Source organism: Paraburkholderia sp. D1E (assembly GCF_052682275.1).
In genome coordinates, this window is the sequence record NZ_JBQYMB010000001.1 from 5,159,803 (window position 1) to 5,215,913 (window position 56,111).

At 62.3% G+C, this 56,111-nt stretch carries 53 protein-coding genes and 1 tRNA gene (1 of these 54 running past the window's edge); 30 read left to right on the forward strand and 24 right to left on the reverse strand.

What is annotated here, in order from left to right; all coding sequences use genetic code 11:
* Window positions 1-177: 177 nt before the first annotated feature.
* From ggt to ACUN0E_RS23175, 4 genes are all read left to right on the forward strand, one after another.
* The gene (ggt, locus tag ACUN0E_RS23160; RefSeq protein WP_445568056.1) at window positions 178-1,815 is read left to right on the forward strand and encodes a gamma-glutamyltransferase; all 1,638 of its coding nucleotides are present in this window, start codon (window positions 178-180) and stop codon (window positions 1,813-1,815) included.
* 213 nt (window positions 1,816-2,028) lie between these two features.
* A complete protein-coding gene (locus ACUN0E_RS23165; RefSeq protein ID WP_445568057.1) occupies window positions 2,029-3,390 on the forward strand; it encodes an MFS transporter in 1,362 nt (453 codons plus the stop codon).
* Window positions 3,391-3,732: 342 nt separating this feature from the next.
* Entirely contained in the window at window positions 3,733-4,560 is an 828-nt protein-coding gene (locus ACUN0E_RS23170) for a ferritin-like domain-containing protein (RefSeq protein ID WP_408231533.1), read from the forward strand.
* Window positions 4,561-4,687: 127 nt separating this feature from the next.
* Window positions 4,688-5,218 carry a hypothetical protein gene (locus ACUN0E_RS23175; protein ID WP_445568058.1) on the forward strand — a complete coding sequence of 177 codons (531 nt, stop codon included), beginning with the start codon at window positions 4,688-4,690 and terminating at the stop codon, window positions 5,216-5,218.
* A 39-nt stretch (window positions 5,219-5,257) separates the two neighbouring features.
* On the opposite strand, the gene ACUN0E_RS23180 is transcribed toward ACUN0E_RS23175, so the two are convergent.
* From ACUN0E_RS23180 to ACUN0E_RS23195, 4 genes are all read right to left on the reverse strand, one after another.
* Complete coding sequence (locus tag ACUN0E_RS23180) at window positions 5,258-6,838, reverse strand: DEAD/DEAH box helicase (RefSeq protein ID WP_408231539.1); 1,581 nt, start codon at window positions 6,836-6,838, stop codon at window positions 5,258-5,260.
* A 224-nt stretch (window positions 6,839-7,062) separates the two neighbouring features.
* On the reverse strand, window positions 7,063-7,683 hold the full coding sequence (gene trhA / locus ACUN0E_RS23185) for a PAQR family membrane homeostasis protein TrhA (RefSeq protein WP_408218312.1): 621 nt from the start codon (window positions 7,681-7,683) through the stop codon (window positions 7,063-7,065).
* Window positions 7,684-7,800: 117 nt separating this feature from the next.
* Window positions 7,801-9,099 (reverse strand): c-type cytochrome, encoded by a 1,299-nt coding sequence (locus ACUN0E_RS23190; protein ID WP_408240913.1) that lies wholly within the window; start codon window positions 9,097-9,099, stop codon window positions 7,801-7,803.
* A gap of 21 nt (window positions 9,100-9,120) precedes the next feature.
* A complete protein-coding gene (locus ACUN0E_RS23195; protein WP_445568059.1) occupies window positions 9,121-9,852 on the reverse strand; it encodes a c-type cytochrome in 732 nt (243 codons plus the stop codon).
* A gap of 368 nt (window positions 9,853-10,220) precedes the next feature.
* Between ACUN0E_RS23195 and copC the strand changes: the two genes are divergently transcribed.
* Together copC and ACUN0E_RS23205 are read left to right on the forward strand one after the other, a co-directional pair.
* On the forward strand, window positions 10,221-10,598 hold the full coding sequence (gene copC, locus ACUN0E_RS23200) for a copper homeostasis periplasmic binding protein CopC (RefSeq protein ID WP_445568060.1): 378 nt from the start codon (window positions 10,221-10,223) through the stop codon (window positions 10,596-10,598).
* Window positions 10,595-11,524, forward strand: coding sequence for a CopD family protein (locus ACUN0E_RS23205; RefSeq protein WP_445568061.1), 930 nt, complete (start codon window positions 10,595-10,597; stop codon window positions 11,522-11,524). Before copC ends, ACUN0E_RS23205 begins: the two co-directional genes overlap by 4 nt.
* A gap of 85 nt (window positions 11,525-11,609) precedes the next feature.
* Here ACUN0E_RS23205 and ACUN0E_RS23210 read toward each other — a convergent pair whose 3' ends face one another.
* The 3 genes from ACUN0E_RS23210 to dgoD form a co-directional block, all read right to left on the reverse strand.
* Complete coding sequence (locus ACUN0E_RS23210) at window positions 11,610-11,831, reverse strand: YodC family protein (protein ID WP_445568062.1); 222 nt, start codon at window positions 11,829-11,831, stop codon at window positions 11,610-11,612.
* A gap of 26 nt (window positions 11,832-11,857) precedes the next feature.
* Window positions 11,858-12,160, reverse strand: a complete 303-nt coding sequence (locus ACUN0E_RS23215; protein WP_408218326.1) for a hypothetical protein — start codon at window positions 12,158-12,160, stop codon at window positions 11,858-11,860.
* Window positions 12,161-12,508: 348 nt separating this feature from the next.
* Window positions 12,509-13,657 carry a galactonate dehydratase gene (gene dgoD, locus ACUN0E_RS23220; protein ID WP_408240928.1) on the reverse strand — a complete coding sequence of 383 codons (1,149 nt, stop codon included), beginning with the start codon at window positions 13,655-13,657 and terminating at the stop codon, window positions 12,509-12,511.
* Between the two features lie 202 nt (window positions 13,658-13,859).
* Between dgoD and ACUN0E_RS23225 the strand changes: the two genes are divergently transcribed.
* The gene (locus ACUN0E_RS23225; RefSeq protein ID WP_445570506.1) at window positions 13,860-14,567 is read left to right on the forward strand and encodes a FadR/GntR family transcriptional regulator; all 708 of its coding nucleotides are present in this window, start codon (window positions 13,860-13,862) and stop codon (window positions 14,565-14,567) included.
* A gap of 53 nt (window positions 14,568-14,620) precedes the next feature.
* Here the strand turns inward: ACUN0E_RS23225 and ACUN0E_RS23230 are convergent, their stop codons facing one another.
* Window positions 14,621-16,156: a DHA2 family efflux MFS transporter permease subunit gene (locus tag ACUN0E_RS23230; protein WP_445568063.1), complete on the reverse strand. Its 1,536-nt coding sequence runs from the start codon at window positions 16,154-16,156 to the stop codon at window positions 14,621-14,623.
* 146 nt (window positions 16,157-16,302) lie between these two features.
* Here ACUN0E_RS23230 and ACUN0E_RS23235 point away from each other — a divergent pair, with 146 nt between their 5' ends.
* On the forward strand, window positions 16,303-16,746 hold the full coding sequence (locus ACUN0E_RS23235) for a MarR family winged helix-turn-helix transcriptional regulator (RefSeq protein ID WP_408240934.1): 444 nt from the start codon (window positions 16,303-16,305) through the stop codon (window positions 16,744-16,746).
* A 127-nt stretch (window positions 16,747-16,873) separates the two neighbouring features.
* On the opposite strand, the gene ACUN0E_RS23240 is transcribed toward ACUN0E_RS23235, so the two are convergent.
* From ACUN0E_RS23240 to ACUN0E_RS23260, 5 genes are all read right to left on the reverse strand, one after another.
* Window positions 16,874-17,203, reverse strand: coding sequence for a hypothetical protein (locus ACUN0E_RS23240; RefSeq protein ID WP_445570507.1), 330 nt, complete (start codon window positions 17,201-17,203; stop codon window positions 16,874-16,876).
* Between the two features lie 85 nt (window positions 17,204-17,288).
* Window positions 17,289-17,365, reverse strand: a tRNA-Met gene (locus ACUN0E_RS23245).
* 86 nt (window positions 17,366-17,451) lie between these two features.
* Window positions 17,452-19,110 (reverse strand): MFS transporter, encoded by a 1,659-nt coding sequence (locus ACUN0E_RS23250; protein WP_445568064.1) that lies wholly within the window; start codon window positions 19,108-19,110, stop codon window positions 17,452-17,454.
* A 230-nt stretch (window positions 19,111-19,340) separates the two neighbouring features.
* Window positions 19,341-20,879 (reverse strand): sensor histidine kinase N-terminal domain-containing protein, encoded by a 1,539-nt coding sequence (locus ACUN0E_RS23255; protein WP_445568065.1) that lies wholly within the window; start codon window positions 20,877-20,879, stop codon window positions 19,341-19,343.
* An 8-nt stretch (window positions 20,880-20,887) separates the two neighbouring features.
* Window positions 20,888-21,661 (reverse strand): response regulator, encoded by a 774-nt coding sequence (locus tag ACUN0E_RS23260; RefSeq protein WP_445568066.1) that lies wholly within the window; start codon window positions 21,659-21,661, stop codon window positions 20,888-20,890.
* A 233-nt stretch (window positions 21,662-21,894) separates the two neighbouring features.
* Between ACUN0E_RS23260 and recA the strand changes: the two genes are divergently transcribed.
* The 8 genes from recA to ACUN0E_RS23300 all read left to right on the forward strand — a co-directional run bounded on the left by recA (window position 21,895) and on the right by ACUN0E_RS23300 (window position 30,592).
* Complete coding sequence (gene recA, locus ACUN0E_RS23265; protein WP_408240949.1) at window positions 21,895-22,971, forward strand: recombinase RecA; 1,077 nt, start codon at window positions 21,895-21,897, stop codon at window positions 22,969-22,971.
* A 7-nt stretch (window positions 22,972-22,978) separates the two neighbouring features.
* Window positions 22,979-23,890 (forward strand): recombination regulator RecX, encoded by a 912-nt coding sequence (recX, locus tag ACUN0E_RS23270; protein ID WP_445568067.1) that lies wholly within the window; start codon window positions 22,979-22,981, stop codon window positions 23,888-23,890.
* Window positions 23,891-24,063: 173 nt separating this feature from the next.
* Window positions 24,064-24,804 (forward strand): DUF2889 domain-containing protein, encoded by a 741-nt coding sequence (locus ACUN0E_RS23275; protein WP_445568068.1) that lies wholly within the window; start codon window positions 24,064-24,066, stop codon window positions 24,802-24,804.
* Complete coding sequence (gene sucC / locus ACUN0E_RS23280; RefSeq protein WP_408510519.1) at window positions 24,801-25,967, forward strand: ADP-forming succinate--CoA ligase subunit beta; 1,167 nt, start codon at window positions 24,801-24,803, stop codon at window positions 25,965-25,967. Before ACUN0E_RS23275 ends, sucC begins: the two co-directional genes overlap by 4 nt.
* A gap of 109 nt (window positions 25,968-26,076) precedes the next feature.
* Complete coding sequence (sucD, locus tag ACUN0E_RS23285) at window positions 26,077-26,958, forward strand: succinate--CoA ligase subunit alpha (RefSeq protein ID WP_097390342.1); 882 nt, start codon at window positions 26,077-26,079, stop codon at window positions 26,956-26,958.
* A 146-nt stretch (window positions 26,959-27,104) separates the two neighbouring features.
* Entirely contained in the window at window positions 27,105-27,809 is a 705-nt protein-coding gene (locus ACUN0E_RS23290) for a TerC family protein (protein WP_408218352.1), read from the forward strand.
* A gap of 238 nt (window positions 27,810-28,047) precedes the next feature.
* Window positions 28,048-28,671, forward strand: coding sequence for a pilin (locus ACUN0E_RS23295; protein ID WP_445568069.1), 624 nt, complete (start codon window positions 28,048-28,050; stop codon window positions 28,669-28,671).
* 136 nt (window positions 28,672-28,807) lie between these two features.
* Window positions 28,808-30,592 (forward strand): PglL family O-oligosaccharyltransferase, encoded by a 1,785-nt coding sequence (locus ACUN0E_RS23300; protein WP_445568070.1) that lies wholly within the window; start codon window positions 28,808-28,810, stop codon window positions 30,590-30,592.
* A gap of 99 nt (window positions 30,593-30,691) precedes the next feature.
* On the opposite strand, the gene moaC is transcribed toward ACUN0E_RS23300, so the two are convergent.
* Window positions 30,692-31,168, reverse strand: coding sequence for a cyclic pyranopterin monophosphate synthase MoaC (gene moaC / locus ACUN0E_RS23305; protein ID WP_408240965.1), 477 nt, complete (start codon window positions 31,166-31,168; stop codon window positions 30,692-30,694).
* 145 nt (window positions 31,169-31,313) lie between these two features.
* On the opposite strand from moaC, the gene ACUN0E_RS23310 reads away from it, so the two are divergent.
* The gene (locus ACUN0E_RS23310) at window positions 31,314-33,029 is read left to right on the forward strand and encodes a M48 family metalloprotease (RefSeq protein ID WP_445568071.1); all 1,716 of its coding nucleotides are present in this window, start codon (window positions 31,314-31,316) and stop codon (window positions 33,027-33,029) included.
* Window positions 33,030-33,103: 74 nt separating this feature from the next.
* Here ACUN0E_RS23310 and ACUN0E_RS23315 read toward each other — a convergent pair whose 3' ends face one another.
* From ACUN0E_RS23315 to ACUN0E_RS23340, 6 genes are all read right to left on the reverse strand, one after another.
* Window positions 33,104-33,676 (reverse strand): DUF2946 family protein, encoded by a 573-nt coding sequence (locus ACUN0E_RS23315; RefSeq protein WP_445568072.1) that lies wholly within the window; start codon window positions 33,674-33,676, stop codon window positions 33,104-33,106.
* Entirely contained in the window at window positions 33,669-34,748 is a 1,080-nt protein-coding gene (locus tag ACUN0E_RS23320) for a YheT family hydrolase (protein WP_445568073.1), read from the reverse strand. Before ACUN0E_RS23320 ends, ACUN0E_RS23315 begins: the two co-directional genes overlap by 8 nt.
* 144 nt (window positions 34,749-34,892) lie before the next feature.
* Window positions 34,893-35,339, reverse strand: coding sequence for a nuclear transport factor 2 family protein (locus tag ACUN0E_RS23325; protein ID WP_408240977.1), 447 nt, complete (start codon window positions 35,337-35,339; stop codon window positions 34,893-34,895).
* 178 nt (window positions 35,340-35,517) lie between these two features.
* Window positions 35,518-36,543: a lipopolysaccharide heptosyltransferase II gene (gene waaF / locus ACUN0E_RS23330; RefSeq protein ID WP_408340545.1), complete on the reverse strand. Its 1,026-nt coding sequence runs from the start codon at window positions 36,541-36,543 to the stop codon at window positions 35,518-35,520.
* Between the two features lie 251 nt (window positions 36,544-36,794).
* Window positions 36,795-36,989 carry a zinc-finger domain-containing protein gene (locus tag ACUN0E_RS23335; RefSeq protein ID WP_017772808.1) on the reverse strand — a complete coding sequence of 65 codons (195 nt, stop codon included), beginning with the start codon at window positions 36,987-36,989 and terminating at the stop codon, window positions 36,795-36,797.
* A gap of 78 nt (window positions 36,990-37,067) precedes the next feature.
* Window positions 37,068-37,991 carry a branched-chain amino acid transaminase gene (locus ACUN0E_RS23340; RefSeq protein WP_011489743.1) on the reverse strand — a complete coding sequence of 308 codons (924 nt, stop codon included), beginning with the start codon at window positions 37,989-37,991 and terminating at the stop codon, window positions 37,068-37,070.
* Between the two features lie 202 nt (window positions 37,992-38,193).
* Here ACUN0E_RS23340 and ACUN0E_RS23345 point away from each other — a divergent pair, with 202 nt between their 5' ends.
* From ACUN0E_RS23345 to ACUN0E_RS23405, 13 genes are all read left to right on the forward strand, one after another.
* Window positions 38,194-38,940 (forward strand): AzlC family ABC transporter permease, encoded by a 747-nt coding sequence (locus ACUN0E_RS23345; protein ID WP_408394316.1) that lies wholly within the window; start codon window positions 38,194-38,196, stop codon window positions 38,938-38,940.
* Entirely contained in the window at window positions 38,937-39,260 is a 324-nt protein-coding gene (locus ACUN0E_RS23350) for an AzlD domain-containing protein (RefSeq protein ID WP_408394318.1), read from the forward strand. The genes ACUN0E_RS23345 and ACUN0E_RS23350 overlap by 4 nt, the downstream gene beginning before the upstream one ends.
* 275 nt (window positions 39,261-39,535) lie before the next feature.
* The gene (locus ACUN0E_RS23355; RefSeq protein WP_445568074.1) at window positions 39,536-40,729 is read left to right on the forward strand and encodes a phosphoglycerate kinase; all 1,194 of its coding nucleotides are present in this window, start codon (window positions 39,536-39,538) and stop codon (window positions 40,727-40,729) included.
* A 427-nt stretch (window positions 40,730-41,156) separates the two neighbouring features.
* Window positions 41,157-42,593, forward strand: a complete 1,437-nt coding sequence (pyk, locus tag ACUN0E_RS23360) for a pyruvate kinase (protein WP_408240993.1) — start codon at window positions 41,157-41,159, stop codon at window positions 42,591-42,593.
* Between the two features lie 227 nt (window positions 42,594-42,820).
* The gene (fba, locus tag ACUN0E_RS23365) at window positions 42,821-43,885 is read left to right on the forward strand and encodes a class II fructose-bisphosphate aldolase (RefSeq protein ID WP_408240996.1); all 1,065 of its coding nucleotides are present in this window, start codon (window positions 42,821-42,823) and stop codon (window positions 43,883-43,885) included.
* Between the two features lie 132 nt (window positions 43,886-44,017).
* Window positions 44,018-44,908, forward strand: coding sequence for a phosphoribosylaminoimidazolesuccinocarboxamide synthase (locus tag ACUN0E_RS23370; protein WP_408240999.1), 891 nt, complete (start codon window positions 44,018-44,020; stop codon window positions 44,906-44,908).
* A 39-nt stretch (window positions 44,909-44,947) separates the two neighbouring features.
* Window positions 44,948-45,466, forward strand: a complete 519-nt coding sequence (gene purE / locus ACUN0E_RS23375) for a 5-(carboxyamino)imidazole ribonucleotide mutase (protein ID WP_445568075.1) — start codon at window positions 44,948-44,950, stop codon at window positions 45,464-45,466.
* 103 nt (window positions 45,467-45,569) lie between these two features.
* Window positions 45,570-46,766, forward strand: a complete 1,197-nt coding sequence (locus tag ACUN0E_RS23380) for a 5-(carboxyamino)imidazole ribonucleotide synthase (protein ID WP_445568076.1) — start codon at window positions 45,570-45,572, stop codon at window positions 46,764-46,766.
* A gap of 10 nt (window positions 46,767-46,776) precedes the next feature.
* On the forward strand, window positions 46,777-47,829 hold the full coding sequence (locus tag ACUN0E_RS23385; RefSeq protein ID WP_445568077.1) for an L-threonylcarbamoyladenylate synthase: 1,053 nt from the start codon (window positions 46,777-46,779) through the stop codon (window positions 47,827-47,829).
* A gap of 251 nt (window positions 47,830-48,080) precedes the next feature.
* Window positions 48,081-48,383: a transposase gene (locus ACUN0E_RS23390; protein WP_256456800.1), complete on the forward strand. Its 303-nt coding sequence runs from the start codon at window positions 48,081-48,083 to the stop codon at window positions 48,381-48,383.
* Complete coding sequence (locus ACUN0E_RS23395) at window positions 48,380-49,165, forward strand: IS3 family transposase (RefSeq protein WP_445568078.1); 786 nt, start codon at window positions 48,380-48,382, stop codon at window positions 49,163-49,165. The genes ACUN0E_RS23390 and ACUN0E_RS23395 overlap by 4 nt, the downstream gene beginning before the upstream one ends.
* A gap of 78 nt (window positions 49,166-49,243) precedes the next feature.
* On the forward strand, window positions 49,244-50,293 hold the full coding sequence (locus tag ACUN0E_RS23400; RefSeq protein WP_408341249.1) for an IS110 family transposase: 1,050 nt from the start codon (window positions 49,244-49,246) through the stop codon (window positions 50,291-50,293).
* A gap of 21 nt (window positions 50,294-50,314) precedes the next feature.
* The gene (locus ACUN0E_RS23405; protein WP_445568079.1) at window positions 50,315-50,491 is read left to right on the forward strand and encodes an integrase core domain-containing protein; all 177 of its coding nucleotides are present in this window, start codon (window positions 50,315-50,317) and stop codon (window positions 50,489-50,491) included.
* 632 nt (window positions 50,492-51,123) lie between these two features.
* Here the strand turns inward: ACUN0E_RS23405 and ACUN0E_RS23410 are convergent.
* The 4 genes from ACUN0E_RS23410 to dacB form a co-directional block, all read right to left on the reverse strand.
* A protein-coding gene (locus tag ACUN0E_RS23410; RefSeq protein ID WP_445568080.1) for an IS3 family transposase occupies window positions 51,124-52,673 on the reverse strand; the annotation gives its coding sequence in 2 pieces (ribosomal slippage) (window positions 51,124-52,199 and window positions 52,199-52,673; 1,551 coding nt in all).
* A gap of 328 nt (window positions 52,674-53,001) precedes the next feature.
* Window positions 53,002-54,249, reverse strand: a complete 1,248-nt coding sequence (locus ACUN0E_RS23415) for an SGNH/GDSL hydrolase family protein (protein WP_408234883.1) — start codon at window positions 54,247-54,249, stop codon at window positions 53,002-53,004.
* Between the two features lie 94 nt (window positions 54,250-54,343).
* Window positions 54,344-55,294, reverse strand: coding sequence for a sterol desaturase family protein (locus ACUN0E_RS23420; RefSeq protein ID WP_445568081.1), 951 nt, complete (start codon window positions 55,292-55,294; stop codon window positions 54,344-54,346).
* A gap of 195 nt (window positions 55,295-55,489) precedes the next feature.
* Window positions 55,490-56,111: the 3' portion of a D-alanyl-D-alanine carboxypeptidase/D-alanyl-D-alanine endopeptidase gene (gene dacB / locus ACUN0E_RS23425; RefSeq protein WP_445568082.1), read on the reverse strand. The gene runs 1,040 nt beyond the window's last position; 622 of the gene's 1,662 nt are visible here — the last part of the coding sequence; its start codon lies off the right edge, out of view; its stop codon occupies window positions 55,490-55,492.

Genomic DNA, 56,111 nt, shown 5'->3' on the forward strand with positions numbered 1-56,111 from the left:
GACCGCGCGGCGACCCATTCAGATCATTTGCGCATTTATTCATTTGATAAATGAATTTGTTTTTTGTGCCGGATCGCGCTGCAATCCAAGGTTCCGCGTTTTACTCCGTTTTTACCCGTTTCCCATGGTTTCCGGCGTTCGAGAGCGCGCCGGCCCGCGCTTTCGAGAGTGTTCGACATGACTGGCTTCAACTGGCAAAACCCCTATCCGACACCGCGTCTGCCTGTATTTGCGCGCAACATCGTTTCGACTTCGCACCCGCTCGCGGCACAAGCCGGTCTACGGATGCTGTGGAAAGGCGGCAATGCCGTCGACGCTGCGATCGCGGCGGCCGCCGCCATTACGGTGGTCGAGCCGGTGTCGTGCGGCCTTGGTGGCGACGCCTTCGCGCTGGTGTGGGACGGCAAGAAACTGCACGGCCTGAACGCTTCAGGCGTGTCGCCGGCGGCCTGGAACGTCGATTACTTCAAGCGTAAATACGGTGAGGAAAACGGTCTTGCCAAACAACCCAAGCGCGGTTGGGATGCGGTGACCGTCCCGGGCGTGATTGCTGGCTGGGAGGCGCTGCACCAGAAATTCGGCTCGCTGCCGTTCGCTGATCTGATGGAACCGGCAATCGAAATCGCCGAGCGTGGTCACGCGGTGGCGAGTATCGTCGCTTACAAATGGGCGGCCGCCGTGCCGGAATTGAAGGACCTGCCGGGCTTCGCGCAAACCTTCATGCCACGCGGCCGCGCGCCGGAAGTCAGCGAGCTGGTGCGCTTTCCCGGTCACGCGAAGACCCTGCGCAAGCTCGCTGAACAAGGCCCGCGTGCGTACTACGAAGGCGAGATCGCCGAACAGATTGCGGCGTTTGCGCGTGAAGGCGGGGGCGCGTTGACTCTCGACGATCTGCGCAACTACAAAGCGGATTGGGTCGAGCCGATCGGCAAGGATTATCGCGGCTACACCGTGCATGAAATTCCGCCGAACGGGCAGGGCATCGCGGCGCTGATCGCGTTGGGCATTCTCGAAAAATTCGATGTGAAGGAACTCGCCGTCGACAACGTCGAGTCGCAGCATTTGCAGATCGAAGCGATGAAGCTGGCGTTCGCCGATGTCTACCGCTACGTCGCCGATCCGCGGTCGATGGAAGTGACGCCCGAGCAGATGCTCGACGATGCCTATCTGACCTCGCGCGCGAAGCTGATCGATCACAAGCGCGCCACGCAATTCGACTTCGGCATGCCGAAGGCCGGCGGCACGATCTACATGTCGGTCGCCGACGAGCGCGGCATGATGGTCAGCTTCATCCAGTCGAACTACATGGGCTTTGGCTCGGGCATCGTGGTGCCGGACAGCGGCATCGCGATGCAGAACCGCGGCTGCGGCTTCTCGATGGATCCGAAGTCGCCGAACGTGGTGGAAGGCGGCAAGCGGCCGTTCCATACCATCATCCCGTCGTTCCTGACGCAGCAGGTGGACGGCAAGCAGGAAGCGGTGATGAGCTTCGGCGTAATGGGCGGCGATATGCAGCCGCAAGGGCACCTGCAATCGATCGTGCGGATGCTCGATTACGGTCAGCAACCGCAGGCCGCCTGCGATGCGCCGCGCTGGAAGGTCAACCGAGACTTCACCATCGACATCGAATCGACGCTCGATCCGAAGACCGCTTCGGCACTGCAGAAGTTGGGCCACACGATCAAGTCGGTCGACGATCCGTACATGGATTTCGGCTCTGGCCAGTACATCTGGAAGCTCGACCGGAACGATCCGGACCGTGGCTATGTGGCGGCGAGCGATAGTCGTCGCGACGGGCTGGCAGCCGGGTTCTGATCGACGCAGACGAAGCGCGACGCCGTCTACGCGGCGGTCGCGCTTCGCTGCATCCGGCGTCGATGCATGAAGCATCGCGTATGGATCAGCATCAAGAAATCGCCATTAAAGCAAGGCGTTGCGCGCAACCTGAACGGACTGCGCGCGACAGCCTCGCATCGAGCACCTCATGCGCATTCAGCGCAACCAGCATCAGGCAGGGCAGGAGACATCATGAATACCCCCACGTCGCAATCCGCGACAGCATCCCCCCATTCCACGTCCGCACCGCTTTCTAAAGCGATGGTGCGGCGTATCGTGTTTTCGTCCTCGGTTGGCAATGCGCTGGAGTGGTTCGACTTTCTGGTCTACGGCTACTTCGCGACCATCATCGCGAAACAGTTCTTCCCGATGCAGGATGAGTGGCTCTCGACGCTGCTCGCCATCGCCACCTTCGGCATCTCCTTCCTGATGCGGCCGCTTGGCGCCGTCGTGCTGGGCGTCTACGGCGATCGCAAGGGCCGTAAGGCGGCGCTCACGCTTGCTATCGCGCTGATGATGGTCGGCACCTTCACGATGGCGGTGATGCCGTCGTACGCGTCGATCGGTATCGCAGCGCCCGTGTTGATCCTGCTTGCGCGGCTCGTGCAAGGCTTCGCGGTGGGCGGTGAGTTCGGCAGCGCGACAGCCTTCATGGTCGAGCACAGCGCGTCGCGGCGTGGCTATTACGCAAGTTGGCAGTTCGCAAGCCAAGGCCTGGCCGCGATCACGGCGGCGGCCTTTGGCTCGCTTCTGACCGCCTGGATGCCACCCGAGCAACTCAATAGCTGGGGCTGGCGCCTGCCGTTCATGTTCGGTCTGCTGGTTGGGCCGGTGGGTTATTACATCCGTTCGCATCTCGACGAGACGCCGGAGTTTCTCGCGTTGCGTGAAGCGCGTGAGGCTGCGGGCAAGCATCACGCGACGCCTGAAAAGGACGCGTCGTTCAGCAACCAGTGGGTGAATCTGCTGCTGGCCGTGGGTATCGTTGCGCAGTCGACAGTCGGCGTGTACGTGTTGCAACTCTACATGCCGATGTACGCGGTCAAGCAGTTGCACATGCCGGCGGCGGCGTCGTTCGGCGTGGTGGTGCTCAACGGCGGCTTGCAGTTCATTTTGTCCCCGGTGATGGGCGCGTTGTCAGATCGCATCGGCCGGATTCGCATCATGCTGACCACGTCGATTCTGATGGGCGCGCTGATCTATCCGATGTTCGCGTGGTTGCAGACTCATCCGACGATTGGTTGGCTGCTGGTGTTGCAAGGCACAGCCGGCATTTTCAAGGCGGCTTACTCTGGACCGATGCCCGCGCTGATGTCCGAGATCTTCCCGACGCAGGTGCGCTCGACGGGTCTTTCAATCGGTTACAGCATCGGCGTGACGATTTTCGGCGGTTTTGCGCCGACGATTGTGGAGACCTTCATTCATTTGACTGGCGACAAGCTCGCGCCAAGTTACTACGTCCTGATTGCCGCGGTGCTGTCGGGGTTGTCGCTCGTCGTGGTCGCGTGGCGTATGCGGCGCGTCCGGCGTCTTGAAAGCGTTCAGCTCGCATGAAGGTGTTGCTGACGGCCGTTGTGCTCCGCAGCAAGCCTTGCCGCGCTTAACGCGCACAGTCTGTTCAGGCCGAAGCCAGCTCGTCGAGCTGGCTTTTTTTTGTGCCTTGCGTGTTCGCTTGTAATCAACCGAAGGATTCGACTACCGTGAAATTGGAACTGCGGCGGTCCGGCATGGTCTGTGCTGGGTTATCTGCAGAGTTGCTAAACACCGGCTAAGATGCAAGATACAAGGGGTTAACTCTAATTCAAGGCGCTGTATCTGACACGGCGGACCGCCCTTGCGATAGTGGGCGGTTTCGATCGCTCTACGAGTCGATACAGCTTTCGGAGCAAAGACACAATGCACACTGAGCTGAACCATGTGATGCCCTGGCGGATCGAGGATATCGACCTCACACGCATAGATCGCCAGAAGGCAGTTGCTAACGAAGACCTGCTGCTTCTGTTGTGCGCCGCTTCGTTTATCGAAAGCGGCACCGATCTTTACACCAGTAATCTGAGCACTTTCTTCGACGGTGACCCGGAAGTCTCGGCCTGGCTCAACCAGGAATGGGAGCCCGAAGAGATGCAGCACGGTCTGGCTCTCAAGACGTATATCGCCTACGTCTGGCCCGAGTTCGATTGGGACACCGCGTTCCGCCATTTCATGGAGGAGTATTCGCTGACCTGCTCGGTCGAAGACTTCGAAAAGACCCGCGCGCTTGAGATGGTCGCCCGCTGTGTGGTGGAAACGGGTACGGCAACGCTGTATCGCGCGATCGGCGAATGTTCGGACGAGCCGGTGCTCAAGCAGATCACCGACAACATCCGCACCGACGAAGTCCGTCACTACAAGCACTTTTTCAAGTTCTTCAAGAAGTACAACAAGATCGAAGGCAATGGCCGTCTTGCGGTTCTCGGCGCGCTGATGCGCCGTGTGATGGAAATCAAGAACGAAGACTCGGAGATCGCGTTGCGTCATGTCTTTGCGATTCGTTATCCGGAGCGCGTGCACGATTCGGCCTACAACCGCGAACGCGCGGCACGCATCAATGCGCTCGTACGGCGCAATCTGTCGGCGGACATGTGCGTGAAGATGCTGCTCAAGCCGCTCGATCTGCCGGCCAAGATTCAGCCGGGCGTGCATTATCCGCTCGCCAAGATCACGCAGCACGTGTTCTTTCGCTGATGTTTTTCTGCTGAGTCTACGGCGTACAGAGATGAAGATGAATGGCCCGCTTGTGTGGGCCATTCGCTTTTCGAGGCATGATCGATCCTGGCACCCTTGGCAACCTGTTTGAGACTGGATCGACACGATGAGTGATTCCCCTCCACCCGAACGTCCCCTCGAACAGATCGTGTTCGACGAATGGCCTGACGCTGTCCGCACGTTGTTCGATGGTTCGTCGCTCGCGAGCAAGGCGGGTTTCACCGCATCGCTGCTCACCGTCGACGCGAACGGTCATGTGCGCACGTCGCTGCTCGGCGTCGGCGAGTTGTATGCGCCTGATTCGCGCTCGCTATGCATCGCATTGTGGCCGCAGGCTCGGGCGGCGCGCGTGATCGCGCAAAGCGGCCGCGCCGCAGTGACGTTCGTCTGCGACGAAGCGTTCTATCAGGTGCAGTTGCGTTTGACGCGGCTAGCGGGCGTGACAGGCGATGACAGCGGCCTCGTGTACCTCATCGGCTCGATCGACACAGGAGAGGCGCAGAGCGTGCCTTATGCGCGCCTGAAGAGCGGCATTACGTTTGATCTGGCAGGGGAAGGGGCAGGAGAGACGGTGCTCGATCGATGGGAACGGCAGATCGAGCACCTGAAGCAAGCTGCCGCCGCGGCTAGCCGGTAGTCTGGGACTACGGCTAGCGAGCTAACAGTTGCTTGATGCTTAACGGCCGCGCTGGCCGCTGCGCGTCGGCTGGCCGCCACGCGGTGCGTCGTTGCGCGACTTCGTGCCGCCCAGCAACGCGCCCGGATTGCCACCTTGCGGCTTCGCTGCCTGCGGCTTGCGCGGTGCATGTTGCGCGGCGCTGCCTTCGTGTGCCGCTGCGCGCGGCTGGCCGTCATGACGCTGGCCGTCGCGGCGAGGTTGCCCACCGTTGCCGGCCGGCTTCGCACCTTGCGGCTTCGGCTGCTGCTGACCATTCGCCGGACGCTGACCCGAACGTTGCGCCGGCTTGGCCGCTGCTGCGCCGTCGCGGCGGCCACCTTCACGCTGACCACCACCCTCGCGCTTCGGCGCGCCTTGACCCTGGCGCGGCGAACGTCCACCGCCACCGCCGCCACCCTGACCACGGCGCAGGATCGGCTCTGGCTTCGCAGTCGGATCCGGCTCAAAACCGGCGATCACTTCCTGCGGCACCTGGCGCTTGATCAGCTTCTCGATATCCTTCAGCAGTTGCAGTTCGTCGACGCACACCAGCGAGATCGCTTCGCCCGATGCGCCAGCACGACCCGTGCGGCCGATGCGGTGCACGTAGTCTTCCGGCACGTTCGGCAGATCGTAGTTGACCACGTGCGGCAACTGATCGATATCAATGCCGCGTGCAGCGATGTCGGTCGCGACGAGCACTTGCAGCGTGGCGTCCTTGAATTCGGCGAGCGCGCGCGTGCGAGCAGATTGGCTCTTGTTGCCGTGAATCGCCAGTGCGCTGATGCCGTCTTTCGTCAGCTGTTCGGCAAGGCGGTTCGCGCCGTGCTTCGTGCGCGTGAACACCAGCACCTGAAACCAGTTGTGTTGCTTGATGAGGTGCGTGAGCAGCTCGCGTTTCTTGTCGCGGTCGACCGGGTGAATCTTTTGCGCAACGAGTTCAGCCGTCGTGTTGCGACGGGCGACTTCGATCAACGCCGGCGAGTCGAGCAGGTTGTCGGCGAGCGTCTTGATTTCGTCGGAGAAGGTGGCCGAGAACAGCAGGTTCTGACGCTTCGGCGGCAACTTCGCGAGCACACGCTTGATGTCGTGGATGAAGCCCATGTCGAGCATGCGGTCAGCTTCGTCCAGCACGAGGATCTCGAGATGCGACAGATCGATCGTCTTCTGCTGCATGTGGTCGAGCAAACGGCCCGGTGTCGCGACGACGATGTCCACGCCGCTGCGCAGCGCACCGATCTGTGGATTGATGCCGACGCCGCCGAACATCACGGTCGACTTCAGCTTCAGGTACTTGCCGTAAGCACGCACGCTTTCTTCGACCTGTGCGGCAAGCTCACGCGTCGGCGTGAGGATCAGCGCGCGCACGACGCGCTTGCCCGTGGCCGTGGTGACGGCGGGCATGGTGTTCAGACGCTGGAGGATCGGCAGCGTGAAGCCGGCGGTCTTGCCGGTGCCGGTCTGCGCGCCGGCCAGCAGGTCGCCGCCGTTGAGCACGGCCGGGATCGCTTGCGTCTGGATCGGAGTCGGAGTGGTGTAGCCGAGTTCGAGTACAGCGCGGACCAACGGTTCGGACAAGCCGAGGGAATCAAAAGACATAAATGTTCTTTGCAATGCAGTTTCGCGAACGGCACCAGACGGCACCAAATGGGCCCAAGCTGGTACAAGCGCGGCATGAACACGCCCGCATGGCGCGTTCGAGGCCAAAGCCCGGTTCCGGTCGCAGAGAAATCGGCGGCACGCGGGAAACGCGTGCCGAATGCTTCAACGCGCTATGCAGACACGTTGACTGGCCTTTAGTTGCATTTCGCCGCCGTGGGGTGTCACGCGACGTAGCGCGCGACACTGACGAATTGACACAGACTGCCCGCCAGTACGAACAGGTGCCAGATACCATGTCCGTGCCGGATGCGCTCGTCGTTGATGAAGAAGTAGATGCCGGCGCTGTAGATGACCCCGCCGGCCACGAGCCAGGCGGTACCCGCTGCCGGTAAGGCTTGAACCAGCGGGCGGACGGCAACGAGCGCGAGCCATCCCATCAAGACATACAGCACCATCGAAACGCTGCGGGTGCGTCGCCCGAGCGTCAGTTCCTGCACGATGCCGAGAGCGGCAAGCCCCCAGCTTACGCCGAAAAGCGACCAGCCCCACGGTCCGCGCAACGTAACAAGTGTGAACGGGGTGTAACTGCCGGCAATCAGCAGGTAGATCGCTGAATGATCGCATTTTTGCAGAACGGCTTTCACGCGCGGGTTGCGCACGCTGTGGTAAAGCGTGGAGATAGCATACAGCACGAACAACATTGCACCGTACACACTGAAACTCACCACTTTGTACGCGTCACCGTCGAGCGCGCCCATTGTCACGAGCGCAGCAAGACCCGCCACCGACAGTACGGCGCCGACGAGATGGGTAATGCTGTTGAAACGCTCACCGACATGCACGGCTCTTTCCTCCTGCGCGGTTTCATAAGGGTTTATCCCCACATGATACCGGTCCTGAAAAACGAAGGGCGCGGCCGCGAGTTTCGCTGGCCGCGCCCCCGGTGCATCGAACGCTGCTTAGTCGAGCGGCGCCGAACGCAGATCCGACACTTGCTGCGGCGAGACAGCCGTACCGTGGTTGCCCCACGACATACGAATGTACGTCACGACCGCTGCCACTTCCGTGTTCGACAGCGCCTGCGCGAACGGCGGCATGCCGTACGGATGCGGGTTGGCTGTCGTGCTCGGCGGATAACCGCCGTTCAGCACCATGCGGATCGGGTTGACCGCCGATGGCATCTGGATCGACTGATTGTTCGCGAGCGGCGGGAAGGCCGGCGGCATGCCGAGGCCATTCGTCGCGTGGCACTTCGCGCAGTTGTCAGCGTAGATCTTCTGACCTTGCTTCAACAGTTCGCCACCGAACTTTTCCGAGGTTTCGAGCTGCAGCGGTTCCGGTGCTTCGCTCTTCTGCGGAATTGTCTTCAGGTACGTGGCCATTGCGTTGATGTCTTCGTCCGACATGTACTGCAGGCTGTTGTGAACCACTTCAGCCATCGGACCGAACACCGCGCCACGGTTTGACACACCGGTCTTCAGCAGGTCGGCGATGTCTTTGGTTTCCCAGTCGCCGAGGCCGGCTTCCTTGTTCGACGTCAACGACGGCGCATACCAGTTCTGCAGCGGGATCAAGCCGCCGGCGAACGCAGCCGAGCTGACCGGGCCGCCCATTGCGTTGATCGACGTGTGGCACATGCCGCAGTGGCCGAGGCCTTCGATCAGGTACGCGCCACGGTTCCATTCGACCGACTTGGTCGGATCAGCCTTGTACTCGCCTTCGCGGAAGAACAGCGTGCGCCAGCCGATCAGCATGTTGCGCTGGTTGAACGGGAATTTCAGTTCGTGCGGACGGCTCGCCACATTGACCGGCGTAACCGAGCGCAGGTACGCGTAGATCGCGTCCGAGTCGGCCCGCGTGACCTTCGTGTAGCTCGTGAACGGGAAGCCCGGGTACAGCAGGCTGCCGTCTTTCGAACGGCCCGTGTGCATTGCGCGATAGAAGTCGTCCTGCGTCCACTTGCCGATACCGTACTGGTCGTCAGGCGTGATGTTCGGCGTGAACATCGTGCCGAACGGCGTAGCCATCGGCAGGCCGCCGGCAAACTGCTTGCCGCCGCGCACCGTGTGGCAGGCGATACAGTCGCCGGCGCGGGCGAGGTACTCGCCCTTTTTGATCAGCGCGGCCTGGTCGGCGGGCGTTGCCGCCATAGCCGTGCCGTTATGCAGGTTGTCGCCGCCCGACCACAGGACGGGAACGAGTGCGGCAGCCGCAACGACGACGACTGCCGAGAGGGCGAACAAAGACTTGCGTTTCATTTGAGTGTCTCTCCCGGTGCCTTATTGCGGTTCGCTGCCGCAGGCAAGCGGAGTCTTCATCGAGCGGGCCGGAGCCGGCACGGGGTTTTGTGGGGCCGTTTGCGTGGAAAGCCATGCAGCGACGGCGTTCACGTCGTCATCGGTCAGACGGGTGGCGATGGTGTGCATGCAATCAGGTGCGATGGCATGACGCGAGCCCGAACGCCATGCGCCCAACTGCGCGCTGATGTAGTCCGAATGCAGGCCGACCAGACCCGGGATAGCGGGTTCCATACCGGTCAGCGCCTTGCCGTGGCAAGCCGCGCAGGCCGGAATCTCTTTCGATGCGTCGCCGTGCAGCACGATCTGCTGGCCGCGCGCGACGATGGTTGCCGATACGGTCGGCTTGGACGGCGTGGGGTACGGCGGACGTTGCTGCGAGAAGTACGTGGCGATCTGATGAAGGTAGTCGTCTGAGAGATACGTGACGAGGTAGTTCATCGGCGGGTACTTGCGACGCCCTTCGCGGAAATTCTGCAACTGGTTGTACAGATAGTCGGCCGGCTTGCCCGCCAGACGCGGGAAGTAGTCGTTGTCGGTACCTTGGCCATGCGAGCCGTGGCAAGCCGTGCAGCCTTGCACGCGCGCTTCCATCGTATCGGGGGCCTTCGGTTGAGTCTGCGCTTTCGCAGCGCTATAGACACCCGCGGAGCCGATCAGCAGAAGGGCAAGCAACGGGCGGAAAATGCGTCTTGAAGACACGCGTAACTCCATCAAAATCGGGGACCTGACCGAACTTCGAGCGGCTCGGTGTGAAGGGCAGCCGGCGCTGCGGCGACGCAGCATTCTATCATCGAAGGGTGATGATGACTATTTGCCACAGAAGAGAAGGTTCCGGGTGTGACAGGCATGCGACAGTTTGACGCGCATCGCCGCGTTGCCGGCGGCCGCGTATCTCGATTTCGTCTGCGGGATCACGGGCGCAGGTGCTGCTCCCGTTGGCATCGGTAACAAAGCGGGTTGAACCGACGCGCGCGCCGGCCATCGAAGCGTACACTTCCGGGCGCGCCGGCGTCTGTCCGGCGCCCTCGCTCCCCGGCTCAACGTCCACCGTTTTACTTTCCACACGCTATCGGCCTTACATGAAGCTATTCAATTTCCCCCGTCCGGCGCTGTGTGCGTTGACGTTCGGCGCCGCGGCGCTGGTGATGACGTCCACGGCTTTTGCCCATGCGCATCTGGTGTCGAGCGAGCCGGCGGCGAACGCCGAAGTGGCCGCGCCCACTGAAGTGACGATCCATTTCACCGAGCCGCTCGAGCCGGCTTTCAGCAGAATCGATCTGAGCGACACGAGCGGCAAGCCCGCCGCGCCGGCGGCGTCGCAAGTCGACAGGAGTGACGCAAAGGCGATGCACCTGGCGCTGCCGCAGTTGACGGCGGGCCGCTATGCGGTGCACTGGATCGCGGTTGCCACGGACGGCCACCGTACCCAAGGCGACTTCGCGTTCATCGTCAAATGAGCATCGACGGACTCTGGATCGGGCAGGTCGCCATGGCCGCGCTCATGAATGTCGCGTTTGCGTTTGCCGTTGGGTCGGCGTTGCTCGGCGCGTGGCTCGCCAAGGACGCGCAGGTCAAGATCGCGCCGGCTCGGCCCGCCTGGTTGCGCGCGCAACGGTCGATGCTGACGGCGACCGTCGTGCTGGTGCTCGCGGATCTCGGCTGGCTGTTGTACCAGGCGGCGTCGATGAGTGGCGTCGCGTTGCCGTCAGCCATCGGCGTGGTGCCGACTGTATTGACGCAAACCCATGTCGGTTACGGCTGGAGCGTGGCCTTCGCCGGCGCGCTGGTGTTGCTGGGCACGGCGATGGCCAGTCATACGGGCATGCTGCGCAATGCGCTGCTGTGGTTCGCGGTGATTGCGATTGCAGCGGGCAAGGCGTCGCTCGGGCATGCGGCCGACGCCGGCCCGGCCTCGGCGGCGATCGGCATGCAGACGCTGCATGTGCTGGTCACGAGCGTCTGGGGCGGGCTGGCAATGGCGGCGGGGCTCTCGGTATTGCCTGCGCTCGGTACGTCGACCGCTCGCGGAATGCTGATCCGCACAGCGACCCAGGTGTCGCACGTATCGGTGGTCGCGGTTGGACTGGTGCTGCTGACGGGCGTCTTCAATGCCGTGCGCGGTTCGGGCGGCTCGTTCGAAGCCATCGAGATGAGCACATGGGGCCATGTGCTGACGCTGAAGCTCGCGCTGGTCGCGCTCGCACTGGTGCTCGGCGGACTCAACCGCTTCCTGGCGCTGCCGCGCTTGCGCCGCACGGCCTCGACGATGGACGCGCATACCTTCGTCAACGTGCTGTATCTGGAAGCGCTGGCGATGATCGGCGTGTTCATCGCAGCGGCCGTGTTGTCGCACAGCGTGCCGGCATTCGCCGCGTTGGGCTGAGGTCAAAAAAAGCGCCGCACAGCAAAGGCGTGCGGCGCAATACACACGGTCGCCCGGCGGTGGCCGGCTGATCCGTTACTGCCCTCTAGGCGGCAAGCGCGTTGTGCGCCGGCTCCAGCGTCTCTTCCGGAAACATCTCCTGCTGCAACTCGCCGTCGTCGCCGAACCACTGGCAGATCAGCCAGTTGCCTGGCGCGAATAGCACCGGCCCGGTCCAGGTGGCCGTCATCGGGCGTCCACCGGACCTGAGCGTCAGGACGTCGCCGGCGCGGTAGGCGGGTTTTGCAGGTCTCTTTCCCAGTCGCATGGCGGGCTTCCGTTCGTTGAAACCGGTTATTCGAGGCCGAGCCGATGGCCGAGAATCGGCGCGCAGAAGAGTGCGATCGCGCAGCCTGCTGCCTTGCCTTCCAGTGCCGCGCCTGCGGCGCGCGAGCCGTACATATGCGTCAGCAGATCGAAGAGTTGCGGCAGGCAGTACAGCACCGCGGCAGCGATAAAGCATTTTTCGACGACCGAGATGCGCCAGCCGCGTTCGTAGGCGAGCATCGCGCCGAGGATGCGAAGCACGCCGAACACCACCAGTGCGCCGACGGCGGCCTGTTCGCGGATCAGATAGTCAGGAAGAAATTCGCCCATGATGTTCCCCAATGCATTTGTCGTTTGAATGCATTTGAGCAAGGACTGGGCCATGCGTATGTCTGATGCCGAACAAATGGCGTGAAAGCCTTTATCAGAAGGGCTTTGAGCGATGCAGAGGAGCGCCGGGAAAGCGCCGGAGAATGCGATTTTCGACCCTTTCTGTCCGGGATGTTACGTAACTGCGAGGCCGCGAACGTGACGCGACCGTAACGCGTGGCTGCCGTCCGGCTGAGGCGCACCCGGCTCGATGTATCGCCGGATTCGCACCATGCGGCTGGCCGGCGGCAGAAAAGACAACGCCGCCCGCAGGCGGCGTTCGATCATTCAGGCAAGCCAGTCACGCGCTTACCATTCCGCGACGCTGCCATCCTCGTGACGCCACACCGGATTGCGCCAGCGGTGGCCGACCTTCGCCATTTCGCGCACCTTCTCTTCGTTCACTTCGATACCGAGGCCCGGGCCTTGTGGAATCGACACGAAGCCATCTTCGTATTTGAAGACTTCGGGGTTCTTGATGTAGTCGAGCAGATCGTTGCCCTTGTTGTAGTGAATGCCCAGGCTCTGTTCCTGGATAAACGCGTTGTAGCTCACCGCGTCGATCTGCAGACAGGTGGCCAGCGCGATCGGACCGAGCGGGCAGTGCAGCGCGAGCGCGACGTCGTACGCCTCGGCCATCGACGCGATCTTGCGGCACTCGGTAATCCCGCCCGCGTGGGACGCGTCCGGCTGGATGATGTCGACGTAGCCGCCCGACAGGATGTGTTTGAAGTCCCAGCGCGAATACAGGCGTTCGCCCAACGCGATCGGCGTGTTGGTCTGGTTGACGATGTCGCGCAAGGCTTCCGCGTTTTCCGATAGCACCGGCTCTTCGATGAAGAGCAGCTTGTACGGGTCGAGTTCTTTCGCCAGCACCTTCGCCATCGGCTTATGCACGCGGCCGTGGAAGTCCACGCCGATGCCGATGTTCGGTCCAACCGCTTCGCGCACGGCGGCGACGTTGTTGATGACGCCTTGCACCTTGTCGAAGGTGTCGATGATCTGCAGCTCTTCCGAGCCATTCATCTTCACGGCCTTGAAGCCGCGTTCGACCACGGCGCGTGCGTTATTCGCGACGTCGCTCGGACGGTCGCCGCCAATCCATGAATACACCTTGATCTTGTCGCGCACCTGGCCGCCGAGCAGCGCATGAATCGGCACGCCATGATGTTTGCCCTTGATGTCCCACAGCGCCTGGTCGACGCCGGCAATCGCGCTCATGGTAATCGGGCCGCCGCGGTAGAAGCCCGCGCGATACATCACCTGCCAGTGGTCTTCGATCAGCAGCGGGTCTTTGCCGATCAGGTAGTCGGACAGTTCCTCGACGGCGGCCGCCACGGTATGCGCACGGCCTTCGACCACCGGTTCCCCCCAGCCGACAATGCCCTCGTCAGTCTCGATCTTCAGGAAGCACCAGCGCGGCGGGACGATGAAGGTTTCGAGCTTGGTGATTTTCATGGTGTGCGTCTCCTGGCGGCCTGGGCGTCTGCGAAATATTTCGAGGATTCACATCCTACAACAAAAGGGCGTTTAAGTACTATTAATAGTACTATTGGCCAAATATTGGCTGGACACCGAGCGTGGGCTGGCGTCGAAGCAGTGAGTGCGCCGGTTGAGATGCCGGATAATCGCGGTCGTTCCGGGCTCAGGCCCGATATCAATAGCGCCGAGAGGCCGCTGGGAGAAAGCTATTCAGCACGATCTGCATGGGCGCGTCGCTCATCTGCTGGCGACCGCGATTCTGCGCGGCGACTACGCGCCTGACTCGATCCTGCCGCGCGAGGCGGAGCTAATGGACACCTTCGGCGTGAGCCGGACGGTGTTGCGCGAGGCGCTGCGCACGCTGACATCGAAAGGGTTGATCGAATCGCGTCCGCGGGTGGGCACGCGAGTGCGGCCGAAAATTGCGTGGAATCTGCTCGATGTCGATGTGCTCGACTGGTACTCGCGCGTCGCCGAGCCGATGGCGTTTGCGCTCAAGTTGCAGGAAATGCGCGAGATGATCGAGCCGTACGCGGCGGGTCTGGCGGCCGCCTCGCATACGGACGGCACCTTCAATGCGCTGGCGGCGGCGCATGCGTCGATGGTCGGGGCACGCAATGTCGACGAATGGGTGCGCGCCGATCTGCAGTTTCATTTGAGCGTGCTGACGGCATGCAGCAACGAATTGCTGATTCCGCTCGGCACGCTGATCGAGCGCACGCTGGAGGCGCAACTACGCCTGAATGCGAAACGCGCGGACGTGTTCAACGCGTCGCTAGCCGAACACACGGCGGTGTTCGAGGCGATTCGCGACCGCGACGCGGCGGCGGCGCGAGAGGCGATGGCGGGATTGCTCGGGGTGACGCGCGGAAGAATCGAAGGGTGAGCATGGCGCGAGTGCGCCACGTGTTTCGCCCGGCAGTTCATCCCCGGCCTTCGTCAGTCCATCGCGGCGTGCGCCACCGATGCGTCCGGCGCATGGCGTGACGGGCGGATCAACAACAGCAGCGGAATGACCAGCAGCGTTGCCAGGAACATCAGCTTGAAGTCGTTCAGATACGCGATCATCGACGCCTGCTGTGTAATCGATGCGTTCAGCGCCGCCAGGTCGTAATTCGAGCCGCTGTTGAGCATCGGCTGGATCGCCGGATTGAAGGGCGTGATATTCGCGACGAGGTCCGCGTGCGACACCTGTGTGTTGCGCGTCATCAGCGTCTGTACGATCGAAATGCCGATACTGCTGCCGATATTGCGCATCAGGCTGTACGTCGCGGTGCCGTCCGCGCGCAGTTCCGGCGTAAGCGTGGAGAAGGTGAGCGCGCTCAACGGCACGAACACGAGGCCCAAACCGAAGCCCTGGATCACGCCAGGCCAGACGATATCCGACGCCGACAGCACGATCGTGTAATGCATCATTTGCCACAGCGCGAATGCAGAGATCAGAAAGCCGGCGAGCAGTAGAAGCCGCGCATCGACCCGCTTCAATAGCCGTCCGGCGATCAGCATCGCGATCATGGTCCCCGCGCCGCTTGGCGCCGTGACGAGTCCCGTGGTCGCGACCGGATAGTTCATCAGGTTTTGCAGCATCGGCGGCAGTAACGCGCGTGTCGCGTACATCACCGCGCCGATCACGAAGATGAAGAACGTGCCGGTGGCGAAGTTCGGGTCCTTCAGCAACTCGTATTTGAAGAACGATTTCTTGCCGACCGTCGCCGTATGCACGAGGAAGAACGCGAAGCTGATCACCGCGATCAGCGCCTCGATCACGATTTCATGCGAGCCGAACCAGTCGAGCTGTTCGCCGCGATCGAGCATCGCTTGCAGCCCGCCGATGGCGAGCCCCAAGGTGGCAAAACCGAATGCGTCGAACTTCGCGTCGTGCTTCGGTTCACGCGCGGGCAGGAAGGTTGCCACGCCGAACAGCGCGAACGCGCCGATCGGCACGTTGATGAAAAACACCCAGCGCCAGTTGTAGCTATCGGTGAGCCAGCCGCCGAGCGTCGGCCCGAGAATCGGTCCGACCATCACACCCATGCCCCACACCGCCATCGCCTGGCCCTGCTTTTCGCGCGGATTGATGTCGAGCAGGATCGACTGCGAGAGCGGCACCAGCGAGGCCCCGAAAACCCCCTGCAGCAAACGCGATGCGACGATCTGCGTCAGCGTTTCCGACAATCCGCACAGCGCCGAGGCGACGGTGAAGCCGCCGATCGCGAAGATCAGCAGCCGCTTGACGCTCAGCCGGTCGGACAGCCAGCCGGTCAACGGCGTGGCGATCGCGGCTGCGACGATATACGAGGTCAGCACCCACGTGATCTCATCCTGCGACGCCGACAGCGTGCCCTGCATGTGCGGCAGTGCGACGTTGGCGATGGTGCTGTCGAGCGTCTGGATCAACGTCGCGAGCATGATCGAGACGGTGATCATTGGCCGGTTGAGCAGGGCGGCGCTCGTCGGCGGGGAGTCGGAGGGCATGGGGGAGCCGGATTGTCGATATAGTAAGCATGCTTAGTATATCGGCTGCAAGCGCGTGCGCCCATCAGGAATTATGCGGGGCCTGAATTGCGCCCGTTTTGACCATTCCGACGATGACAAACGAAAGCCTTTCGTATAATCCGCGCATGACCACCCAACTCGAAGAACGCTTCGGCTTTCTGATTTCCGACGTCGGCCGCCTGACAGGCAAGCGTTTTGACGATCTCGCGAAGTCATCGGTCGATCTGACGCGCGCGCAGTGTCGCGTGCTGGCCAACCTCGCTCATTACGGCGACGTCAACCAGGCTCGGCTCGCGGATCTGCTCGAAGTCGCGCCGATTTCGGCGGGACGTCTGCTGGATCGCATGGAAGAGGGGGGCTGGATCGAGCGCACGGCCAATCCGCAGGATCGCCGCGAGCGCCAGGTGCGCATGACGCCGAAGGCCGAGCGCACCCTCGGCAAGGCCCGCAAGGTAGGTGATGAAGTTGCGCTCGAGGCGCTGAACGGTTTTACCGACAACGAAGCGAAGCAGCTCATCGCGTTGTTGCAACGCGTGCGCGGTAACCTCAGCCGCCTCGTGGATCGTTGAGCGCGGGGCTTGCCAGGTTTAGCTCGCGCTACACCAGACAAAGCTACTGCAAAGGAGCTAGCGTAAGCCCGCTCCTTTTTCGTTGCGAGCCTTAAAGCCGATGGCTCGCATCCGCAAAGCCATTCGACTATTTGGATTCGGACGCGGCACCCGAGGGCTGAACCAGTTCGAAGCACGCTGCCCTGGTTTTCGCATCAGTCGGCGACGGGTCGATGCATTTGAAAGCGCTCTGATCGCGCTGAACGAAAATCGTATTGGCCGAGCCGGCATCAACGTGGGCGCCATTCACTACCGCGACGATTTTGTAGCCGTCCTGCAGCAGCGTCGCGAGCATGAGGGAACTGGCGCGCCACTGACTGTCGGGCGGCGTTTGGGCGTTGACGGTAAGCGGCGACGCGGTGACGAGAAGCGCGAAGGATGCGGTGGCCGCGGCAAGCGCGGCGGTGCGGAACGTCATCAAGAAACCTCCTTGAAGTTGCTGTTTGGAAAGCCAAAAACAAAAAAGCCGCTGACCTTGTGGATCAGCGGCTTTTTCTTGCAACTGGTGGCGAATCAGGGACTCGAACCCCGGACCTGCGGATTATGATTCCGTCGCTCTAACCAACTGAGCTAATTCGCCGAAAGAAGCGAGATTATGAGGATAGGGCTGGGGGCTGTCAACCCCCGCCATGCAACTTTTTTAAATCACCTCGTTCGTCAGGCGCTTCAGTCCTGCGCGTAGATATCAGAGTTCTTGGTTTCCTTGACGAACAGCATGCCGATCACGAGCGTGATGAGCGCGACCACAATCGGATACCACAGCCCCGAGTAGATGTTGCCCTTAGCCGCGACGATCGCGAATGCGGTTGCCGGCAGGAAGCCGCCGAACCAGCCATTGCCAATGTGATACGGCAGCGACATCGAGGTGTAGCGGATGCGCGTCGGGAACATCTCCACCAGCATCGCCGCAATCGGGCCGTAGACCATCGTCACGTAGATCATCATGATCGTCAGGATCACCACACTCATCGGCCAGTTGATCTGTGACGGATCGGCCTTTGGCGGATAACCGGCGGTCTTCAGCGTGGTAGCGAGAGTCTTGTCGAACGTCTTGCCCTGGTCCTTGGCGTCGGCGGCCTTGCCGTCATATGTGTTGACCACCGTATCGCCGACCTTGATCTCCGCCAGCGTGCCTGCCGGCGCCGCGACGTTCTCGTAGTTCAAACCGGCTTTCGAGAGTGCGCTTTTGGCGATGTCGCAGGAGCTCGTGAACTTCGCCGTGCCGACCGGGTTGAACTGGAACGAGCACTCGTCCGGGTTCGCAATCACGACGATCGGTGCTTTCGCCGTAGCTGTTTCCAGTGCCGGGTTCGTGTAGTGAGTCAGCGCCTTGAACAGCGGGAAGTACGTGCAGGCAGCAATCAGCAGGCCGGCCATGATGATCGGCTTGCGACCGATCCGGTCCGACAGCGAGCCGAAGAACAGGAAGAACGGCGTGCCGATCAGGAGCGCGATCGCGATCAGGATATTCGCCGTCGCGCCATCGACCTTAAGCGTTTGCGTCAGGAAGAACAGCGTGTAGAACTGACCCGTGTACCAGACCACGGCCTGGCCGGCGGTCAGGCCGATCAGCGCGAGGATCACGATCTTCAGGTTCTTCCACTGGCCGAATGCTTCGGTCAGCGGCGCCTTCGAGGTTTTGCCTTCAGCCTTGATGCGCTCGAACACCGGCGATTCATGCAGTTGCAGGCGAATCCATACCGACACGCCGAGCAGGACGATCGACGCGAGGAACGGAATGCGCCAGCCCCAGACGCCGAATGCGTCTTCGCCCATGGCCGTGCGCACGCCGAGAATCACCAGCAGCGAGAGGAACAGGCCGAGCGTGGCGGTGGTCTGGATCCACGCGGTGTAGAAGCCGCGGCGTCCCGGCGGCGCATGTTCCGCCACGTAGGTTGCCGCACCGCCGTATTCGCCGCCGAGTGCAAGACCCTGCAGCATGCGCATCACGATGAAGATCACCGGCGACGCAATGCCGATCGATGCATAGCCAGGCAGGAACCCGACCAGGAACGTCGACAGACCCATGATCACGATCGTGACGAGGAACGTGTATTTACGCCCGACCATGTCGCCGAGACGTCCAAACACGATCGCGCCGAACGGCCGCACCGCGAAGCCCGCGGCGAAGCTGAGGAGTGTGAAGATGAAAGCGGCAGTCGGATTGACGCCGGAGAAGAAGCTCTTGCTGATGAAGATTGCAAGTGAGCCGGCCAGATAGAAGTCGTACCACTCGAAAACCGTACCTAGCGACGATGCGAAGATCACCCGCTTCTCATCGTGCGTCATCGGCACGTGCGAGATTTGCCCGCCAACGGTAGCCATATGTCGTCTCCAATATTGATATGTGCACGCGGTCCGCCGGCAAAGGCGTTCCCGTGGAACCGATTATTGGAGTGGAAACTTACGGTGTACTGACGTGGCGGGGTGAAATGGCAGCCTCCGGTGCGATGAGGAAATTCGCATCAAAAAACGACAACTACCAGATAAATTCTTGTAACGTGCAATTAACTTATCTCAATATGGGCGGAGATCGATGCGTGAATCCTGCGCTCTTAGGGTAAGTCCCGTGGCCGTTTGAGCACGTGCAAGCTGACACGCACAAGCGTTCCGGCAAGCCGTGGGGACGTTTGATAGACGTTATCTTCGATCGTCATCTCCCCGCCATGCATCGTCGTGATCTCGCGGACGATTGCTAGCCCGAGGCCGCTGCCGTCGCCTTCGCGGCCGAGAATCCGGTAAAAACGCTCGACCACCCGCGAGCGCTCGGCCACTGGAATGCCGAGCCCCGTGTCTTCTACTTCCAGATGCACGAGCCGCGCCGTCACGTCGTGCCGCACCCGCACGGTGATTCGTCCGCCAGCCGGCGTGTAGCGGATCGCGTTGTCGATCAGATTCGACAGCATTTCCCGCAGCATGACCGGATTGCCGTCGACTTCGACCGGTTCTTCGGGCGCTTCGTAGCCGAGGTCCATCTGTTTGGCGAGCGCGGCTTGAACCCAGTCGCGCACGGCGTTGCGCGCCATCTCCGTGACCTCGACCGGCGTGAAAATCTGCCCGGACATGCGGTTTTCCGCACGCGCCAGCGCCAGCAACTGGGTGACGAGACGCGCCGCGTGCTCCGAACTGGTGGCGATTTGTTCAAGCGAGCGGTGGACTTCCGGGGAGGCGTCCTGGCGCAGCGCCAGCTCAGCCTGGGTGCGCAGACCGGCAAGCGGTGTTTTCATTTGATGCGCGGCGTCGGCGATAAAGCGCTTCTGCAACTCCATATTCTGTTCGAGGCGCGTCAGCAGATCGTTGAACGATGTCACCAACGGCTCGATTTCCGGTGGTGCGAGGCGGCCTTCGAGTGGCGACAGATCGTCCGGGCGGCGCGCGCGGATGTGCGCCTGCAGGGCGTGCAGCGGCGCGAGCCCACGCGACAGGCCGAACCACACCAGCAGGATCGCCAGCGGCAGGATCACGAACTGCGGCAGGATCACCCCTTTGATGATGTCGTTGGCAAGCTGGCTGCGTTTGTCGAGCGTCTCGGCAACCTGCACCAGCACCGGCTGCGCGCCGGGCGTCTGCGGAAACTCGACCGTCGTATAGGCCACGCGGATATCGTTGCCGCGCAGCACGTCGTCACGGAATTCGACGAGGCCCGGCGGCGGCCTGTCTTCCTCGTGCGGCAGCGGCATGTCGCGCTCGCCGCCCACCAGTTCGCCGCGCGTGCCGAGCACCTGATAGAACACGGTGTCGACGTTGTCGGCGCGCAGAAAATCGCGGGTGGAGTCGGGCAGCGACAGCTCTGCCACGCCGTTGATCGGATGGATCTGGCGCGCGAGCACGTAGGCGTCGGTTTCGAGCGCGCGATCGAATGGCCCGTTAGCGATCGACTTGGCGACCAGGTAGGTGACCGCGAGGCTCATTGGCCACAGCAGCAGAAGCGGCGCCAGCATCCAGTCGAGAATCTCGCCGAACAGCGAGCGCGGGCGCGCCTCGGCGGCGGCTTCGGTCTCGTCGGGCGGGGCGAACGGATTGGCGTAGCGGGCGTCGCGCGCCTCGTCGAGGTCCGCCGCGTGCGCCGTAGCGCGGTCTGCGCGTGCGGACATGGTGTCCTCTATTTGTAGTGATGGCTCGCCGGCATCGCGGCCGACGCAGGCGAGGAGGGCGGCTCGGGCTCGGGGGGCGCGAGCGCGTTGGCGCTCATGTTCGCGGTCGGAGGCAGGGCGGCTTTCTCGAGGCAGTAGCCGAGACCGCGCACGGTGATGATGCGCACGCCGCTCGGCTCGATCTTCTTGCGCAGCCGGTGCACATAGACTTCGATCGCGTTATTGCTGACTTCCTCGCCCCATTCGCACAGATGGTCGACAAGCTGTTCCTTCGACACCAGCCGGCCGATCCGCTGCAGCAGTACTTCGAGCAAACCGAGTTCGCGCGCCGACAGGTCGATTACCTGCTCGTTGACATAGGCGATCCGGCCGACCTGATCGAACGACAGCGAACCATGCCGCACCACCGTGGGGCCGCCGCCCGCGCCGCGCCGGGTCAAGGCGCGCACGCGCGCCTCGAGTTCATTCAGCGCGAAGGGTTTGGCCATGTAATCGTCGGCGCCGAGATCGAGGCCCTTGACGCGTTCGTCGACGCTGTCTGCTGCCGTGAGAATCAGCACCGGCACGTTCGAGTTGCGGGCGCGCAGACGGCGCAACACCTCGAGCCCCGACATGCGCGGCAGGCCCAGATCGAGGATCAGCAGGTCGAAAGTTTGCATTGAAAGCGCGGTGTCGGCCTCGACGCCGTTCTTCACATGATCGACGGCATAGGCCGATTGGCGGAGTGATCGAACCAGACCGTCCGCGAGTATGCTGTCGTCTTCGGCAATCAGAATTCGCATGGTGCGCCAACCTGGCCTTGCCGGCACCGTGGAGTGACCTCCCGGCGCACAGCGGTCTCCGAAAATTATTGTGGGTAGTTGGGCAGCGTGACGGTAAAAATGCGCGTTCGCATGAGAATCGCGCTTGCCAAAACTACTGTTTTTTTATACAGTGTCTGAGTTTCGTGTGCTGTCCTCCAAGAACGGGCCGCACATCTGCCTCAGACGCCGTTCATCATAGCAAAGGACGATTCATGGAAGAAAGCAAGAAAGGCTCGGCTGGACTGACTGCTGAAAAGGGCAAGGCGCTCGCCGCCGCGCTCGCGCAGATCGAAAAGCAGTTCGGCAAGGGGTCGGTCATGCGGCTCGGCGCAGGTGAGGCGGTCGAAGACATCCAGGTATGCTCAACCGGATCGCTCGGTCTCGATATCGCGCTGGGTGTCGGCGGTTTGCCGCGTGGCCGGGTGGTCGAAATTTACGGTCCGGAGTCGTCCGGTAAAACCACGCTGACGTTGCAGGTCGTCGCCGAAATGCAGAAGCTCGGCGGCACGGCAGCGTTTATCGACGCGGAACACGCGCTGGACATCCAGTACGCGCGCAAGCTCGGCGTGAACGTCAACGACCTGCTGGTTTCGCAGCCGGACACTGGCGAGCAGGCGCTCGAAATTGCCGACGCACTGGTGCGCTCGGGCTCGATCGACATGATCGTGATCGACTCGGTCGCCGCGCTGGTGCCGAAGGCCGAAATCGAAGGCGAAATGGGCGACTCGTTGCCGGGTCTGCAGGCGCGTCTGATGTCGCAAGCGCTGCGCAAACTCACCGGTACGATCAAGCGCACCAACTGCCTCGTGATCTTCATCAACCAGATCCGTATGAAGATCGGTGTGATGTTCGGCAACCCGGAAACCACCACGGGTGGTAACGCGCTGAAGTTTTACGCGTCGGTGCGTCTGGACATTCGCCGGATCGGTTCGATCAAAAAGAACGACGAAGTGATCGGTAACGAAACGCGCGTGAAGGTGGTGAAGAATAAGGTTGCGCCGCCGTTCCGCGAAGCGATTTTCGACATTCTGTATGGCGAGGGCATTTCCCGTCAGGGCGAAGTCATCGACCTGGGTGTGCAAGCGAAGATCGTCGACAAGGCCGGCGCCTGGTACAGCTACAACGGCGAACGTATCGGTCAGGGCAAGGACAACGCGCGCGAATTTCTGCGTGAAAATCCGGACATCGCCCGTGAGATCGAAAACCGTATCCGTGAATCGCTGGGCGTGAATGCCATGGCGGAAGCGGCGACCGGTGCTGCCGCCGAAGTCGCGGGCGAAGAAGAGTAACCATCACGTGATACGCAAGGGCCGGCCGTTGTCCAATGCTGGACGTAACGCGGACGGCCCGCGTGACGGTAGCGACGATTCGCTCGAGTCGTCGTCATCTTCTTCCTCGTCGACTTCCCGGTCCACCCGGTCGTTTGGGCGGTCGCCGGGAAACTCGTCCGGAAGTTCGTTTGGCAAATCTTCTGGAAGCTCCTTCGGGCGCTCCACTTCGCGTTCGCCGCGCTATTCGGGCGGCAACTCAGCCACCCGGCGCTCATCCGCGTCAGATTCCGATCCCTCCGCTACAGCCGGCGACGTTGATCCCTTTGAGTCGTTCGATGAGCACGACCGCGCCGCGGGTCGCCAGCCACAGTCCGATTCTTCTGCGCAAGCCGCAGCGGACCCGTCCGAAACCACCTACACCCGCTCGCGTCGCACGCCCGGCGAGACGAAGCCCGGGCAGGACGATGAAAAAAAATCCCAACGCCCGGCCCGTTCGTTAAAAGGACGTGCACTCGGCTATTTGTCCCGGCGTGAATACAGCCGCTCCGAACTGGCGCGCAAGCTAAAGCCGTTCGTCGAAGAAACCGATTCGCTCGACACCTTGCTCGATTCGCTGGAAGCCGAAAACTGGCTGTCCGATTCGCGGTTTGCTGAGAGTCTGATCCATCGGCGTTCGTCACGGTTGGGCGCGAGCCGGATCGTTGGCGAATTGAAACAGCATGCGGTCGACCAAACGCTGGTCGAAGAAGCCAGTACGCAACTGCGCGAAACCGAACTGGCGCGCGCTCAAGCCGTCTGGCTAAAGAAATTCGGCCGGCTCCCCGAAACGGCGGCCGAGCGGGCAAAGCAGACGCGTTTTCTGGCCTCGCGCGGTTTCTCCGGCGCCACGATCGGCAAAATCCTCAAAGGTATCGACGAGGAGTGGAGCGGCGACTAGCCGGCCCCAGCGCAAAAACCTCCGCGCTTCGCTGCCACGCCGCCACGCCGCCACTGTGAGAGAGCATCTGCCGCGCTCCCCGGCCCGCCGGGCACCCCTGCGCATTCCGAACTGTCTCAAATACCCAGTATGCTAAAATTCATGGGTTTTCCAATCCGGCCTTTCCTTCCCGTATGCCGCTCTCTCCGCCAGTATCCCGTCAGTTGCGCCACCGTCGCGCAATCAGAGCGGAAGCCTATGAGCGAGCCGATGGCCTGTGGGATGTGGAAGCGTGCTTGACCGACGAAAAACCGCGCGATGTGGTGCTTGCGTCGGGCGTCCGGCCCAATGGTCAGCCGATCCATGAACTCTGGCTTCGCATCACCGTCGATCGCAAGCTCAACATCGTCGACGCCGAAGCGTCGTCCGACTGGGTGCCCTATCCAGGGTTGTGCCAAGTCAGCAATCCCGCCTACCGTGCCCTCATCGGGCTCAATCTCCGTCACAACTTCCGTCGCGAAGCTGCCCGTTTGCTGGGCGGCACGGCGGGTTGCACCCATCTCACCGAGCTATGTGCGATTTTGCCGACCGCCGCCATTCAGGCGTTCGCCGGCGATGTGTGGAACACCGGTGACAGTACGCCAGGCGCGAAAGCAGGTTCAGGAGACGAATCGTCTGACAGCACAGGCGAGCATTCCAACGACAAACCGCCATTCCAGCTGGGACGCTGCCACGCGCTGCGTTTCGACGGCGAGGCGGTGCAACAGTTTTATCCGCGCTGGTATGGCCACGCGCCGCGTTCAGCGGATCGCGCGGCATCGTCAGGCGACGGGGCAGCCCGCCAGACAGGTAAGGGCGGCAACACGTCCGGCATGAACGACGGCAGCGGAAACGATGTTCAATCCAACTCTCAGACTGAAGGGAATCACGCATGAAGATTCACGAGTACCAGGGTAAGGAAATCCTGCGGAAATTCGGCGTCGCGGTACCGCGCGGCAAGCCGGTCTTCTCGGTGGATGATGCGGTCAAGGCCGCGGAAGAGCTCGGCGGCCCGGTATGGGTCGTGAAGGCTCAGATCCACGCGGGTGGCCGTGGCAAGGGCGGCGGCGTGAAGGTCGCCAAGTCGCTGGAACAGGTTCGTGAATTCTCGAACCAGATCCTCGGCATGCAGCTCGTCACGCACCAGACCGGTCCGGAAGGCCAGAAGGTGAATCGTCTGCTGATCGAAGAAGGCGCTGACATCAAGAAGGAACTGTATGTCGGCCTGGTGATCGATCGCGTTTCGCAGAAGATCGTCGTGATGGCATCGAGCGAAGGCGGCATGGACGTCGAAGAAGTCGCGGAAAAGACGCCTGAGCTGATCCACAAGATCGCCGTCGATCCGTCGACCGGTCTTAAAGACGCCGAAGCCGACGAGCTCGCAACGAAGATCGGCGTGCCCGCCGCTTCGCTGCCGCAAGCGCGCGCGATCCTGCAAGGCCTGTACAAGGCATTCTGGGAAACCGACGCATCGCTGGCCGAAATCAACCCGCTGATCCTGACCGGCGACGGTAAGGTCATCGCGTTGGATGCGAAATTCAACTTCGATTCGAACGCACTGTTCCGTCACCCGGAAATCGTCGCGTATCGCGATCTGGACGAAGAAGATCCGGCTGAAGTCGAAGCATCGAAGTTCGACCTCGCGTACATCTCGCTCGACGGCAACATCGGCTGCCTCGTGAACGGCGCTGGCCTTGCAATGGCAACGATGGACACCATCAAGCTGTTCGGCGGCGAACCGGCGAACTTCCTGGACGTGGGCGGTGGCGCCACGACGGAGAAGGTCACGGAAGCGTTCAAGATCATGCTGAAGAACCCGAACCTGACTGCGATTCTGGTCAACATTTTCGGCGGCATCATGCGCTGCGACGTGATCGCGGAAGGCGTGATCGCGGCGTCGAAGGCCGTGTCGCTGAAGGTGCCGCTCGTGGTCCGCATGAAGGGCACGAACGAAGACCTGGGCAAGAAGATGCTCGCTGAATCCGGCCTGCCGATCATTGCGGCAGACAGCATGGAAGAAGCAGCTCAGAAGGTCGTCGCGGCCGCTCAAGGCAAGTAAAGAGCGCGTTTAACCGGGATTAACCAGGATTACGAATGGCGGCGCGTGAGCGACGCGGGTGGAGAACATCCCGCCTAGCTCGCGGCGCCAGACGAACAGAGGTCAATACATGTCGATTCTGATTAACAAAGACACCAAGGTCATCACGCAGGGCATTACCGGCAAGACCGGTCAGTTCCATACGCGTGCTTGCCGTGAATATGCCAACGGCCGCGAAGCGTTCGTTGCGGGCGTGAACCCGAAGAAGGCCGGCGAAGATTTCGAAGGCATTCCTATCTACGCAAGCGTCGCTGAAGCCAAGGCTGAAACGGGCGCGACCGTGTCGGTGATTTACGTTCCGCCGGCAGGCGCTGCTGCTGCAATCTGGGAAGCGGTCGAAGCCGATCTGGATCTCGCAATCTGTATCACGGAAGGTATCCCCGTCCGTGACATGATCGAGCTCAAGGCCCGCATGCGTGCCGAAAACCGCAAGACGCTGCTGCTCGGACCGAACTGCCCGGGCACGATCACGCCGGACGAACTGAAGATCGGCATCATGCCGGGTCACATTCACCGCAAGGGCCGCATCGGCGTCGTGTCGCGTTCGGGCACGCTGACGTATGAAGCAGTCGGCCAATTGACAGCGATCGGCCTTGGCCAATCGTCGGCAGTCGGTATCGGCGGCGACCCGATCAACGGTCTGAAGCACATCGACGTGATGAAGATGTTCAACGACGATCCGGAAACGGACGCCGTCATCATGATCGGCGAGATCGGCGGTCCGGACGAAGCGAATGCTGCTGAGTGGATCAAGGACAACATGAAGAAGCCGGTGGTTGGCTTTATCGCCGGCGTTACGGCGCCTCCGGGCAAGCGCATGGGCCACGCCGGCGCGCTGATCTCGGGCGGTGCGGATACGGCTGAAGCCAAGCTGGAAATCATGGAAGCCTGCGGCATCACGGTCACGAAGAACCCGTCGGAAATGGCGCGTCTTCTGAAGGCGATGCTGTAAAAACGAAATTCGCGCGCAGTCACGGCGCGTTTTTGATACGCTTACGAAACCCTTTCGTGAGCAGGCAGTCCTAAAAAGCGGGGGAGTGTAGACTCCCCCGCTTTTTTTATTGCCCGCGCGCCTCATTCCTTCTTATTCTTTCACTCATGCTCGAGTTCTTCGCCACGCTCCATTGGGGCGCAGTCATTCAGATCATCGTCATCGATATCCTGCTGGGTGGTGACAATGCTGTCGTGATAGCGCTTGCCTGCCGCAACCTGCCGCCTGCGCAGCGTACGAAGGGCGTGCTGTGGGGCACGGCCGGCGCCATCGTGCTGCGCGTGGCGCTGATTGCGTTCGCTGTGGCGCTCCTCGACGTGCCATTGCTGAAATTCGCCGGCGGCCTGTTGCTGCTGTGGATCGGCGTGCGTCTGATGGCGCCCGCGCATGATGTCCATGAGAACGTCAAGCCGGCCGACAAGCTGATGTCGGCGATCAAGACCATCATCATCGCGGATGCGGTGATGAGTCTCGACAACGTAATCGCCATTGCCGGCGCTGCCGAGGCGGCTGACCCGGCGCACCGTCTCGCGCTGGTGATTTTCGGGCTGGTGGTGAGCATTCCGCTGATCGTGTGGGGCAGCCAGTTGGTGCTGAAGCTGCTCGACCGTTTCCCGATCGTCATTACGCTCGGCGCGGCGCTGCTCGGCTGGATCGCGGGCGGTCTGATCGTCAACGACCCGGCCGGCGACCGTTGGCCGATCCTGGATTCGCCGGTGGCCGAGTACGGCATGAGCATTGCCGGTGCGCTGTTCGTCGTGATCCTCGGTTATCTGCTCAAGCGGCGCAACGCGAATCGCGCGGCGGTTTGACGCTGAGTCTGAGGCGAGCGGCGCAGCACAAGCCGCACGGCGGGCTGGGGCTGAATCCGAAGCACGGGCGGACCAGCGTGATGCGAACCGCACGCCGATCTGACCTGACCTGAACGCCGCCGCGTCAGCACAACGTTAGCCATTCGGCTGACTGTGTGGAACGAGCACCGCTGGCTACGATTGAAACGCCTGTCCCCGATTCGAGGGGCAGGCGTTTTTTTGTTTCAGGAGCCTGCCGATGATCGTTACTTTGCCGTACTCCCCTTATTCATACGCCTCGCATTCCCCACGGAATGCGTTCGAACGGGCGCGCTGGGCCGCGCCGCTCGCACGCGTCTGCCGTCGTTTCGGTTTCGGCTTTACGTTGATCGAACTGATGATCGTGCTGGCGATTGTCGGTGTAATCGCGGCCTATGCGATTCCGGCGTATCAGGACTATCTGGCCCGCAGTCGCGTGGGCGAGGGCCTCTCGCTGGCGGCATCCGCACGGCTCGCGGTGTCCGAAAACGCCGCGAGCGGCAATCCATTCGGCGGCGGTTATGCGTCGCCGCCCGGCACCCGCAACGTCGAATCCGTTCACGTCGACGACGACACCGGCCAGATCACCGTCGCTTTCACGACGCGCGTCGCGCCTGCTGGGTCGAACACGCTGACCCTGGTGCCCTCGGTGCCGGACAATGCCGATGCGCCGACTGCGCGAATCGCCCTGAGCAAGGGCGCCGTGCAGGCTGGCGCAGTCACCTGGGAGTGTTTCGTCGGCGGCAAAACGACCTCCTCGTTGCCTGCACCGGGCACCGGGCCGGCACCTGCCGATGCGCCGTCCTTGCCGTCGAACCTTGCACCACCGGAGTGCCGTTCGTAAGTGATGGGGTGAAAGATCGGGTGAGTTGTTATCCGAACGTAAAAGGCTGATTTTCGGGATATTTCAGCCCGGCCGGCGCACAGCAGGAGGATTTTTTTGTATAGTGCGCCGGTTGCTGACGCCCACCGGTTACTCGATGCCCACCCCATTTGCGCGCTACCTGTCTCTCATTCTGTTGGCTCTCGCGTTGGTGCTGCCTTATGCAGTCGTCAACCACACGTATCCGATACCGACCTTCTACGCTGAATTCACGGCGCTCGCGCTGTATCTGCTGATGGGCGCGGGTGTTGTGCTGCTGGTGTGGACTGCCAGGCCGCACGTGACGTTTGCGTCGCCGGTTGTCGCGCTGGTGCCCTTGCTGTTCGGGCTGGTGCTGGTGGCGCAATCGGTGCTGCTGCCGGTCTCGCAGCCGTCGATGAACTGGCTCGGCGGCGGTTACCTGCTCGCCGCACTTATGGCGACGCACGCCGGCTACGGCTTCACACGCGCCAAGCTGAACGAAACAGCGCTGCGCTGGGCGGCCGGCGCGTTGATTGTCGGTGGCCTGTTTGCTGTGTTCTGCCAGGTGATCCAGCTGTTTCACCTCGAGACGCGCGTGTCGCCGCTGGTCGTCGCGTATAACGTGACCGTCGAGCGCCGGCCGTTCGGCAATATGGCGCAGGCGAACCACCTCGCCACTTATATCGCGTTCGCGATGGCGGGGGCGCTGTTCCTCGTGCAGACACGCCGCCTTGCCGTCAGCATCTGGCTGCTCGTGTCGACGATTTTCGCCGTCGGGCTGGCGCTGACCGTGTCGCGCGGCCCCTGGCTGCAGATGGGCGTGATTGTGGTGGGGGGTTTCTGGATGGCGTTCGCGCAAACGCGCAGCGAGCCGCTTCTTCGCCGCAGCAATCGCGAATGGCTGATCCCGATCGCCTTGGCGGTCCTGTTCTTCGTGGTCAACGCGTTGATCCGCTGGGCCAACGTGCACTACCACCTGGAGCTCGGTCAGTCCGCGGCTGAGCGTTTCAAGGACGCCGGCCAGATCGCGCCGCGCCTTGCGCTGTGGAAATACGGTTGGACGATGTTCAAGGCGCATCCGCTGCTGGGTGTCGGCTGGGGCGAGTTTCCGAGCTATCAGTTCGAGTACGCGAAGTCGCTCGGCGGCGTCGAGATTGCCAATAACTCGCACGACATCTTCATCGACCTGCTCGCGAAGACGGGCTTGATCGGCCTCGCGATCGTGCTGTTCGGCCTGATCACATGGCTGATGCGCGTGGTTCGCGCGCCGCAGAGCGCCGCACGCGTGTTCGGTATCGCGCTGATCGGTGTGCTGGTCATGCATGCGCTGGTCGAGTATCCGCAGCAGTACATGTTCTTCCTGCTGCCGGCGATGTTCGTGTTCGGCTTGCTTGAGACACGGCCGCTGCGCCTCGTGCCTGGCCGTCTGTCGTTCGGCGCGTTTGCCGTGGTCGTGTTTGGTGGCCTGGCCGCGCTGTATCCGGTGTATCGCGACTACGCGCGCGCCGAGGTGCTGTATTACGGCTCGCGTCCTGCCGAGCAGTATCGCGCGGACCCGTCGTTCCTGTTTCAGGCGTGGGGCGAGTATGGTCTCGCGACGCTGCTGCCGATGAATTCGATGGACCTGCAGCACAAGCTCGCCATGCACAAGCAGGCGATTGCACTGCTGCCGGGTGAAACCGTGCTGCGCCGGTATGCGGTGCTGCAGGCACTGAGCGGTGATACGGCGGGGGCGTTCGACACCGTCGAGCGTCTGAAGATCTTTGCTCAGGAGTTGAAGGACTGGCCGTCGCAGTTGGCCTACGTGTATGAACTGTGCGACGAGCAGAAGACGCTGGGCAGTTTCAAGGCGGAACTGGTCAAGCGCTACGGCATGCCGGCGGGCGACGTCAATCAGGACGACGACAGCGACGAGGATTGAGCCGCGCCGTCGTTTTGCAGTCTCATTCTTCGCTGTAGCTGTAGCTGTAGCTGTAGCTGTAGCTTTAGAGATGGAGCGGGGCGATGACGCCAGCCGTCATCAACCCGCCACCCAATCCCCCGACTTCCCGCCGTGCTTCTCCAGCACTTTCACATCGGTGATTGTCATCCCGCGATCCACCGCCTTGCACATGTCGTACACCGTCAGCAGCCCGACCTGAACGGCGGTTAGCGCTTCCATCTCCACGCCCGTGCGTCCCAGCGTTTCCACTTGCACCGTGCAATGCACGCCAGGCAGCTTTTCATCGAGCTCGAAGTCCACTTTCACGCGTGTCAGCGCGAGCGGATGACATAGCGGGATCAGATCGGCGGTGCGCTTCGAGCCTTGAATCGCAGCGATACGCGCGATCCCGATTACGTCGCCCTTCTTGGCGTTGCCGTCGCGGATCAATGCGAACGTCTCGGGCAGCATGTGAATCGAGCCACGCGCGACCGCGATGCGTTTGGTCTCCTGCTTGCCGCCGACGTCCACCATATGTGCCTGGCCGGCAGCGTCGAAATGAGTGAGTTCAGGCATGGTTGGGCTCCTTCAGAGGGCGCCTATCATAGCAGTGTGATAGCAGTGTGGTCGGGCGGGTCAGGGTGATTACAATTACCCTATGTCCGCTATCTTAGTCCGAGCGGCGGGCGTCGCTTTTCGACTTCGTCATACCGACCTCGCGATGCGTACGAAACGGTTTCTTGCTGCGTTGTTGTCTGTCGCGCTCGCGGCTCCGCCAGGCGCGTTCGCGCAATCGCGCGCCGCTTCGAGCACGAGCCTCGCGCTCAACGTGCAGTCCGCGGAACCGCCGTTGGAAAGCGGGCCGGTCGAAATCTTTGCCGATCCCATCGTGCCGCCCGACATCGCCCAAGGTGTCTTCGGCGTTTATGGTGGCGCACAAAGCCGCTTTTCCGGTAAGCCGGGTGCGACCGCCAACTGGCGCACCCCAATCGTCACGCAGCAACTGCCGGACCTCGGCAACGGCGGCTCCGGCTCGCTGACGCCACAAGCGGAGCGCAAACTCGGCGAGCGCGTGATGCGCGAGTTACGCCGCGACCCTGACTATCTCGACGACTGGCTGGTGCGCGACTACCTGAACTCGGTCGCTGCGAAACTCGCCGCGGCGGCGAGCGCGCTATACCTCGGCGGCTATCGTCCGGACTTCGAGCTGTTCGCGGTCCGCGATTCGCAGATCAACGCCTTCTCGCTGCCGGGCGGTTTTATCGGCGTGAACACTGGTTTGATCGTAACGACGCAAACCGAGTCCGAACTCGCCTCCGTGCTCGGCCACGAGATGGGGCACGTCTTGCAGCGGCACATTTCGCGGATGATCACCACCGGCGAGCGCAGCTCCTACGCCGCGCTTGCCGGCCTGTTGTTCGGCATTCTGGCGGGCGTGCTCGCGCATAGCGGCGACCTTGGCAGCGCGATTGCGATTGGCGGCCAGGCCTATGCGCTCGACAACCAGTTGCGTTTCTCACGCTCCGCCGAGCATGAAGCGGACCGCGTCGGTTTTCTGCTGCTGGCCGGCGCCGGCTACGACCCTTATGCGATGACGACGTTTTTCGGCCGTCTCGACCGTGCGGCAATGAGCGACACCGGCATACCGGCCTACGCGCGTACCCACCCGCTGACCGGCGAACGGATCGCCGACATGGAGGACCGTGCGCGCCGTGCGCCTTACCGGCAACCGCACCAGACGTCCGAATATGGTTTTGTGCGGGCGCGGGCGCGCTTGCTGCAGGACCGCTCGCGCAGTGAATACGCGGACGAGATTTCGCGCCTGCGCTCCGAAATCGAAGACCGTACTGCGCTGAACGTCGCCGCGAACTGGTACGGGATCGCGTATGGGCAGATGCTGCTCGAGCGATATGACGATGCCGTGGCGTCCCTGGCTTCGTCGCGCGCTGCGTTTGCAGCAGGCGAACGCGGTGAAGGTGAACCCATGCATAGCTCGCCGAGCCTCGACGTGCTCGCGGCCGACATCGCGCGTCGCGCCGGGCGTGACGACGAGGCGGCTCGTCTTGCCGAGTTTGCGCAGAAGCGCTGGCCGCAGTCGAACGCCGCGATCGACATGCATATCCAGACCTTACTAACCCTGAAGCGATTTGCCGATGCGCAGGCTCTGGCGCTGCAGGAAACGCGTGCACAACCCGATCAGCCCGCCTGGTGGATGTATCTTGCGCAGGCAAGCGCCGGCAGTGGAGATGCGTTGACGCAGCATCGGGCGCTGGCCGAAAAATTCGCTATCGAGGGGGCCTGGCCGTCGGCCATCCGGCAACTGAAGGAAGCGCGGGATATGAAGGCGATCGGCTACTACGATCTCGCTACCGTCGACGCCCGGTTACATGAAATGGAGAGTCGCTATAAAGAGGAGCGGCTTGACGAGAAGATCTAGCGGTTGCGAGTCTTCACTATCTGACCAGCGCGTGGCCTGTGCAAAAGACTCAGGCGGGTAAATAGACAAAAGACCTAAGCATTCGCCGCCGGACTATCGACAAACCCGAACCGCGCGGCCACCTCATTTCGCTGCACGCCCTGCAAGGGCAAAACAATCCCATTGTTCCAGTGAAACGCTCCGCTCAGCGAGTCATCACCCAGCGCGGCGTGATCAGAAAAAACCTCGAGGTCGTGATCGTGCAAAACCGCCACTCTCGGTGGCGCCGAGCCATCGACAAACAGAATCCCACCTTCGTCATCGACAAACGCAGCAGAAGGCTCGAAAGCCCCGCCGGCCTGGTCCGTCAAGGAAAGCACCCCAGCGGCATCGGCGGACAACCTCACCACCCACGGCGTATAACCCAACTCGATATACACCCGCTGCGGCCCATTCTGGAAGAACCACTGACCGCGTTCATCGGCGTCGTAATTCCGATTGATAAATCCGAGCAGCGCCTCATGCCGAATCGGCGTACCTGGCGCACCGCTGGCCTGAGCGGCTTCGTCCCGCATGCGCCAGTTGCCACGCCGGTCCAGCATCAACCATCCGGTGCAACTCGGGACGTTCGGCCATTTGGCCAGGGCCTGCTTGACGATGTCATCCATGATCGATGTACCGCTCCAGATAACCGAGCACGCGCCGCGACAACCAGTCGATGCGACCAGGGAAAGGTCCGGTCATAAAGCCGGCGTGGCCGCCGTGCCTGGGTTGATCGAGTTCTACCGATGCAGACACCTCATGCCGGGCCGGTAATGCTTCCGCAGGCAAGAACGGATCGTTGCGCGCGTTCAGCACCAATGTCGGCACGGCAATTCCGCGCAGCAGCGGCCGCGTGGTCGCGCTGCTCCAGTAGTCGTCGGTATCGCGAAAGCCGTGCAGCGGCGCCGTCACCACGTTGTCGAAGTCGTACATTGTGCGGCTCGCCAGCATGGCGTTGCGGTCAAACAGCCCCGGAAACTGCACCAGTTTCTGCTCAGCCTTCTGCTTCAGCGTCTTCAGAAAATTGCGCGTATAGATCATCCCGAAGCCTTGCGATAACGCACGGCCGCCGGCATGCACGTCGATCGGCGTCGAAATCGCGGCGGCAGCCGAGATTACTGGCGACGCATCTTCACGCCGCTCACCGAGCCAGCGCAGCAGCACATTGCCGCCGAGCGACACGCCCGCCGCCACGATCGGCCCACGATGCGTGGCGCGCAGGCGCCGCAGAATCCAGTCGACTTCGTTGCTGTCGGCGAGATGGTAGAAACGCGGCAACAGATTCAGCGTTCCACTGCAGCTGCGAAAGTGCGGCACGACGCCGTGCCAGCCGTATTCGCGCGCGGCCGCCATCAATGTGGCGGCGTAGTGCGACGCGGACCCGCCTTCGAGGCCGTGAAACAGAACGAACAGCGGCGCGTCGTCTGCGGGAACTTGAGGCGGGGACGCGGGGGCCAGCGCGGAGGCTGTCGCGCTGTCATGCACCACCCAATCGAGATCGATGAAATCGCCATCCGGCGTATCCCAGCGTTCGCGCTGGAAGGTAATGGCTGGACGGCGCGCAAACAGCGACGGGACAATGGTCTGCGCATGCCGGTTCGGCAACCAGAGCGGCGCGCGGTAGAGCAGATCGACGGTGGCCTCGACAGCGGCCGCGGCGCGCACTGCGCCGGTAGACACGGATTTATTGTGCGTCATCTCCCAATCCCCTGGTCCCCCAAGAGGACTTCCTTCGGGGCGGGGGATTTCCTTCGGAGCGAGCGACTTCCTGCGGGGCGTACTCATACCAGCGTCGAAGCAAAAAGGTAAAACCTGTGAAACAGAGGAGACGCCCATCAGGCGTCAGTGCAGCGACCCCTGACCATGCCGCATCTTTGTGGCGAACTGACTGGCGGCCTCATTCGGCATCGGACTCGCGTGGATATGCGCAATCCGCCATTCGCCGCGTTCATGGACCATGACGTAAGTGGTGAACACCATCGCAGGCGTAGCCTTCGGATCGGCCGGCCGGTGTGCTTCGGCAATGGCGTAGACGACGGTGCCGAGGCTGTCGTAGACGCGAATGTCGAGCGGTTCGATTGAAACGGGTGTGGTTTCGAGCTGAATTTGCAAGCCGGCGCGAATGCTGTCGAGGCCGTGCAGGTGCGAGCCGTCGGCACAGATGCAGCTAACGAACTCCTCATCGATCCACAGGCCCATCAAGCTGTCGATATTCACCTCGGCAATGGCCTGGTAATAGGCATTCAGCGTATCGGCGGCGGCTTCGAAGATATGGGCAAAACGTGGCATGGCTCGTCAGTCTCTTGTGCGCGGCGCGCGGTTGCGGGGCAGCGGTCAGCGGGACAGTCCGGAGCACCGGACAATCGCACCTAAGCGCGAGAATGCCCGCGCCGCAAGGCGCGAACATGACGCGACGCGCTCAGGGGCGTGCGGTGTTGCGTGCAAGTATCAGTCGAATCAACCGGGTTCAACGTTGCGCAAGCAACATGCCGCGCAAATCGCCGAAGACCTGCTCGGCGCTCAATTGCTTCAGACAGTTCAGATGCCCGAGCGGACACTCGCGCTGAAAACAGGGGCTGCATTCAAGATGAAGCCATTGTACCTTCGCAAGCTCGGACAGGGGCGGCGTGTGGCGCGGATCGGTCGACCCGTACACCGCCACCAGCGGCCGGCGCAGCGCGGCGGTTACGTGCATCAGGCCGGAATCGTTAGTGACGACTGCATTGGCCCGCGAGATCAGCGCACAAGCTTCACCAAGCGCGGTCTGGCCGCACAGATTACGCACGTTCGGCGCCTTCTCGGCGATGGCCTGGGCAAGCGGCGCATCTTTCGGCGAGCCGAGCGCGATGATCTGCGTATACGGGAACGACTGGCCGACCATCTGCGCAAGCGCTGCGAAATGCTCGGGCGGCCAGCGCTTGGCCGGACCGTATTCGGCGCCCGGGCAGAACACCAGCAGTGGCACGCGTGTATCCAGATTGAAGCGTGCGGAGACTCGCGAGGCTTCGTTCAGGTCTGCGTCGAGCCGGGGCATCGGCAGGTCGTCGGGGATTTTGGCGCCTGGCGCGTAGGCGAGGGCGGCATAGTGGCCGACCATCGGCGGGCGTTCGTCCTTGCGCGGATTCGCGTGGCGCACGTTCAGCAAGCCGTAGCGGCTTTCGCCGGTGTAGCCGATGCGCAGCGGAATGCCCGCCATCCATGGAATCAATGCCGACTTGAGCGAATTCGGCAGGACATAGGCCGCGTCGTAGCCGACATCGCGCAAGTCGCTCGCCAGTTGCCAGCGGCGCAGCATCTGCAGCTTGCCGTGCGCGAGATCCGTGGCGTAGACGTCGCGGATCTCGGGCATGCGTTCGAGTACGGGCGCGACCCACGAGGGCGCGACCGCGTCGATCACGATGCGCGGATGCAATTTCACGAGGCGCGCAAACAGCGGCTGCGCCATCAATGCGTCACCGATCCAGTTCGGTGCGATAACCAACGCGCGACGCATCAGAGTGAGTGTCCGGTGTCAAAACGAAGCGCCGCGCGAGCCATACGCGTGGAGTTCGATTGTGTAAAAGGGGAAAAGCCGCGTGCCTTGCGGCGCAGATCCGGCATGGCCGGCGCCGCTGCGGCTGTACTGCGAAGCGCTGGCCTCGCTACCCTCGGCTGCAAAAGCACAGCCGGTCCGTCACATGACGATCCAGGCAGCAGGCGCGTCGGCAAAGAGCGCCGCAAGCGATCAGTGCGCAGTGGTCAAGGTTAGTGACCCTTGACCACTTCGCCGTCGCGCAGCTTGTAGCGCGTGCCGCAATACGGGCAGCGTGCTTCGCCGTGCGTCACGTCGATAAACACACGCGGGTGCGTGCTCCAACGCGGCATCGACGGATTCGGGCAATACGCCGGCAGATCTTTTGCCGACAGTTCGACCAGCGGCATTTCCTTGATTTCGCTCATGGGGACTTTCTCGTTGTATGCAGAGTGCGTGCGTTGCACCGCCGGGAGGCCGAGGGCCCAAGGGCGGGGCAGCGCGCGTTAGATCCTGGTCAGCCAGTGCGCGTACTTGTCGCTCTTGCCGTTCACGATATCGAAGAAGCCCGATTGCAGCTTCTCGGTGATCGGGCCACGTGCGCCCGAGCCGATCGTGCGGTTGTCGAGTTCGCGGATCGGCGTGACTTCCGCGGCGGTGCCGGTGAAGAACGCTTCGTCACAGGTGTAGACCTCATCACGCGTGATGCGCTTTTCGATCACCTGGATGCCCGCGTCGCGCGCCAGCGTAATGACCGTGTCACGCGTGATGCCGTCGAGGCACGACGCCAGATCCGGCGTGTACAGCTTGCCGTTGTTCACGAGGAAGAAGTTTTCGCCCGAGCCTTCCGACACGTAGCCGTCTACGTCCAGCAGCAGCGCTTCGTCGTAACCGTCGGCAATCGCTTCCTGGTTGGCGAGAATCGAGTTCACGTACCAGCCCGAAGCTTTGGCGCGAACCATCGACACGTTCACATGATGGCGCGTGAACGACGAAGTCTTCACGCGGATGCCCTTGGCAATCCCGTCCTCACCGAGGTAAGCGCCCCACGGCCAGGCGGCGATCGCCACGTGGATCGTGTTGCCCTTGGCCGACACGCCGAGCTTTTCCGAGCCGACCCAGATGATCGGGCGCAGGTAGCAGGATTCCAGCTTGTTTTCGCGGACCACTTCGCACTGCGCGGCCGCCAGCGTTTCGTGGTCGAACGGGACGTCCATCTGGAAGATCTTGGCCGAGTTCAGCAGGCGCTTGGTGTGCTCCTGGAGGCGAAAAATCGCTGTGCCGCCGTCCGCCGTCTTGTAGGCGCGTACGCCTTCGAAAACGCCCATGCCGTAATGCAGCGTGTGCGTGAGCACGTGGATCTTGGCATCGCGCCAGTCGATGAGCTTGCCATCCATCCAGATCTTGCCGTCGCGGTCGGCCATTGACATACGATTCTCCAGCGGGTGCGGTGTAGGGTGTGGGAGCGTCATTTTAGCGTCTTTTGCACACGAAACGGGCATTTGGCCGCACGGCGGGCGCTATAATTCGGCGCACGCATAATTCATATCCGGATGCGCCAGCGGGTGCTTGACGACCTGGCGCCGACCTCCCTTCGTTGCGGCGCCCCTTGGTGCCAAAGCGTTTCGCCTCATGCTCGCTCGTCTGTCAGATACTGATCGCCGTGCCTTTCGTCAGGGCGCGCGCGACTATTCGCCCACGCTGATGGCGATTTTCTCCTGGGGCCTCGTCACCGGCATTGCGATGAGCAAGTCCGTGCTCACGCTGCCGCAGGCGCTCACCATGTCGCTGCTGTGCTACGCCGGATCGTCGCAATTGGCCGTGTTGCCGCTGCTCGCCGCCAAACTGCCGATCTGGACCGTGCTGCTCACGGCCGCGATGGTCAATACGCGTTTCGTGATCTTCAGCGCCGGCCTCGCGCCGCATTTCTCCTATTTGCCCATGTGGCGGCGCATCGTGCTCGGTTACTTCAACGGCGACGTGATCTATCTGCTGTTCCAGAAGAAGAGTTTCCAGATCGGTTACGTGCCGGGTAAAGAGGCGTACTTCTGGGGCATGGCGACGTGCAGCTGGCTGTCGTGGCAGGTGTCGTCGATCGTCGGCATTCTGCTGGCGAGCCTGATCCCGGACAACTGGGGCCTCGCACTCGCGGGTACGCTGGCACTGCTGCCCATCATGGTCTCGGCGATCGCCACGCGCTCCACGCTGGTCGCCGTCAGCGTCGCCGGCGTGGTGTCGCTGCTTGCTTTCGACCTGCCGTACCGGCTCGCACTGCCGCTCGCGGTAATCGCGGCGATTGTCGCCGGCAGCGCGGCCGATCTGATGGTCGAGCGCGCCGACTTGCGCCGCATCCGCAACAGCGCCGGAGATTCCCGATGACATCCACGCAGATCTGGCTGGCCATTATTGGCATGACCTTCGTCACCGCGGTGACACGCGCGATGTTTCTAATCGGCGGCGAGCGCACGGTTTTGCCAGCGCGCGTCCAGCGGATGCTGCGCTATGCGCCGGCCGCGGCGCTTGCCGCCGTCGTGTTGCCCGATGTGCTGGCGACGCCGGACGGGCTCTCGTTCGCACCGTCGAATCACGAGTTTTACGCCACGCTGTCCGGTCTTGCGTGGTTTTTGTGGCGGCGCACCATGCTCGGTACGATTGTGCTGGGAATGGTCGTGTTCACGCTCTTGCGCCTGTTCATGTAAGTGATCGAGCTGAAAATGCTGCGCCGCGACATGCGCGCTGCATCCTCCAAATACGGGACATTCGCCTGGCTGCGGGTCAGAAGGTAGTGTGGATCAGTTAAAATGGTCGTTTCCGGGATAAGCGCGCCGGTGCATGGCGCGACAGCCGCGGCCATGCCGCCGGCACCCGATTCAGTGGAGCCGCTGCCGTGCCGAAGCGCTGGAGTTTGCCGCGCTTTGGACCCGAGCGCGTTGTCCGCCACCGCCTTCCCATCAACTCGCATGCACAAAAGCCCATGAACAAGGTATTGCGTCTCTCCGATCTGATCGCCGAAGGCAAGCTGTCCGGCAAACGCGTGTTCATCCGCGCCGATCTGAACGTGCCGCAGGACGATCAAGGCAACATCACCGAAGACACCCGTATCCGCGCCTCCGTGCCGGCGATCAAGGCCGCGCTGGACGCGGGCGCCGCCGTGATGGTCACGTCGCACCTGGGCCGTCCGACAGAAGGCGAATTCAAGCCGGAAGATTCGCTTGCGCCCGTCGCGAAGCGCCTCGCCGAGCTGCTTGGCCGTGATGTGCCGCTGGTCGCCCACTGGGTCGAAAACGGCGTGAACGTCGCGCCGGGCCAGCTCGTGCTGCTGGAAAACTGCCGCGTCAACAAGGGCGAGAAGAAGGATTCCGACGAGCTCGCGCAGAAAATGGCGAAGCTCTGCGACATCTACGTGAACGATGCCTTTGGCACCGCGCACCGCGCCGAAGCCACCACGCACGGCATCGCCAAATACGCGCCGGTTGCCTGCGCCGGCCCGCTGCTGGCCGCTGAGCTCGAGGCGCTCGGCAAGGCACTGGGTGCACCGAAGCGTCCGCTGGTGGCGATTGTCGCCGGCTCGAAGGTGTCCACCAAGCTGACTATTCTGAAATCGCTGGCTGACAAGGTCGATCAGCTGATCGTCGGCGGCGGCATCGCCAATACGTTCATGCTGGCGGCCGGCCTGAAGATCGGCAAGTCGCTCGCCGAAGCCGATCTGGTCGCCGAAGCCAAGGTCATCATCGACGCGGCGAAAGCCCGCGGCGCCTCCGTACCAATCCCGACCGACGTGGTCACGGCGAAAGCGTTTTCGCCCACCGCGAAGGCTGAAGTCAAGGCTGTCGCCGATGTTCAAGACGACGACATGATCCTCGACATCGGACCGGAAACCGCCAAGGTGCTCGCCGCACAACTGGAAAAAGCCGGCACGATCGTGTGGAACGGCCCGGTCGGCGTGTTCGAATTCGACCAGTTCGGCAACGGTACGAAGACGCTGGCTGACGCGATCGCCAAATCGTCGGCGTTCTCGATTGCAGGCGGCGGCGATACGCTGGCGGCCATTGCCAAGTACGGCATTCACGATAAGGTCAGCTACATCTCGACGGGCGGCGGCGCCTTCCTCGAGTTCCTCGAGGGCAAGAAGCTGCCCGCGGTCGAAGTCCTGGAATCGCGGGCTTAACGTGGTGACGCGCTCCCCCTCAGCGAAGTCTGCAAAAGCGCGCGGCGGCAAGCCGCGCAACACCGCAGCAGCAACGGCAGGGGAGCGCGAAGCGCGCTCCACCGCCACGACAGCCGCGGCCGAATCTGTTGTCCCGCAGCAGGAAGAATCCGGGTCGCCCCTCGCGCTCGCGGAGTTGACCACTGCCAATGAGGCAGCGGCGTTGTCCACCGGACAAGCCGCCCACTCGCAGGCAGAACTCCCGGACGAAGAGGTCGCACTCGCACCCCCACCGGCACCCCCCGTGCCGGTGTCGAACACCGCTTCACCCCATAAAGCGACGCAGGTTTCAACCGGCGCGCAGCCCCCAGCAGCACCCTTCGGTGCGCAGCCTCCGCATCCGACTCGCAGCGCTCATTCCAGCGATCCCACCCAGACGAGGAGACTCATGCATCGCGCCACCAAGATTGTCGCTACCATCGGACCGGCTTCCAGTACGCCGGAAATCCTGCTGCAAATGATTCAGGCAGGGGCCGACGTGGTGCGGCTCAATTTCTCGCACGGCACCGCCGACGACCACCGCCAGCGCGCCGAATTCGTGCGCGAGGCGGCCCGCCAGGCCGGCCGTGAAGTTGCCATCATGGCTGACCTGCAAGGTCCAAAGATTCGGGTCGGCAAATTCGAAAACGGCAAGACCACGCTCGTTCCCGGCAACGCGTTCATCCTCGACGCCGAGTGCGAACTCGGCAACGACGATCGCGTCGGGCTCGACTACAAGGACCTGCCGCGCGACCTGAAACCGGGCGACGTGCTGTTGCTCAACGACGGCCTGATCGTGCTGGACGTCGTGCGCGTGCTCGGCAGTGAGATCCACACCACCGTGAAGATCGGCGGCGATCTGTCGAACAACAAGGGCATCAATCGCCAGGGCGGTGGCCTGACGGCGCCGGCCCTGACGGCCAAAGACATGGAAGACATCCGCACGGCGATGTCGCTCGGTGTGGATTTCGTCGCGGTATCGTTCCCCAAGAACGCCACCGACATGGAAATGGCCCGCCAGCTCGCGAACATCGCGGGTGCGCCCTACGGCATCAAGCCGAAGATGATCGCGAAGATCGAGCGGGCGGAAGCGATTCCGGCACTGCAAGGCATCCTCGACGCATCGGACGGCATCATGGTCGCGCGCGGCGACCTGGCCGTGGAAGTGGGCAATGCCGCAGTTCCCGCGCTGCAAAAGCGCATGATTCGTATGGCGCGCGAATCGAACAAGTTCGTGATCACCGCGACCCAGATGATGGAATCGATGATCTACGCTCCGGTGCCGACCCGCGCTGAAGTGTCGGACGTCGCCAACGCGGTGCTGGACGGCACGGACGCGGTGATGCTGTCGGCCGAGTCCGCAGCGGGCAAGTACCCGGTGCAGACCATCGAGACGATGGCGGCGATCTGCCTCGAAGCCGAAAAGTCGGAGCAGTCGGAGCTGGACAAGGACTTCCTCGACCGCACGTTTACGCGAATCGACCAGTCCATCGCCATGGGCGCGCTGTTTACGGCGTTCCACCTGGGCGCGAAGGCGATCGTTGCGTTGACCGAATCGGGTTCGACCGCGCTCTGGATGTCGCGTCACTGGACGCACGTACCGATTTTCGCGCTCACGCCGCGCGTCGGCAGCGAACGGGCGATGGCGATCTACCGCAACGTCACGTCGCTGCATCTGGACACCAGCACCGACCGCGACACCGCGTTGCAGCAGGCGCTGGAAACCGTGGTCAGCAAGGGCTACGCGTCGCGCGGCGACATGGTGGTGCTGACCGTCGGCGAGCCGATGGGCCAGGCAGGCGGCACGAATACGCTGAAGATCGTGCGCGTCGGTGAGCCGTATTGATTCGGTGTAGACCGAAGACTGCTCGATCGGCACGCAGGCTTGATTGAGCGAAGCAGGCTGTCATGCCCCGCGAGAGGCGGCGCACAGACTCCAATCGCGCGTGCGGCGAAGGTCCGCAAGTGACGCGCTTTAGGGAAGGTGTGAACGGGTATGCAGCTTGCTTCGCGATAAAATCGCCCCAAAAGATGCCGGCGGCACAGAATTCGTTTCAATCTAAGGAGTTAAGCATGCCTCTCGTATCAATGCGTCAACTGCTGGACCATGCCGCCGAAAACGGTTATGGCATTCCGGCATTCAACGTGAACAACCTGGAGCAGGTGCAGGCCATCATGGCGGCGGCCGACAAGGTCAACGCCCCGGTCATCATGCAGGCGTCGGCCGGCGCGCGTAAGTACGCGGGTGAGCCGTTCCTGCGTCACCTGATCGAAGCGGCGGTGGAGTCGTACCCGCACATTCCGGTCGTGATGCACCAGGACCACGGTCAATCGCCGGCGGTCTGTATGGCGGCGATCCGCAGCGGTTTCACCAGCGTGATGATGGACGGTTCGCTCGAAGCCGACGGCAAGACGGTCGCATCGTACGAGTACAACGTCGACGTGTCGCGCAAGGTGGTTGAAGCGGCGCACTCGATCGGCATCACGGTGGAAGCGGAACTGGGCGTGCTCGGTTCGCTGGAAACCATGAAGGGCGACAAGGAAGACGGCCACGGCGCGGAAGGCACGATGACCCGCGAACAATTGCTGACCGACCCGGAGCAGGCTGCCGACTTCGTCAAACAGACGCAATGCGACGCGCTCGCGATCGCGATCGGTACGTCGCACGGCGCGTACAAATTCAGCAAGAAGCCCACGGGCGACATCCTGTCGATCCAGCGCATCAAGGAAATTCACCAGCGCATTCCGAACACGCACCTGGTGATGCACGGTTCGTCGTCGGTGCCGCAGGAACTGCTCGCGGAAATCCGCGAATTCGGCGGCGACATGAAAGAAACCTACGGCGTGCCGGTTTCAGAGATTCAGGAAGGTATCAGGAACGGCGTGCGCAAGGTCAATATCGACACCGACCTGCGTCTGGCGATCACCGGTGCGATCCGCCGCTACATGGCGCAGAATCCGGGCAAGTTCGATCCGCGCGACTACCTGAAGCCGGCGCGTGAAGCTGCGATGAAGATCTGCCTCGAGCGCTTCACGCAATTCGGCTGCGAAGGCCAGGCTGGCAAGATCAAGCCGGTTTCGCTTGATAAAATCGCGGAGAAGTACAAATCGGGCGACCTCGCGCAAGTCGTCCGCTAAGCTATAACCAAGCTCTACACTTGGCTGATTGGCCAGGTTGTCGTTCGATCGCCGTTCCCGCATCATCCGGGGAACGGCGTTTCCCTTTTGTTCCGGTCACACTTTTTGCCCTACTTTTAGCGAACCACGACGATGTCTACCCTTTACGAATCCACGCTCCACTCGCTGCCGCTGCTCGGCCGCGGTAAAGTCCGCGACAACTATGCGGTGGGCAACGACCAGTTGCTGATCGTCACGACCGACCGTCTGTCGGCGTTCGACGTCATCATGGGCGAGCCGATTCCGAATAAGGGCCGCGTGCTCAACGAAATGGCGAACTTCTGGTTCGAGAAACTGAAGCACGTGGTGCCGAATCACCTCACGGGCGTGGCGCCCGAGTCCGTGGTGGCGGCTGACGAAGTCGAGCAGGTCAAGGGCCGTGCAGTGGTAGTGAAACGCCTCGAGCCGATCCTCGTCGAAGCGGTGGTGCGTGGCTATCTGGCCGGCAGCGGCTGGAAAGACTATCAGGCAACCGGTTCGGTGTGCGGCGTAGAACTGCCGCCGGGCCTGCAAAACGCGCAAAAGCTGCCCGAGCCGATTTTCACGCCGGCAGCCAAGGCCGAAATGGGCCACCACGACGAAAACATCACGTACAACGAGATGGAGCGTCGTATCGGTACCGAACTGTCGGCCACGATCCGCGACATCTCGATCAAGCTGTACAAGGAAGCCGCTGACTACGCCGCCACGCGCGGCATCATCATCGCGGATACGAAGTTCGAATTCGGTCTGGATAACCACGGCCAGCTGTATCTGATGGACGAGGCGCTCACTGCCGATTCGTCGCGCTTCTGGCCGGCTGACCAGTATCAGGTCGGCACCAACCCGCCGTCGTTCGACAAGCAGTTCGTGCGCGACTGGCTCGAAACCCAGCCGTGGAAGAAAGAGCCGCCCGCACCGAAGCTGCCGGACGACGTGGTCACCAAGACGGGCGAGAAGTACCAGGAAGCGCTCGAACGCCTGACCGGACACACGCTCGCTTAACTACGGTTCGCACCGCTCAAGAAACAAGGAAGCCGTAAGATGAGTGAAGTCCAGACTGCCCATACGCATGGCGCCCCGGTTGTCGGCGTGCTGATGGGCTCCAGTTCCGACTGGGAAGTGATGAAGAACGCCGTCGCGATTTTGCAGGAATTCGGCGTGCCGTATGAAGCCAAGGTCGTATCCGCGCACCGGATGCCTGACGAGATGTTTGCCTATGCCGAAAGCGCGCGTGCGCGCGGCATTCGCGCGATCATCGCGGGTGCGGGCGGCGCGGCGCATCTGCCGGGCATGTTGGCCGCCAAGACCACGGTGCCGGTGCTCGGCGTGCCGGTGGCGAGCAAGTATCTGAAGGGTGTCGATTCGTTGCATTCGATCGTGCAGATGCCCAAGGGCGTGCCGGTTGCCACGTTCGCAATCGGCGAAGCAGGCGCGGCGAATGCGGCGCTGTTCGCGGTGTCGATTCTGAGCGGCACGAGCGCCGAATATGCGGAGAAACTGGCTGCGTTCCGTGTGCGCCAGAACGAAGCAGCCCACGCAATGGTGCTGCCGGCGCTGTAAGCGCCAGGGCTGATTGCATTTAGACGTCCCCAATGTCTGACCCCCGGCCGGATGCTGTTATTGCATGTTTTGCATGCGCATCTGGTTGTGACCGACCACTAAGATGAACCCAGACAACACACCGGTTTCACCGATTCTGCCCGGCGCATGGCTTGGCATGGTCGGTGGCGGCCAGCTCGGCCGCATGTTCTGTTTTGCCGCTCAGGCGATGGGCTATCGCGTCGCCGTGCTCGATCCGGACGAAAACAGTCCCGCGGGCGCGGTCGCCGATCGCCATATCCGTGCGGCTTACGACGACGAAGCGTCGCTCACCGAACTCGCGCGGTTGTGCGCGGCGGTGTCCACTGAATTCGAGAACGTGCCGGCCGCGAGCCTCGATTTTCTCGCTAAAACTACGTTTGTCAGCCCGGCGGGCCGTTGCGTCGCCGTGGCGCAGGACCGGATCGCCGAGAAGCGTTTTATTGCGTCGTCAGGCGTGACGGTGGCGCCGCATGTCGTGATCGAATCGTCGGCCGCGCTGGCCGCGCTCGACGATGCGAAGCTCGACGCCGTGCTGCCGGGCATTCTCAAGACTGCACGCATGGGCTACGACGGCAAAGGCCAGATCCGCGTGCGCAACGCCGAGGAAGTGCGTGAGGCGCATGCGTCGCTCGCGGGCGTTCCGTGTGTGCTGGAAAAGCGCTTGCCGTTGAAGTTCGAAGTGTCCGCGTTGATCGCGCGCGCGGCGAGCGGTGCGTCGGTGGTGTATCCGCTGGCGCAGAACACGCATCGCGACGGCGTGCTGTCGCACACCATCGTTCCCGCCCCGGATGCGAGCCCGACACTGGTCGGGCAAGCGCAACAGGCTGCGCTGCAAATCGCGGACAAGCTCGGCTATGTCGGCGTGCTGTGCGTGGAGTTCTTCATTCTTGAAGACGGAACGCTGGTCGCCAACGAAATGGCGCCGCGTCCGCACAACTCCGGCCATTACACCGTCGACGCCTGCGCGACCAGCCAGTTCGAACAGCAGGTCCGTGCGATGACCAGTATGCCGCTCGGCGACACGCGCCAGCATTCGCCGGCGGTAATGCTGAACATCCTCGGCGACGTCTGGTTCCCGGGTGGGCCGAAGCAGGCGGCGGTGACACCGCCGTGGCACGAAGTCGCCGCGATGCCGGCGGCGCGTTTGCATCTGTATGGCAAGGAAGACGCGCGTTGCGGCCGCAAGATGGGTCACGTGAACTTCACGGCCGCGACGCTCGAAGAAGCCCGCACGGCGGCGCGCGATTGTGCGCGGCTTCTGCATATCATCACGAGCTGACGCGAGCGCCATGCCGGATCAAAGCAAACCTGCGGAGGGAGGCACCACGAGCGCCTTGCCTGTGAGCGCTGGGCAGATCGAGCATGCGGCCGCGCTGCTCGACGCGGGCGGCCTCGTCGCGTTCCCGACGGAGACAGTCTACGGACTCGGTGGCGACGCCGAGAGTCCGGACGCGGTGGCGCGTATTTACGCGGCGAAGGGCCGCCCGGCGAATCATCCGGTGATCGTGCATCTGGCGCCGCAGGGCGATCCGAACTACTGGGTCGAGCATTTGCCGGCGGAGGCGCAGCGCTTGATCGATGCGTTCTGGCCAGGACCGCTCACGTTGATCCTGAAGCGCGCGGCGCGAATTAATGCAGCGGTCAGTGGTGGGCAGGATTCGGTGGGTTTGCGCTGCCCATCGCATCCGGTTGCCCAGGCTTTGCTGGAAGCATTCAGCGCGTTGCGTGGCGGGCATGGTGGCGTCGCTGCGCCGTCGGCGAATCGCTTCGGCCATGTGAGCCCAACTACAGCGCAGCATGTGCGTGATGAGTTCGGCGGCGCGATTCATGTGCTGGACGGTGGTGCATCGGATGTCGGGATTGAGTCGACGATCCTGGACCTGTCACGCGGGTTTCCGGCGCTATTGAGGCCGGGGCGGGTCACGCCGCAAGATATCGCCGATGTCCTCGGCGAGGCGCCACGTTTGCCCGATGGGTCGGATGCGACGGCTCCGCGGGCTTCGGGTACATTGAAGGCGCACTATGCGCCGCGTACGCCGTTGGCTTTGTTGCCGTTTGATGCGTTGCAGACTTTGCTTGCGGCGCGCCAAGGCGGCGAACGCGTTGCCCTGGTGGCGCGAGCTTCCCGCGCAGGCGAATGGGCTCATGCTGAAGGCGTGCATTTCATTGCCGCGCCTGAAGATCCGCATGTTTATGCGCGTGAGTTATATGGGTTGCTTAGGGCGCTGGATCGCGCGGATGTTAGCCGGATTCTGATCGAGAAGCTGCCGGATACGATTGAGTGGATTGCTGTTAATGACCGGTTAGGGCGGGCTGCGGCTGCTTTTGAAGCGCAAGGTTAGTGAGATGGTTTTTTTGCCTTCGCGGCGCTTGTTTCGGTGTAGCTGCGGTGTTGGTCTTCCTTGACGTGTTTCGCCGCTCGGCGGCTTTTGGCTATCTGCTTGCGGTGTTGGCTTTTGCTTGATCTGGTTTTTTTGGCCTTTCCTTGAATTGGTGTTGGTCTATTAGCGTTGCCCCTGTGCGGGGCGGCACTGTAGTGGTTCAATGAAGCTGGACACCTCTAAAGGGGATAATTCTCCAACAGAGGTGAGAAATGAGCAGACGGAACATTCCTGAAGAATTCAAGGCAGAAGCAGTCCAGCTGGTGGTCAGCAAGGGCTATTCGTACTCGCAGGCCTGCGAAGCGCTGGGCGTTGGCGACACGGCGTTGCGTCGCTGGGTCGCGCGGTGGCGCGAGGAGCAGGCCAAACCACCGCGCACAGCGATAGAGATCGAGACCGATGCGCGTCGCATTCGCGAGCTCGAGGCGAAGGTCGCTGATCTCGAGAGGGAACGCGACATTCTAAAAAAGTCTACGGCCTTCTTCGTCAAGGAAATGGATCGCTTCTCGAAGTGATCCATTCACTGAAGAAGGCCTGGCCTGTGAGGGTGATGTGTGAGGTGATGAAAGTGGCGCGCAGCAGCTATTACGCGTTCGCGGGGCGCCCGTCGGCTAGCCCAACGCCCTGCCCGCAGATGGCCGCTGCACGTGAAATTCATCGCGAAACCCGCTGCAGCTATGGCAGCCGCAGGATGTCGGATGAGCTTCAAAGGCGCGGTCACAAGGTGGGGCGTTATCGTGCCCGCACGTTGATGCAGCGCGCGCAACTGGTGGTCACCAGAAAGCGCACGCATCGCTATCAGAAGAGCAATGGCGAGGCGCTGGTGGCGCCGAATCTGCTGGCGCGTAACTTCGAGCCGCCGTCCATCAACCAGGTGTGGGCAGGAGATATAACTTATGTGAGAACGCTTCAGGGCTGGTCGTATCTGGCCATCGTGATGGACCTGTATTCGCGCCGCATCGTCGGCTGGGCGTTTGCACTGCTGCCTGATACAGCACTGGTCATCAGGGCTTTGCAGCAGGCGCGCGACCAGCGACGTCCGCCGCCGGGGCTGATGTTCCACTCGGACCAGGGATGCCAGTACACCAGCGCGCACTTCGTGAACGAACTGAAGGCAAACGGCATCGTTCAGAGCATGAGTAGAAAGGGGAATTGCTGGGATACTCAGTCTAAGATCGCTTCTGAATGTCGGACCGATCTGACCCGTGCTGGGATTGGCCAAGCTGCCTTTGCGTTGACCTGTCGATCGGATTCCGGCGTTCCCCGAGCGTTGCCGGGCTCACCGTCTGTGACCTGATAGGAGCTTTGTTCTGCACCGTGAGTGTCCTGTCCTGCGAGTGGGGTTGGCGATGCGCCCACTACAACGGATATACGCATGGAACAAAACGAAGTGATTCTGGGTGTTGACACGCATCTGGATAAGCATGTCGGGGCTGTGATCAGCGATACAGGCAGGCTTCTCGGAACGCTATCGGTATCGACCGACACAGCAGGCTATTTCGAGCTGCTGACCTGGGCAAATTCGTTCGGCCAACTACGGCGCGCCGGCGTTGAAGGGACTGGAACCTACGGAGCGGGATTGACCCGCGTGCTTCGCGATCATGAGATTGAGGTGTTTGAAGTCAATCGTCCCGATCGCGCGATGCGCCGATCTAAAGGGAAGTCCGATCCCACCGATGCCGAGAACGCGGCGCGCGCAGTCCTCGCCGGAAAGGCTACGGCTATCCCGAAGGAGCAATCCGGCGCCGCGGAGGCAATGCGCGCCGTCTCCGTTGCGAGACGCAGTGCAGTCAAGGCAAAGACGCAGGCTATCAATCAGTTACGGGCCTTGCTCGTGAGCGCTCCCCAGGAAATCCGTGAGCGTCTTCTGAAAGCGAAGACTGCAGAGTGCGTTGAAGGTTGCGCCCGTCTTCGCTCGTTGGGCAAAACGCCAATGTTGCAAACGCTCACGACCACACTGCGTTTGCTGGCGAAGCGTTGGCTGACGCTGGCAGAGGAGATCAAAGCACTCGACACCATGCTTGACAGCCTGACCAGCCAGCATGCCAGGCGACTTCGCGAACGATTCGGCGTCGGCCCGCAGACCGCTGCAGTATTGGTTGCTGTGGCGGGCGACAATCCCGAACGCTTGAAAAGTGAAGCGGCGCTGGCGGCACTCTGTGGCACAAGTCCATTGCAGGCGTCGTCCGGCAAGACGGTCCGGCATCGTTTGAACAGGGGCGGTGACCGGTCTGCGAACAACGCCCTATGGACCATTGCGATGGTTCGGATGCGCAGTGATCCACGTACCCGGACCTACGTCGATCGTCGGACAAAGGAAGGCATGTCGCACAAGGAAATCCACCGCTGCCTGAAACGCTATATCGTCCGGGAGCTGTACCCGCTCATTCTGGCTGATCTGGCCGATTCGACGCCTGTTGCTTGACATAGGAGCGTCAACGCGCCGGTGGAGCGTTTCTTCAGAAGCCTGAAAAGCGAATGGATCGACGAGAAAGGGTACCCCGATCACGCGCACGCCGAACACGACATCGGGGCCTACATCGACGACTTTTATAACTACCGTCGCATCCATTCGGCAGCAGGCGGTCAGCCGCCGGCACGATGCGAAGCTTCACTTTTTTAAATATTCCCCTTTCCGGGTGTCCATGTTTACTTGACCACTACACACCTACTTTTCTTTGCATGCCGCAAAGAAAAGATAGGCAAAAGAAAGCGGCTCACACCGCTAGCGCATAAGCGGGTCCCCCGCACAGTCGCGGTAGTGGTGCATCTGGAATCTGTGTTCTCGCACAGTCGGCGCGAGTGACAAAGCCGTCATACTTCCGGCGGCGCTGCGCGCGCCGAAGGGCACTTCATAAAACCGTCTGCTGGTTTTGCTCTCGCGCAGCCAAGCACCGGGATTGTCATTGCACCGCCACCGGGGCGACTTCAACACATCGGCATATTGCGCGGAACGCGGGTTTGCCTATGAGCGCAGAACCGACTCGCCGAGGCGAAGCCGATGGCACCCACCATGCACAAACGAAGCCACTGGGTTTCCCATGCAGACCCATCCGCGACGCACGTAGTGCGGAGTGGGAGCTGATGACTACTTTGTCACTCGCGCCGACTGTGCGAGAACACAGATTCCAGATGCACCACTACCGCGACTGTGCGGGGGACCCGCTTATGCGCTAGCGGTGTGAGCCGCTTTCTTTTGCCTATCTTTTCTTTGCGGCATGCCGGTGTGTGTCAAGGTAGTTGTCGCATGAACCGTTACGCTGCGTGCTTATACATTTTGGCCGACGCGTGAGTTCGCTCCGGGTTCAGATAGACCGAGTCTGCCAGGTGCCAGTTGCGGATGGCACCTGACCAGCGTGCGGGGTTCTGCCTGCGCGCGTCTTCGTACAGCGCACACCGGCGGGCCAGCAGGTCGTTGGCTTCGCCGCGATGCCGTTGCCCCGGACTGACATACTTCAGGCCGCTGTGACAGTGCTCTTCGTTGTACCACTGGACGAAGCGCTGCACCCATGCGCGGGCCGCCTCCAGCGTGTCGAACGGCTGCTCAGGCCATAACGGGCAGTACTTGGCCGTACGGAACAGTGACTCGGCAAAGGCGTTGTCGTTGCTCACACGCGGCCGGCTGAACGAAGGCTGCACACCCAGATCGATCATGGCCGCGCGCATCGTGGCGCCTTTCATTGCACTGCCGTTATCCGAGTGCAGCACCAGCGGACGCCCGGCGATACCTTCACGCAAACATCCCTTGTTCAGCAACTCGCTCGCGTGCTCAGCCGACTCCTGCTCCCACACCTCGTTCATCACCAGTTTGCGGCTGTAGATGTCTTTCATCATGTACCAGTAGAAGTACCGGCCCCTGACCGTGCCCGGCATCCACGTGATATCCCAGCACCACACCTGGTTCGGACCATCGGCACAGTGCGTCGTGAGCGTGCGTCGTTGCGGGGCTCGCGCGCGGCCCCGGCGCTGGCCCTGTCCTGCTGCTTTCAGTATCCGGTAGAACGTCGATTCGCAAGCCAGATAAATCCCTTCATCCGCCAGCTTCGGCACGATCTGGTGCGGCGTCAGGCTCGCGTAGCCCGGACGGTTGGCCGCATCGAGCACGGCCTGACGTTCTGCCTCACTCAGCCTGTTGGGCGGCGCTGCACGCTTCACCTGAGCGCGCCCGTCCTGCGGCGACAGGCGCCAGCGCTGGACACTGCGCACGCTGAGCCCCAACTGCTCGCACGCACGCGAGCGGCGCGCTCCCTGCTGTACAGCTTCATCGATCAACTGCATGGCTTCATCGCGATCCGGGCGGCTGATCAGTCTTCCTCTTCCTTGCCCCAGATCGCTTCGGCTTTTTTTCGCAGATTCAGCAAGGCCGCCGCCTCCGCGCGGGCCGCGTCAGCGCGTTTGAGCTGGCGCTCGAGTTCACGGATGCGCTTTTGCGCAGCCTTCGCCTCGTTGCGCTGGGCCGCCGTGGGCTTCGTTTCAGGCACCGCGTTGGCCTGCTCGCACGCCTCGCGCCACTGCCGGATCTGCTCCGGATAAATGCCTTTACTGCGGCAGTATTGTGAGGTCTCGATCTCGTTGAGCGACGCCGTCTCCAGCACCGCCCTGAACTTCCCGGCGCTTGACCACTGATCGCCCGTTTTGCCATTGCCCGGCATGAATTTCCCTGTATCTCTTGCATGCTGCCGCCAGGTCCGCAGCGTCACCGTGGTGATGCCCGTCGCCCCCGCCAGCTCGATGACCGCACGATTGAACGGCGGCATCATCTGCTGGATTACCCATTCCCGGGTTTCCGCTGAATAGCGTTTCATCTTCCATTCGCTGTCCGCCCCCCATCTTTACATCAATCGGTTCGGGTGAGGCGACAACTAGCCTGACATGGAGGGATGCAAAGAAAAGTAGGTGCCGCCCCGCACAGGGGCAACGCTAATAGACCAACACCAATTCAAGGAAAGGCCAAAAAACCAGATCAAGAAGAGACCAAAGAGCAAGATCAAAGAAAGGCCAACGCCGCAAGCGCACAGACAAACGCGCCGCGCAGGCAACAAAAAAACGCCCGACCTGACCAGCAAGCCGAGCGTTCACACAAACCCCATCCAGTTACCGCTACGCGGCCACCCTTACGCGGCCACCCTCAACTTATTTCCCCAAACCCGTCGCAGCGATCTGCTGCTGGACGTACTGCGCGAACAAGGCGTGCAAGTGCGTGCTCGGATGGACCAAGTCAGCGAACATGTAGGTCTGGTCAGCGCCAGCCACCGTGTAGGTCTGCGGTGAGCAGAACAGCGACGAGCCGAACTGGGAGCCGTACTGGGCCGGGGTCAGCCCGTTCGTTGCGCTCGGATTGGCGGTCGCGTACGCGGTTGCGTTGGCCACCATCGACGTCAGGTTACACGCCGTGCCGGTGTTGGACACCGTGAAGCCCAACGCCTGGTAGTTCGGCAACTGCTGATCAATCCACGTGAACGCATCGGCCACGATGACCTTGCCCGTGCCCAGCAGGCCGAGGGCCGTCAGGTTCTGGACCAGGAGGCCGTTATACGCCGCGGTAATCCCCGACAGTAGTGCAGCCGTGCCAGGCGCGGCTGCGTTGGCTTGAACGCCTTGCGGCGTATTGCCGATGTCCGGCACCGTCGACAGCACCACGTGGGTCGCACCCGAGTTGACGATGGTCTGGACTTGTGCGGCGAGCTGCGTGGCGGCAGTCGCGATCTGGGGGTTGGCCAACTGCTGCAGGTAGCCGGCGATAAACTGTACCTGGCCTGCCTGCGAGTTCGGCAGTTTGCCGGCCTGCACGAGCAGCGGGTATTGCGTCTGTAGCGCGGTGGCGAGCGCCGTCAGATTGGCGGCGCTCGAGAACTGGAAGATGTCGTTCGCGCCGCCGTTCACCAGTACGAGCTGGTTCGCGTTGAAGCTCGTATGCGCGCCCAGGTAGTTCGCTACCTGGGTCACCACCGGCACGGTCGTCGCCGCCATGCTGTTCGGTGCCCAACCTTCGCCCTGGGCGTTGACGACGTCCGAGCCGCCTTGCGCGTAGCCGAACCCGCCCGTCGCGACCAGCGGTTGACCGAAGCCGCCCACATACGCGGCGGTCAACGTGCCGCCGTAGTACTCCGCGACCTTCTGGGTCCACACTTCGCCCGGGTTGGTCGTGAAGCGGCCGCCGCCGAAGCTCGACTGAATCACCGGCGCGTACGTGCCGACATCCGACAAACTGTCGCCGAACGACACGACCTGCAGTTTCACGCCGCCAGCCGGCGTGCTACTTGAACTGTTGTTATCGCCGCCACCACCGCCGCAAGCCGCGAGCAGCACAAATGCGGCACTGGCGACGGCGATCTGGGTGAGGCGTACGAAACTGCGCTTCTTCGACGTTGTTTGATTCATTTTGACTACATCTCCTCGTATGTGTGGCCCTTATGCCATGTATTGCAGGCAGCGCCCACCGCTTCAGCGGCGTGACGACAGCTTACAGAATCTTCTACGGTCTGCGCGGTGTTTGAAACGCGGCCGTATGGTTTTCTTCAATGCCCGTAGCGCCGCCGGATGACGCGGCACTCGCGCCCGCACTGGCAGCGCGGCGCGCATGATAATCCGTTGCCCAGGCGGGCGGCGCGAACAGCGCGCGCAACTTGTTGCGCCAGCCTCGCACGCTCACGAAATCGGCGGCCATCGACGCCCATTCATGAAACGTCGCCTTCAACGGGTTATACGTGTGAAGTGGCTCGACAATGCCGTACACCGGCGCGTCGTGCGGATCTTCCTCGACATAGCTGCCGAACAGGCGATCCCAGATCACTAGCACGCCTGCGTAATTGCGATCGATGTAGCGGTCGTTGCGTGCATGATGCACGCGATGAATCGACGGCGTGTTGAGCACGTATTCGAGCCAGCCGAGCTTGCCGATCGCCTGGGTATGCACGAAAAACTGGAAGCCGAGGTTGATCAGCACGATGGCGACGATCTGCTTCGGCGGAAAGCCGAACACGGCGAGCGGAATCCAGAACAGCCACATGCCGGCAACCGGATACATCAGGCTCTGCCGGAATGCGGTGGAAAAATTCATCCGCTCAGACGAGTGATGTACGACATGCGCGGCCCACAGCCAGCGCACGCGGTGGCTGCAGCGGTGAAACCAGTAATAGAGCAGATCCTGAGCAACGAACAGCACGACGAACGACACCCAGCTCGCCTGCCAGGTATAGACGCGATAGTGGTCGTAGAAAAACGCATAGACGGGGATGATCGCGAGCCACGCGAGCTTGTCGGCGGCTTGCTGCATCAGTGCGAGCGCGGCGTTGCAGAACGTGTCGCGCCAGCTATAGAGCTGCGCGCCGGGGCGCGTGCGCCGCAGGTGCCACGCTTCCCAGCCAATGCATGCGAGAAAGACTGGCGCCATGGCGAGCAGCAGCAATTCGGCATCGAATTGCATTGTGTCTTCCTCCGTGGTCCCTGGCCGCTGCGCTTGCCGCAACGGACGTTGTCGTTATCGTTTGATTCGGCCGCGCGACCGTAACGGATACGCGGCTCGCGCACTACGCATTGCGTTTTACGCGCGCTTCAAACACTGCCCGACAGCGTACACGCTTGGGCGCGTTGCGGCGCGCGGCTTCTATAGAAGGAATACTCAATGGGCGGCGCGCTTGTGCGGGTTTTTCCTGGGCTTGCTGCTGCGCGGTTCGACGACGGGGTCGGAGACCTTCGTAAATCCTTGCGACGGGCCCTGGTAAACCCATTCGAGCAAGGCGTCATGCGCGGCGCGCGCGGCTTCCGAATGCGGGTCGTTGATCAGGCTGACGACCACATAACTGTTGCCGTCCGCCGAGGCCACGTAACCGGCGATCGCGCGCACGTCGCGCAAGGTGCCGGTTTTGATGTGCGCATTGCCGCCCGCGCCCTGGTTGGTCAAGCGGTTGCGCATCGTGCCGTCGACACCCGCGATCGGCAGCGACTCCACGAACACCTGAGCGACCGGGCTCGCGTTGGCCCGCTGCAGCAGATCGGCGAGCGAGAGCGCGGTGATGTGCTCGTCGCGGGAGAGGCCCGAGCCGTTGTCGAGCGTCAGATATTCCATGTCGATGCTGTCGCGGCGCAAAAACGCCTCGATGGCGCGCGCCGATTTCTCGGGCGTGGCGGGCGGCCTTTCTTCCGTCGCGCCGATTGTCAGGAACAGGTTGCGCGCCATCGTGTTGTTGCTGAACTTGTTGATGTCGCGAACGATGTCGGACAGCACCGGCCCCTGGTGCGTG

Excerpts from the sequence above, each read along its gene's own strand:
- ACUN0E_RS23240 (WP_445570507.1), bottom strand. The coding sequence starts at position 17,203 with ATGACGTTCCGCACCGCCGCGCTTGCCGCGGCCACCGCATCCTTCGCG.
- ACUN0E_RS23195 (WP_445568059.1), bottom strand. The coding sequence starts at position 9,852 with ATGGAGTTACGCGTGTCTTCAAGACGCATTTTCCGCCCGTTGCTTGCC.
- dgoD (WP_408240928.1), bottom strand. The coding sequence starts at position 13,657 with ATGAAAATCACCAAGCTCGAAACCTTCATCGTCCCGCCGCGCTGGTGC.
- ACUN0E_RS23415 (WP_408234883.1), bottom strand. The coding sequence starts at position 54,249 with ATGAATCAAACAACGTCGAAGAAGCGCAGTTTCGTACGCCTCACCCAG.
- purE (WP_445568075.1), top strand. The coding sequence starts at position 44,948 with ATGAGTGAAGTCCAGACTGCCCATACGCATGGCGCCCCGGTTGTCGGC.
- ACUN0E_RS23290 (WP_408218352.1), top strand. The coding sequence starts at position 27,105 with ATGCTCGAGTTCTTCGCCACGCTCCATTGGGGCGCAGTCATTCAGATC.
- ACUN0E_RS23380 (WP_445568076.1), top strand. The coding sequence starts at position 45,570 with ATGAACCCAGACAACACACCGGTTTCACCGATTCTGCCCGGCGCATGG.
- ACUN0E_RS23205 (WP_445568061.1), top strand. The coding sequence starts at position 10,595 with ATGAGCATCGACGGACTCTGGATCGGGCAGGTCGCCATGGCCGCGCTC.
- ACUN0E_RS23340 (WP_011489743.1), bottom strand. The coding sequence starts at position 37,991 with ATGTCAATGGCCGACCGCGACGGCAAGATCTGGATGGATGGCAAGCTC.
- ACUN0E_RS23315 (WP_445568072.1), bottom strand. The coding sequence starts at position 33,676 with ATGGATGACATCGTCAAGCAGGCCCTGGCCAAATGGCCGAACGTCCCG.
- ACUN0E_RS23385 (WP_445568077.1), top strand. The coding sequence starts at position 46,777 with ATGCCGGATCAAAGCAAACCTGCGGAGGGAGGCACCACGAGCGCCTTG.
- ACUN0E_RS23180 (WP_408231539.1), bottom strand. The coding sequence starts at position 6,838 with ATGTCTTTTGATTCCCTCGGCTTGTCCGAACCGTTGGTCCGCGCTGTA.
- recA (WP_408240949.1), top strand. The coding sequence starts at position 21,895 with ATGGAAGAAAGCAAGAAAGGCTCGGCTGGACTGACTGCTGAAAAGGGC.
- ACUN0E_RS23275 (WP_445568068.1), top strand. The coding sequence starts at position 24,064 with ATGCCGCTCTCTCCGCCAGTATCCCGTCAGTTGCGCCACCGTCGCGCA.
- ACUN0E_RS23335 (WP_017772808.1), bottom strand. The coding sequence starts at position 36,989 with ATGAGCGAAATCAAGGAAATGCCGCTGGTCGAACTGTCGGCAAAAGAT.
- ACUN0E_RS23165 (WP_445568057.1), top strand. The coding sequence starts at position 2,029 with ATGAATACCCCCACGTCGCAATCCGCGACAGCATCCCCCCATTCCACG.
- ACUN0E_RS23255 (WP_445568065.1), bottom strand. The coding sequence starts at position 20,879 with ATGTCCGCACGCGCAGACCGCGCTACGGCGCACGCGGCGGACCTCGAC.
- ACUN0E_RS23300 (WP_445568070.1), top strand. The coding sequence starts at position 28,808 with ATGCCCACCCCATTTGCGCGCTACCTGTCTCTCATTCTGTTGGCTCTC.
- ACUN0E_RS23260 (WP_445568066.1), bottom strand. The coding sequence starts at position 21,661 with ATGCGAATTCTGATTGCCGAAGACGACAGCATACTCGCGGACGGTCTG.
- ACUN0E_RS23420 (WP_445568081.1), bottom strand. The coding sequence starts at position 55,294 with ATGCAATTCGATGCCGAATTGCTGCTGCTCGCCATGGCGCCAGTCTTT.
- fba (WP_408240996.1), top strand. The coding sequence starts at position 42,821 with ATGCCTCTCGTATCAATGCGTCAACTGCTGGACCATGCCGCCGAAAAC.
- ACUN0E_RS23235 (WP_408240934.1), top strand. The coding sequence starts at position 16,303 with ATGACCACCCAACTCGAAGAACGCTTCGGCTTTCTGATTTCCGACGTC.
- ACUN0E_RS23215 (WP_408218326.1), bottom strand. The coding sequence starts at position 12,160 with ATGGGCGAATTTCTTCCTGACTATCTGATCCGCGAACAGGCCGCCGTC.
- ACUN0E_RS23345 (WP_408394316.1), top strand. The coding sequence starts at position 38,194 with ATGCTCGCTCGTCTGTCAGATACTGATCGCCGTGCCTTTCGTCAGGGC.
- ACUN0E_RS23230 (WP_445568063.1), bottom strand. The coding sequence starts at position 16,156 with ATGCCCTCCGACTCCCCGCCGACGAGCGCCGCCCTGCTCAACCGGCCA.
- ACUN0E_RS23390 (WP_256456800.1), top strand. The coding sequence starts at position 48,081 with ATGAGCAGACGGAACATTCCTGAAGAATTCAAGGCAGAAGCAGTCCAG.
- ACUN0E_RS23175 (WP_445568058.1), top strand. The coding sequence starts at position 4,688 with ATGAGTGATTCCCCTCCACCCGAACGTCCCCTCGAACAGATCGTGTTC.
- pyk (WP_408240993.1), top strand. The coding sequence starts at position 41,157 with ATGCATCGCGCCACCAAGATTGTCGCTACCATCGGACCGGCTTCCAGT.
- ACUN0E_RS23355 (WP_445568074.1), top strand. The coding sequence starts at position 39,536 with ATGAACAAGGTATTGCGTCTCTCCGATCTGATCGCCGAAGGCAAGCTG.
- ggt (WP_445568056.1), top strand. The coding sequence starts at position 178 with ATGACTGGCTTCAACTGGCAAAACCCCTATCCGACACCGCGTCTGCCT.
- waaF (WP_408340545.1), bottom strand. The coding sequence starts at position 36,543 with ATGCGTCGCGCGTTGGTTATCGCACCGAACTGGATCGGTGACGCATTG.
- ACUN0E_RS23170 (WP_408231533.1), top strand. The coding sequence starts at position 3,733 with ATGCACACTGAGCTGAACCATGTGATGCCCTGGCGGATCGAGGATATC.
- ACUN0E_RS23210 (WP_445568062.1), bottom strand. The coding sequence starts at position 11,831 with ATGCGACTGGGAAAGAGACCTGCAAAACCCGCCTACCGCGCCGGCGAC.
- ACUN0E_RS23190 (WP_408240913.1), bottom strand. The coding sequence starts at position 9,099 with ATGAAACGCAAGTCTTTGTTCGCCCTCTCGGCAGTCGTCGTCGTTGCG.
- sucC (WP_408510519.1), top strand. The coding sequence starts at position 24,801 with ATGAAGATTCACGAGTACCAGGGTAAGGAAATCCTGCGGAAATTCGGC.
- ACUN0E_RS23400 (WP_408341249.1), top strand. The coding sequence starts at position 49,244 with ATGGAACAAAACGAAGTGATTCTGGGTGTTGACACGCATCTGGATAAG.
- ACUN0E_RS23370 (WP_408240999.1), top strand. The coding sequence starts at position 44,018 with ATGTCTACCCTTTACGAATCCACGCTCCACTCGCTGCCGCTGCTCGGC.
- ACUN0E_RS23325 (WP_408240977.1), bottom strand. The coding sequence starts at position 35,339 with ATGCCACGTTTTGCCCATATCTTCGAAGCCGCCGCCGATACGCTGAAT.
- ACUN0E_RS23310 (WP_445568071.1), top strand. The coding sequence starts at position 31,314 with ATGCGTACGAAACGGTTTCTTGCTGCGTTGTTGTCTGTCGCGCTCGCG.
- ACUN0E_RS23295 (WP_445568069.1), top strand. The coding sequence starts at position 28,048 with ATGATCGTTACTTTGCCGTACTCCCCTTATTCATACGCCTCGCATTCC.
- copC (WP_445568060.1), top strand. The coding sequence starts at position 10,221 with ATGAAGCTATTCAATTTCCCCCGTCCGGCGCTGTGTGCGTTGACGTTC.
- moaC (WP_408240965.1), bottom strand. The coding sequence starts at position 31,168 with ATGCCTGAACTCACTCATTTCGACGCTGCCGGCCAGGCACATATGGTG.
- ACUN0E_RS23320 (WP_445568073.1), bottom strand. The coding sequence starts at position 34,748 with ATGACGCACAATAAATCCGTGTCTACCGGCGCAGTGCGCGCCGCGGCC.
- ACUN0E_RS23250 (WP_445568064.1), bottom strand. The coding sequence starts at position 19,110 with ATGGCTACCGTTGGCGGGCAAATCTCGCACGTGCCGATGACGCACGAT.
- ACUN0E_RS23350 (WP_408394318.1), top strand. The coding sequence starts at position 38,937 with ATGACATCCACGCAGATCTGGCTGGCCATTATTGGCATGACCTTCGTC.
- sucD (WP_097390342.1), top strand. The coding sequence starts at position 26,077 with ATGTCGATTCTGATTAACAAAGACACCAAGGTCATCACGCAGGGCATT.